Origin of the sequence: Nocardia vinacea NBRC 16497 (assembly GCF_000308835.1) — a bacterium.
Classification (GTDB): domain Bacteria; phylum Actinomycetota; class Actinomycetes; order Mycobacteriales; family Mycobacteriaceae; genus Nocardia; species Nocardia vinacea.
This window is the reverse complement of the sequence record NZ_BAGN01000409.1, coordinates 1-54660: the sequence shown is the minus strand read 5'-3', so window position 1 is coordinate 54660 and position 54660 is coordinate 1. Positions and strand designations below refer to the sequence as shown.

Below are 54660 nucleotides of genomic sequence, written 5' to 3'. Positions count from 1 at the left end.
GTGGATATCGGCGCGCGATCGCATCGGCAAAGGCCATATGTCCTCGAGTCCGGCCGCCGTAGTACAACTCCCACCGTGCGCCCGAAGCCTGCGCGGCGGCCAGCATCGGCAGAATCGGCGTGATCCCGATACCGCCCGCGACGAATACATAGCTGTCGCGCACAACGAACTCGAAATTGTTGCGGGGCCGCGAAATACGCAGCTCCGTATCCGGAAATGCGTTCAGGTGCAGATATTCCGAACCGCCACGTCCCTCGGGTTCGCGCAGCACCGCGATCCGCCAGTGCCGCCGATCCGCCGGATCACCGCAGAGCGAGTATTGACGGACCCCCGCGGCGCCGACCGCCACGTCGATATGCGCGCCAGGTGTCCACGAAGGCAGTTCCCGGCCCGCAAACGCGCACAGCTCGAGCGAGAACACACCTTCGGCCTCGTCACGGCGGGCCGATACCCGTACCGGAATGTCCGTCATCTGGTCCCCTCGGCTATCTCGTCTTCGCGACTACCGTCGCCGAGAGACCGCCGATCCGCACCGGACGAATGCGCAGTCGATTCGCACAATCGACGTTGACTATCGACTCGACTCAGACGCCGCCCGCCCACCGAAACTGACGCCATGACCACTGTGGCGCATTTGGTGGACAAGACCACCCAGTTCATACGTGACCAGGTAATTCCGGTGGAACGCGAGGTCGTCGTCGACGGGCGCGTCATGGACGACGCGCTGCGGCTCGAATTACAGAAGAAGGCGAAGGAGGCGGGCGTATTCGGCCCGCTGTCCGCCCCGGAGTATGGCGGACTCGGCCTGGACACCAGGGCCCAGGCGCAGGTGCTGGAAGCGGCCGGAGCCAGTCTGCTCGGCCCGATCGCGGTGAACGCCTGGGCGCCCGATGACGGGAATATCCACCTGCTCGCCCATGTGGCCAATGCCGAACAGCAGCAGCGCTATCTCGCGCCGCTGGCCGCCGGTGAGGTGCGCTCGGCCATTGCGATGACCGAACCGGCTCCGGGCGCGGGTTCCGATCCCGGCATGCTGCAGACCGTCGCCGAGGAGACCGACGACGGCTGGATCATCAACGGCGCCAAACATTTCACCACCGGCGCGCAGGGTGCCGCGTTCACCATCTGTGTCGCGCAGACCACTGACGGACCCACCATGTTCCTGGTGGACCAGGACAATCCGGGTCTGAAGGTCGGTCGCCGGATGCCGACGCTCGACCATTCCAGTGCGCCGGGCGGACACTGCGAGATCGCCTTCGTCGACTGTGCGGTACCGGATTCCGCCGTACTCGGCGCGGTCGGTCAGGGACTGGTACTGGCCCAGGTTCGGCTCGCGCCCTCGCGCCTGGTGTTCTGCATGAACTGGCTCGGGCTGGCCGTGCGCGCGCACCACCTCGCCATCGAACACATCAGCACCCGCAAGGCTTTCGGTGTGCCGATCGCCGATCATGGTCTGGCGCAGGGACTAGTCGCCGACAACGAGATCGATATCACCGCGGCTCGCGGCGTGATCCGCACGGCGGCGGAGACCATCGACGAGCAGGGGCCGACATCCTCGCAGGCGCGCCACGATGCGTCGATCGCGAAAACTTTTGTCTCCGAGGCGGTCTGGCGGGTGCTCGACCGGGCGGTGCAGCTGCACGGCGGACTCGGAGTCTGCGAGGACTATCTGGTCGCCCGATTCCTGGTGGAGGCCAGGGCCTTCCGCATCTATGAGGGGCCATCCGAGGTGCTGCGCTGGTCCATCGCCCGTCGCGCACTGCGCAATCGCTGAAGGAGAGAAATGAATACAGTATCGCGAAGCGATTCCATGAGGGGTGGCGGCCGGGTGACGGGTGGGCCAACGCGTGAAATCGTTGGATTCGCCGCTGCGTATCCCGAACTCGATTGTGATGCGGTCGATTACGAATATCTGCGGGCGGTATCGCAGGATATGGTGCCGTTCGGACGACACGTCGGCACTCTGATCACCGAGATCTCGCCGGAACGAGCGGTCGTGGAGATTCCCGCCGTGGACACCGTGCGCAACCACATGGGCACCGTGCACGCCGGTGCGCTGTTCACCGCCGCCGATATCGGTGGCGCGGCGGCCTTCGTCGGTGCGGCCGCCACCCGCTTGGACACCGTCGAGCGTCTGGTGCTGCGCGCGGGCACGGCGTCCTATCGCAAACCGGCGGTCGGGCGGATCCGCGCCATCGCCACCGTCGATCAGCGTGAACTCGCCGAAGTGCTGGCCGCAACCGCCTCGAACCGGTTCGAATTGTCCGGCAAGGCGGTGCTGCTCGACGACGCCGATGTGGTCGTCGCGAAGTTCACCTTCGACTACGTCTGCGATATCGCGATCACGGAGGCGGGCCAGTGACCAGCGCTGCACCTCAGAAGAGTTCGGAATTCCGCAGTTTGGAGTCGACCACCGTATCGACCGACGATGGCGTCGAATTCACCGTTCGCTTCCTGCCCGCCAAGAAGTCCGGTGCGCCGGTGGTGCTGATCCTGCCCGCCATGGCAATGAAGGCGAAGAACTACCTGCCCCTTGCCAAAGAGCTGAACGCCCAGGGGCTTTCGGTCGCCACCTGCGATCTGCGCGCGCACGGTGAGGCGAAGCCGGAATTCGGGCTGCACAGCGATTTCGGCTATCGCGAGATGTTGGAAATCGATCTGCCCGCGATAGTTTCCGCGGTGCGCACACGCTTTCCAGAGGCGCCGATCCACCTTTTCGGACACAGTCTCGGCGGCCAGCTCGCGCTGCTTTTCGCCGCCGCCGAACCCGACCAGGTCGCCGGTGTGACCGTCATCGGGACCGGGACCGTGTTCTGGTGGGCGTTCGGACCGCGCCGCTGGTACGAGGCACTGAGCCAGATCCAGTGGATCGGCTTGGTATCGCGCTGGAAGGGACACTGGCCCGGCGGCGTGCTGATCCCAGCACCGATGCCCGGCCGCGTGATGCGGGACTGGTCGATGCACTCGCTGACCAGCTACTATCGCCCGAAAGGCACAGCGCGGCAATACAACACGCTGCTGCGCCGGATGACACTGCCGGTGCTGGTCATCTCGCTGTCCGAGGATGTGCTCGGCCCGAAGTCCAATGTCGACTTCCTGGTCTCCCGGATGCCCAACGCCCGGGTCACCCAGTGGCATATCGACGAGAATGCGCCGGTCGACCACCGTGACCACTTCCAGTGGGTCAAGGATGCACCGGTGATCGCGGCCCGGGTGGCGACCTGGGTCGTCGCGGGCGAGCTGCCGGTCTAGGAGATCTGGTGGCACGACTGCGCATCGAGCAGGTATCCAAGCACTTCGGCACGACCTATGCGGTGCGGGAGGTGAGCCTGGATATCGCCGACGGTGAATTCATGGTGTTGCTCGGACCGAGCGGCTGCGGCAAATCCACCCTGCTGCGGATGATCGCGGGCCTGGAGGATCCGACCGGTGGCCGAATCCTATTGGACGACACCGATATCACCCATCGGGCGCCGCAGCAGCGGGACCTGGCCATGGTGTTCCAGAGTTACGCGCTGTATCCGCATCTGACGGTGGCGAAGAACATCGGCTTTCCATTGCGGGCGCGGCGCACACCGCGCGCGAAAATCGCAGCCCGGGTCGCGGAAGTGGCGGCAACGCTCGGGTTGGCCGAGTTGTTGCGCCGCAAGCCCGCCGCCTTGTCCGGTGGGCAGCGACAGCGAGTTGCGTTGGCCCGCGCCATGGTTCGCGATCCGGGTGCGTTCCTGATGGACGAGCCGCTGTCCAATCTGGATGCGAAATTGCGCAGCGCCACTCGGGCCGAACTGATTTCGCTGCATCGCGGGTTGGGAGCGACGTTCCTCTACGTCACCCACGACCAGGTCGAGGCGATGACCATGGCGGACCGGATCGCGCTGCTCAATGACGGTCAGGTGGAGCAGGTCGGCACCCCGACCGAACTCTACGACCGTCCGCGCTCGACCTTCGTCGCCGGATTCCTCGGCGCCCCGCCGATGAATCTGTTCCCCGCGGTCGTCACCCAGCGCGACGGCCGCCTGTTCCTGGTGGCCGACGGCATAGACACCGAATTAGCCATAACCGCAGCGGATTTCGATGCCGACATCGAGGTCGTCGCCGGAATCCGCCCCGAACAACTGCGCATCGACTCGGCCGACGCCGCCATCCGCGGCCACGTGACGATGGTCGAGAACCTGGGCAGTGAGGAACTGATCCACTTCAGCACCGGCGAGCAGACGCTGTGCGCCCGCGCACCGCGCCCGGCCGGAGTGCGCGCCGACGAACCGATCGGGCTGCGCGTCGATCCCGCGCACCTGCACCTGTTCGACCCCGAATCCGGGCTGCGCCTGACTTGGCAAGAGCCGCACCAGGATTCGGTCACCGACAGCGCCGTAGTCGCCGTCGCCTGATCCGTAACAACCACCCCTTCATCGATGAGGAGAACCACCGTGAAACGCACCGTGCCCGTACTGGGCCTGGTGTTCGCAACCACCGTCGCGCTCAGCGCCTGCGGCGGCCTCGGGAGCACCACCACCGACTCGAATGCCAACACCGCCCAGATCCCGGAACTGAAGCCGGATCAGCAGGTGTCCATCGTGTTCGAGTCCTACAACTACGGACTCGCCGGCGCGTGGACCGACACCTTCAACGCGCTGATCGCCGATTTCGGCAAGAAGTACCCGAATATCAAGGTGACCGCGCAGAAGCCGCAGGGCAATAGCCCGAACCCGGCCACCGACACCATCTCCAGCATCCAGAACCAGATGGTCGCGGGCACCCCGCCGGATGTCGCACAGCTCGGCTTCAGCGATCTGGACTACACCATCCACCAGCTCGGCGCCAAGCCACTGGACACGCTGGTTTCCAAGCAGGAAGTGCAGCACAACTTCGACGGGGCCAAATACCCGTACGCCCCGAAGGCGCGCACGCTCGCGGATTGGGACGGCCACACCTACGGTGTTCCGTTCGTATTCTCCACGCCCGTCCTGTATTTCAATGCCTCGCTGTTCAACGAGGCAGGACTCGATCCGGCCAAGCCGCCGGCCACCTGGCAGCAGGTCTCCGATGCGGCCGCCGCAATCACCGGGAAGACCGGCAAGGGCGGTGTGTACATCGATTGCCTGACCAAGACCGCCAAGGACTGGTGCTTCCAGTCGATGGTGCGCTCCAATGGCGGCCGCGTCATCTCCGAGGACCGCAAGACGCTGTCGTTCGCGGACGCGCCCACGGTCGAGGTCACCCAGATGAGCAAGCAACTGGTCGACTCGGGCAGTATGCCGAAGCTGAACCAGAAGCAGGGTTATGAAGCGTTCGCGCGCGGTGAGATCGGCATGATCCTGGAGACCAGCGCGATCCAGGGCACCTTCGTCACCGGCGCCAAGGACAAGTGGGATCTGCGCGCGGCACCCATGCCGAGCTTCGGCAGCAAGACGACCGTGCCGACGAATTCCGGTGCGTCGCTGCACATTCTGTCCAATGACCCGGCCAAGCAGCGGGCGTCGTGGGAGCTCATCAAATTCCTCACCAGTGAGGAGGCGTACACGAAGATCTCGCAGGGCATCGGATATCTGCCGCTGCGTACCGGTTTGATGGACGATCCGAACGGGCTGAAGACCTGGTCGGAGCAGAATCCCTTGCTGAAGCCGAATGTCGCGCAGCTGGCGAATATGGAGCCGTGGATCTCCATGCCGGGCACCAACTATCTGCAGATCCGTGACGGCATGATGGACGCGGTCGAGTCGATCGTGTTCCAGGGCAAGGATCCCCAGTCCACGTTGACCACCGCCCGGGAACAGGGCGCCAAACTCCTGCCCGCGTCATGAGCACGGTGACCGTCGTTCAGCTGACCGATACCCACATCCGGGCCACCGGGGAACGGGTACACGGCATGATCGACACCTACGCCAACCTCACCCAGGTGCTGCAGCAGCTGCGGGCCTCGCAGCAACGCATCGACGCGCTGGTGCTATCCGGGGATCTGACCGATAACGGGTCGCCGGAGGCATATCGGCGGCTGCGTGATGCGGTCGAGCCGGTCGCCGCCGAACTCGGTGCGCGGACGGTGTACACGATGGGCAATCACGACGAGCGCACGGCATTCGGCATCGAGTTGCTCGGTCTGGATTCGGTCGACCCGGACCTCACCCACGACCAGGTGTTCGACATCGCCGGACTGCGCATCATCGCACTGGACAGCAGCACACCGCGCAGGCACGACGGGCGGCTCGAACCCGAACAGCTGGACTGGCTGACCGATCAGCTGCGCGAACCCGCACCGCACGGCACGCTGCTGGTGCTGCATCATCCGCCGATTCCGTCACCGGTCGCCGCTACCGAATATCTGCGGCTCGAGCAGCCGGAGCTACTCGGCGAGGTGCTGGACGGATCGGATGTGCGACTGATCATCTGCGGGCACAACCACCTGACGGGCGCGGCCGCGCTCGGCGGCATTCCGGTGTGGATCGGGCCCGCGCTGGCATACCGAATCGATACGATCGCACCACTCGGGCGGCACCGGGGCCTGACCGGATTCGGTTACAGCCGGATCGATCTGCTCGGTACGACACTGGTGGCCACCGCGATCGAGGCGACACCCGCCGAAACCGTCTACGACCGGGCCGAATCCGATGTGCTCGAGCAGTTGGCCGCACTGGCCGCCGAGGCCAGGTAAATGTTCGTAGTCGAAATACCGACTGCGGCACCGGATATCGTGCCGGTGCCGCAGACCAGCCGCCTCGCCCGGATCCGCCGGGCGGGGCGGTTCGTGGTGCCCTACCTTTATCTCGCACCCGCGCTGATCCTGCTGGTGGTGTGGATTTATCGGCCGCTGGTGCAGGCGTTCGAGTTGTCCACCTACTCGTGGAATCTCTTGCCGACCTCGCCGATGAAGCCGGTCGGCACCGGCAATTACGAACGGCTGGTGGAACTTCCGGCGTTTTGGGATTCGGTCGGGCGGACGGGGGCACTGATTCTAGGCATGCTTCCGTTCACCGTTGTGCTGCCGGTGTTGATCGCGTTGGCCAGCAAGCGGGTGCGGGGCCGGACTATCTATCACGCTTTCATATTCGTGCCGTTCCTGGTGGCACCTGTTGCGGCAGCGGCAGTTTGGCGGTGGCTGTTGCATCCCGGCAGTGGCTTCGTCGACCAGGTGCTCGGCTCGGATCGCAACTGGGTGTACGACGCGGGTACCGCGCACGCCGTCATCATCGGGATCACCGGCTGGCAACTGCTCGGTTTCGCGGTGCTGGTGGTGTGGGCCGGATTGGCCGGTATCAGCGGCGATTACGACGAGGCCGCGCAGGTGGACGGCGCGAGTCCCGGACAGATCCGGCGCTGGATCACCCTGCCGCTGCTCTCCCCCACACTGCTGTTCCTGGTGCTGACCACTGTGCTACTCAGTCCCACACTGACCTTTCCGCTCATCGACTCGATGACACAGGGCGGGCCCGCGCAGGCCACCACAAATATCTATTACCTGCTGTGGGACTACGCCTTCCACAGCTTCGATGCCGGACTCAGTGCGGCGGCCGGCGTGCTGCTGTTCGCCGGATTCGGTGTGATCGCCGGGATTCTGGTGTGGATCTCGGAAAGGGTTGCCTTCCATGATGATTGACCGTCTGCGGACCGCGAGCAGCCATCTGCTGCTCGCGGTCACCGCCGTCGTGTGCGTATTCCCGATCTATTGGCTGTTCGCCACCTCGCTGCGGCGCCCCGAGGATGTCACCTCACTCTCGCCCTTACCGTGGCCGATCTCCTTCGCCAACTACACCGATGCCGCCGAAAAGGTCGATGTAATCGGCTTGATCGGCAATACCTTCTTCGTGGCGGCACTGTCCGCGGCCGGACAGCTGCTGGTGGCGCTGCTCGCCTCCTACGCGTTCGCGATGTACACCTTCCCGTTCCAGCGGATCCTGTACCTCGCGTTCGTCGGCACCTGGCTGGTTCCCTTCCAGGTCACGATGCTGCCGAACTACGTACTACTCACTCGGCTCGGGCTGATCAACTCCCTGATCGGCGTGGTCCTGCCGACCCTGTGCTCAGCACTCGCGGTCTTGCTACTGCGCCAGCACATGGCCGGCTTTCCGAAGGAACTCGTCGCCGCCGCCAAAATCGACGGCCGCTCCTCCTGGTCCATCCTCTGGACCGTCGTCGTCCCCAACCTCCGCCCGGCCCTCGCCGCCCTGGCTATTCTGCTGTTCATCAACGCCTGGAACGAATACTTCTGGCCCGCAGTCGTTCTCCGCCAATCCAATAGCGTGCTCCAGCTGGGGTTGCGCAGCTTCATGGGCACCGAAGGTGATCAATGGGGGCCGATGATGGCGCTGGCCAGCCTGGCCTGCCTGCCGGTGCTGCTGATGTACCTGCTGCTGCAGCGGCACATCGTCAACGCCTTCGTGCGGTCAGGGTTGAAGTAGCGAAGAACCCCCGCGTCCGCGGCCACACGGGAGCTCAGCCGGTCTCGCGCCGATGCAGATCTCGTCTGCGTACAGCCGGCAGGAAGTACTCGTCAACGCTGTCGGGTCCTGGGGCATCAGAATTGGTGACGAGTGCGATCGGAAATGCCAGCGCCATGTACAAATCGACCAGCCACACGCCCAAGAGCTTTCCGAAAGAGGGACTTTCGCCGTTATCGGGCCGAATAACGCGCAAGCCGAACAGTGCCTTGCCCACCGTCGTGTGGAAGACCGCCTGAACAACAACACGGTCGAACACCGAGGCCGCCATCCAGAACCCAAGACCGATGAACGGGTTCACACCGACATGCTTCCAGTCGAACTGTGTAGCGGCCCAAGCGGAGAATTCAGGACTGACAGCGATCGCCCCACCCAGCCCGACGCCGACGTGCAGGGTCCAGTCGAAGGCGAACGCCAACGCTCGGCGGAGCATGCGGGGTGACGGGTACCTGACATCGCCTTTCGAGCCATGGCGCGCCGCCTCGACTGCATGTTCGCCGGTGGGCTTCATCTGCAGCCGACCACCGCGTGCACGCGTCAACTCATACCCTGGTGCAGGCGGCGTCGGTTCGTTTCTGCCGATCTCGCCCACCGGGTCGTCCGGCCGGTAAGTGAAACGGGGGGGCTGACGCCCTTTGGAGAAGTAGGCATATCGAATGTCTCCGCCACCGGGCCTGGAGATCACTCCGTATTTCAACGGATCGCCGGCGAACCACACCTCTGTCGTCTTGTGGTTTACCAGCTTTCCGATGTCGTGTGGCCAGGTGCTGAGGATCAGCGCTGACACCGGCCGACGATTCTGGTCGAGCAGTTCGACCCATTCATAGCGACCGGTGGTTATGTAGTTCGTCGGCCACGCAACCCACGGATACCGTTTGAGCGCTCTGCGTCTTCTGCGGTTTATCCAGAGTAAAGATATGCCGAAGATCAGACCCACAGTCATACCGACCGCGGCAACATTCCTGCCGACGCCTACAACCGCCGATCGACTCTCGGACTCGATTCGGTCGCCGACGTCGATCAGCACCACAGTCAGGACCAGGAACACCAACCCGATCAGAAGCAGTGACCACCGAACGACCACCCCCTTCTGTGTCGCCGCTTTGGTCTCGGGGCAAGAAATCGCCGGAGGTGAGCCCCCTACGATGCTCTGATTCACATCAATACCCTCACAGATCCAACGAGGACGGGCCTACCGACCGTCTCGGGGTCACCACGAATTCCATCGATGCAGCCATCGCGGCAACCGGCAGGAGATACTCTTCTCCGTACTCTACGAATGGCGTAGACAACTCGACGACGGCGATCGCGGATCCGTCCGGTGCGGAAACAACGGCCTCGATTTGATAGATCGACTGCTCGGTTTCGGAGGTGTCGTATACGGGCAGGTCGGGGGTTGGAACAGTTCTCACCCGGTCGAGTAACAGCATCAGTTGCCCTGCTACCTCCACGAATTCAGCATTCTTGAATCGTTCACCGGTGTCTCGCCTCGCGGTGAGCACGTCACCCAGCGTCAGCCGTGGGTTTCTTTGGTCACCATACTCGGTCGCCGTTATGGTCAGCGTCGACGAGATCTCCTGGCCGTCTGCTGATACGTGTCTCCCGAGCCCGCAATACATGGTGTTGAGCTGTGCAAGGCGGGTAAGCAACACTCTCAGTGTTCGAAGGACGGCGGGAGCAGTGGAGCTCACTGTGCCGGGGCCGAGCGAAGCGAACAGCGATTCGGCTTGTGCGATGGAATCGTCAATTGTGTCGAGCGGCAGCGCTACATACCCCGATGGGATCTCGACTGTGATCGATACATTTGCGGATGTGTCGGTTGTCGGCATGTCAGTCGTCCCCTCCACCGAATGGGTCCAGAATCTTGGAAACCGCTTTACCCGAACGGGCGAACAGGTCCACCGCTTCGACTCCGGCGACGGACGCATGCGGCCCGGCTACGCCGGTGAGCTGCAGTACTTTGGTGGCTGCACCATCGAGCTTCAAGACTTCTGCTACTTTCGACCCCCCGAGCGCACCGACGATCTTCGACGACAGCAAGGGCTCATGTGTCACCGCGTTGTACGCGGCTGCACCGAACCGTTCACCGACACTGACTCCCTGTAGGGCGTGCGTTCCCGCCGCAACGGCCTCCCCGCCCTTGAACAGGCTCCAGCCGACCTTCGCCGAAGCAATACCAGCGCCGCCGACAGGTGCAATCCCCAAGGAGTCGAGTCCGACTTTGCCCCATGTACTCAGATCGCCGTTCTGGAGGCCTTGTCGTATTTCCGGATCAGACAGATCCAGTGCTATCAAGCCGCCGGTGGCGGCGGCTGCGACCACGAAACCGATGGCGTCGATAGGTGGGGGTGTGCAGACGGCAACAACACTGCCGACCGCTGCGATGATCGACAGCACTTGATGGATCCCCTCACGGTGCTCATCGATCCATTCACCCAAGGATTTGACGGCGTCGGTGATTCTGTCCCAAATGCTCTTGTCCGGTGGGCTGGGAGCGAAATCCTTTGCGGCGGTGTCCAACTCACGGGCGATACGACGAGCAAGCGTGTCGTGCGTTGTTTCCAGGTCGCGTGCGCGTTTGATGATCGCATCGATCTTCGCTTGCCAATCGTCTACTGCCGCACTCGCAGTCCGCACCTGGGCCACTGCGGCGTCGATGCGGGTCTGCGCGGCCTGCAGACTTTCCGCGGTCGTATAGGTGTGGTTCGCCAATAACAAGTCCGGGTTGGACTGAGCACTGCTCAATGTCGCGACAGCCTGCGTGTGCTGCGCCTTGGCCGCTGCGGCCTCGGTGTCCAATCCCTTGGCGATCTCCTGGAAAGTGACGAGGTTCGTGTGCCACTCCTGGATCAGTGCCACCGCTTTTTCGAGTGAGCCCTGCGCATAGTTCAGGTCCTGTGCCAGCGTTGCATCGAAGCTGGCGCGAAACGCATTGCCCGCGTCGCCCTTCCATACATCGTCGTTGTTGTTGCGCAAACGACTCAACAATTCGTTCGTTTCTTTGACGGCTTCGTATGCGCTGTTGATCTGTCCTTGCATGCCGGTCACGTCGTTCACCGAGCCAGGAACAGGGTTGAATCCCAGGTTGGGGTAGGGGTTCTCGCTCATACCCGTGTGCTCGGCGTGCCGGAACCGTTAACGCTCGCTTTGGCCTGCTCGAGCGCCTTCGCGAAGGCGCTGTCGGTTGCCTGGTAAGCCTCGAGGCACTTCGAGATGCCTTCTGCTGTCGTCTTGGCCGACTCGCCGATGCGTTCGATGCCGTATTTCCATCGAGTCTGAAAGCTGTCGGCGGCGGCGTTGAGCTCTTTGGTACCGATATCGGGATGGCTGTCTTTCGACATCGCTTTCATAGCATCCGTAAGCACCTGTTCGGCACTCTTCAGCGACTGGACGGCCTTACCGAGCACCTCGATGTCCATACTTAGAACACTGGCCATGTCCACGCTCCTTCGTACCGATATGGCTCGAGCCGGTCCCGGGATGGGAGCGGCGGAAGGCCACATGCCTCAGTAGTTGGACGCAACCACACGTAGGTCGGTTCCATCGAGTACGTGAACACCCCCATCGCCCTGCGAAATACGCCAAATCTGTACAGCCGATCGTTGCGCCGAGATCGTCAAGACACCGTAGACCACACCAAGCGCGACAACGAATACTTCTGGCCCGCAGTCGTTCTCCGCCAATCCAACATTCTAGCGAAGAACTTCCATGGCATCCGAGCACGAGCCTCGCACTCAGGCCTGGGCCGCCGGCCGCTTCGGCAGCAGGAAGACGACAATGCCCGCTATCATGGCGATTACGAACGTCCCGAAGGACGCGACGGCAAAGGCGTGGCCTGCGGCGGCAACGCTGCCGACTTCCGCGGGATGAAACGAGCTGAAGTAGACCGCTCCGATAACGGCAACGCCTAGCGCTCCGCCACACTGCTGGGCCGTGGACAACGCCCCTGACGCGACACCGACCGACTCGGGCTCGACGTGGCTCAGCACCGTGTTGAGCGCCGGCGTGATAACGAGTCCGCCACCGACGCTTTGCAGAACGAGGGTGGGGATCACCAGCAGCGGCGTGATCCGCGGGCCGGACACCAGCAAGAGACCGGTCGCCAGGTAACCGCTCGCCAGTATGATCGCCCCGACCTCCAGGACACGTCGTCCATATTTCGGGATGATCCGGCTCGCTACCATGCTGAACACGAAGAATGCGGTGGCTGCCGGCGTGTAGACCAGGCCCGCGCCGAGCGCCGACATATCGAGGCCTTGCTGCAACGTTACCGACAAGGCCAGGTAATACGAGTAGATCAGCGCGTACAGGGCGAGGACGAGAATGATCCCGAGCGAGAACGAGCGCTGTCCGAACAGCGTCAGCGGTACCAGCGGATCCTCGCCCCGCCGTTCCAGGCCCCGCTCGATCGCGACGAACAAGCCGAACGCGACCGCGCTGCCCACGAAACAAGCCCAGACCCACCATGGCCAGCCTGCCTGCTGCCCCTGGATCAGCGGGAGCACCAGGAGGAAGAGTGCCACACTGAGCGCCAGGACGCCGGGCATGTCCAGCTTGCGGGTGGCGGCTGAGCCGGTCTGCGGCACGGATCGCACGGCGAGCAGGAACATGACAATTCCGATCGGCACGTTCACCCAGAACACCAGGCGCCAGCCGGAATCGAACAGATCGGCGCCGATCAGCAGTCCGCCGATGACCTGTCCGCCAATGGTGGCCATACCCATGACGATGCCGAGTACGCCGTATACGCTATGCCGCCGCGCCGCGGGCACCAGCACCGTGACGTACGCGAATACCTGGGGAACCATCAGGGCGGCTCCTAGGCCCTGGATGACACGCGCGGCGATAAGGCTGCCCGCGTTCGGTGATAGCGCGCAAGCGACTGATGACAGCGTGAACAGCGCCACCCCGAGCAGGAAAATCCGCTTGCGGCCGTACAGGTCGGCCAGGCGAGTAGCGGTAATGATGAAGACCGCGTAACTGAGCTGATAACCCGCCAGAACCCACTGGACATCGCCGGCGGAGGCATGCAGATCCGCCACGATCGAGGGGTCGGCGACCACGACGATGAACGAGTCGAGGACCGCCATGAACAGCGCGGTCAAGACCACCGACATCGTCATCCACGGAGTGCCGTCGGCCTCCGCGGCCACTGCCGACCGGCTAACTGATCGCTGACTACTTGCCACGGTAAGAGACCTCTTTATTCGTGCGTCCCAGGGAATTAGCCAGCTTCTTGACCACCTCGGCCGCCATGACAGCCTGACCCGAGGTCGAGAAGTGGATACGATCCGCACTGAGCAGGTTGTCGCGGTTGTTGACCGGGTGATCCCACATGTCCACCACGATGGCGTCGTATTCGGAAGCCAGCCCGCGCACGATCTCGTTGACCGCGGCAATCCGCTCCGGCCAGTCAGGGAAGACCGGCACGACATACGCCCTGCCGAGCGTGAAAGTGGTCAGCAAGGCGCCGGTCCCCTTCGCCAGGTCGTACATCTGCCGAAGCGTTCGCTCTATCTCGCCGAAGTCCGGCCTGCGCCGCGCGATGTCGTTGGCCCCGCATGGCAAGTGGAGCAGGTCCGGGGAGAACTCGAGCATACGAGCCGCCTGGTTCTCCAGCGTCTGGGCCGTTGTCGCCCCGATCTCGGAGACGTTGAGATAGTCCAGATCCGGCCGGACCGACCGCAAGACACCAGCAACCCGGTCCGACCAGCCCTGATTCTGGTAGCCCGGGGTGGGATCGCCGGTTCCGGCCGAAAGGCTATCTCCCACAACGGCATACCTGCCCCACGGGGCACCTGTCAGCAATGCCGCGGCATCCGCCTGGTCCAGGCAGAACGGGTCAGCCGCCTCGGTGAAGGTTTGTTGCTCCATGAAGGAGAGCATACGGTCGATCGTATGTTTTTCTCAAGAGCCATGTTGCGGCAGCCGGACAGCTGCTGGTGGCGCTACTAACCTCCGATGCGTTCGCGATGTACCTGGAACGAATACTTCTGGCCCGCAGTGGTTCTGCGTCAGTCCAACAGCGATGGCGTGCGTTGTCGGTGTCACCGAGGCCAAGCATCCGCACCAACGAGGCCTGCCCGGAGGGACTGCAACGCTCAGCCGACAGTGCCCGACGGCCAGGCCCGGTCATCCACGGCGAGCCATGGTTCGCGGGCCGCGGATGCGAGTGGTGTGCCGGTGAATTCGCGGACATCGCGGTAGAGGTGGGACTGGTCGGCGTAACCGCTGTCGGCCGCCACCCGCGCGGGCGAATGTCCCAGGACCAGCCGATGCACGGCGTGGTCGAAGCGAACCAGCTTGGCGGCGCGCTTGGGTGTCAGTCCGATCTGGGCGCCGAACCGTGACCACAACCGTTGGCGGCTCCACCCGACCCGATCGGCAAGGTGCTCGATGCGAAATCCGCCGTGGCTGACCATGATTTGGCGCCATGCCCAGTCCACCTCCGGGTCGGCCGGGCGGTCGTCACGCAACCGCGCCGACAGCGTCGCGTCGACCAGTGCGAATCGTTCGTGCCAGCTTTGCGTCTCGTGCAGGCGCTCCCGCAGGCGCGTTGCGTCGCGACCCCAAAGATCTTCGAGCCCAACGATTCTTCCGCTCAATTCGGCAAGCGGACAGCCGAGGATGGCGGGTGCGACCACCGGTGACAAACGCACCTGTACACATTCGACGTCTTCGAAGCGCACCGGGACCGCACTGCCGCCGAGGCCGAGAGCCAGGCTGCCCGAGTGGCTTCGGCCGGTCGAGTCGCGGACGTCGAAGCAACGGTCACCGAACTCGACGATCACCGTGACGGCCGGATGGGGAATCGCACGCAGCTGCGCCGGGCCGTCACCGTGAATCCGGAATCCGGCCATATCGACGCCGCGCAGTGCGGGTGTCCGCGATGGTCGCGCGATCTCCCAGGCCATGCGCCGATTGTAGGAACGGTTCCCGCCACCGCGGAGGCTGACATTTCTTCAAGACAGATCTCGTTGTCGCCCAGCAGGGTTGGCGGCAGCACGGATCGATCGAAGGAGGACCCCGTGGATGAGACAACCGCCCCCGCAACGCCCAGCCGGCGGCGATACATCGGGCTGATGATCGTCGGCGTGTTGGCCACGCTGCTCGCGGGCAACACGACAGGTGTCGCGACCGCCACGCCGAGCGATTCCCAGGAACAAATGGTGCACCTTCCGGACGGAGACATTCACGTTGCCTCCAGCGGGTCGCCCAACGCACACGCGGTGGTGCTGCTGCACGGGCTTGCCGGATCGACCGCATGGTGGGACCAGGTGCTGCCCGCATTGGGAAATCAATATGTGGTGCGGATCGACCTGCTCGGTCACGGCAGATCAGCCAAACCGGACAGCGGTTACAGCATGGCCGAGCAAGCGCGTCGAGTCGGGGACGTGCTCGATCAACTCGGCGTGCACCACGCAATCCTGGTCGGGCATTCCACCGGCGGCTACGTGGCCACCTCGCTCGCCGAGCAGCGCCGCGACCTGGTGGACGCAATCGCGCTGATCTCCACCGGTCCACGGCTGGATGCGTTCACCGACAATGGCCCGGCCGGTGATCTGCTGCTCAACCCGTCGATAGGGCAAGCGCTGTGGCCGCTGCTGCCGGAAGCCGCCGCTCGAATTGCGATGAGCCCCGGCTTCACCCGCGACGTACAAATTCCGAACCAGCTCGTCGCCGACTTCCGAGGCATGACGTACCGCAGTCTCACCGCGACCTCCGACGCATCGGATACGTACCTGAAGGAACGGACCGAACCGGACCGGCTCGCTGATCTCGGCCTGCCGACAATGGTGATCTTCGGCTCCCGAGATCGGCGCTGGCAGGCTGCGTCCTTCCAGGACTACCGCCGAGTCCCGAACGCTCGGATCGAAAGTCTCGACTGCGGTCACTCACCCATGATCGAGGAGCCCGACAACACCGGCGCACTTCTCCGCGACTTCGTCGAACATCACTGAATACACGTGCGGCAGCAGGGCGGCCACCGCGAATTCAGTGTCTCCGCCTCGGGCGGCGGACTCCGACGGGATGGACGGCGATAGGCCGGAGGCGATGCGGAGTTGTTCGGCGACCAGGTCCGGGTGTCCGGATCTGGTCGCCGATGTGGTCATTGCTGCATGGGGCGCGGCACGAAGCGGGTGCATTCGGCTGGTAGGCGTACGCCTGCGGTGCGGAGCTGGGCGATTCGGGTGAGGTAGGCGGCGCCCAGCATCATTTGGTCGGCTATGTCAGCTGCGTGGCGGTTACTGAGGGCGGCCAGGTAGGTGCCGGCTACCCAGTTGTTGAAGCCGCCCATGGCTGGGCCGCACCAGATCTGGTAGTCGGCGGTGCGGTCGGCTTCGCCGCGGATGCTCCAGCCGGAGGACAACCCGAGGTACCACCGGAATACCAAGGCCATCTTGCGTTTTGGATCTCCATCCGCGCCGACCAACTGTCCGGGGTCACGTTCGGTGAAGTAGGCGACGCAGTCCTGCCATACCGTCTCCAGTGGCCGCCGGAAGAGGGTTGCCTCGAGGTCGCGGCGTAGGTCGGCGGGAATATCGTCCAATCCGGCGTAGGCGCGGTAGGTGTCGTACAAGCGCTGGGCGCGGGCGGCGAACATGGTGCCGCGGCGCAGGACCTGGACCTGCACACCGAGTTCGAACATGTCGGAGGATGGCGCCATCGTGCAGTCGGCGAAATCCGCCTGGGCCAGTAGCTGTTTGGTTGTTTCACACTGGGCCGCCTCGCGAGTGGCCTGGTTGATCGATCCGGTCACCACATAGGCGGCACCGAGCGCGAAGGCCGCCGCAGCGGCAGCGGGGGTGCCGATACCGCCCGCGGCACCGATCCGCACCGCCGCCGCAGCGGGCACGGTGGTGGCAATCCGATCGCGCGCGGCGACAAGTTCCGGGAACAGCACGAGCAATGGCCTGCGGTCGGTGTGACCGCCGGAATCGGCTTCCGCGGTGATGTCGTCGGCCATCGGCACATGTTCGGCCAAGCGGGCCTGTTCCGGTGTCAGATCACCGGATTCGACCAATCGGCGCAGCAGAGCGACAGGTGCCGGTCGCAGGAAGGGTTCGGCGACCTCGACTCGGGACACCTTGGCTATCAGGCGATTGCGCACCTCGATCTGGCCGTGCCGGTCGATGCCGAGGCCCGCCGCCCGGTATCGCACGACCTCGGTGGTCAGGCCCATGAATGCCGAGGCCTCTACACAGCGCACACGGTGGCGCAGGCAGGAATCGACGATCGCGCGTTCCAGCGCCGGTTCGGACGGACTGTGAATCAGGTTGCAGGCAAACGGCTTTTCCAGCGAACTGAGCTCGGCCAGCGCCGCATCCACCGCCGGGGGCGTCACCCCGGCCGCACCATATGACGCCAGGTAGCCCGCACGCGCCATCGCCGCAACCAAGGCCGGAGCGGCGATGCCATTGGCCATCGCACCTACCGCGTATGCCGCGCGCACGCCGTGAGTCGCGTGGAACTGTCTGTCCCCTAGCAACTCCGGCGGCAGTGGCGCGACCGCGGTGAGCACCTGCGATCGTGCCGCGACCGCCGCATCCGAGGTCGCGCCCATCCGGCCGTCGTGCCGCACGATCCAGCACGGTTGCCGCACGTCGAGCAGTACGGCCGTGATGTCGTCGGCGGTTTCCGCGACGACGGTGGTTGACGATGCGGTCACGGCCGCTCCTTTCGCTCACCGAGTTCGACTGCCAGGTCGACCAGTTCGTAGATGCGCAGCCCCGGCTTCCAGAGCGAACCGTCCGCGATGACGGTCACACCGTTTGCGCCCCTGCGGATTTCCTTGATGTGCGCCTCCAGCCGCACCGTTCCGTCGGTCGGCAGGAATTGGCCGCGGTAGCGCCAGCTGAAGGCGATATCGCCGGGAATACGGAAGACCGGATCGCCGAGGGCGTCGGCTAATCCGGCGTCGAGCATCCACTCCTGAATGGCGTGGATGACCGATTCCACTCCGAGCGATCCCGGGATCACCGGGTCCAGGTGGAAGTGGCGGGCGAAATACCAGTCCGACGGGTCGATTTCGCGCAGTGAATGCAGATATCCCGCACCGTATTTTCCGCCGCCGTCGACCACGTCGATCCGGTCGATCAGTGCCAGGGTGCGACGCGCACACAGTCGGGCATTCGGATCCGAGCGGCGAGCGGCGACATCGATGGTGCGGGTGGCTTGTGGATGCTCGTCCAGCCAGGTCGGGACAGACCGTCCGGCATCGAGGCCGGTCTGGTTCGCCAGTGCTTCGTCGCTGAAGTACCCGAACATGGTCTCGCCGGTGTAGAACGGTTCACCATCGACACTCAGCGTGTAGTCGAAATTCTGCAGTGACGAGCCGGGCAGGATCGTCGTCGACAGCAGGCGTGAGGTCTGCTCGATCGTCTTGTCCCGCAGATCTACCTGGCGCAGGACGGTCGCAGTGCCGCCGAGGTTGCGCAGGCTCAGGGTGACACCAGGCTGGGTGAGGGTGGGACCGGCGTAGTAGCCCATCAGCAGCGCCGCCTGCAGCGAGGTCTCCATGTACACGAAATGCGGCATGGATTCGTTGGCCGTATCGCCGTAGTACCAGGAATCGGCGGGTGAATCGTATTCGGTACGGTACGTCGCGCCATCCAATTTGCCACGCGCACCGTCGAATTCGAGAACACGGTCGACCAGGAGCAGCCCGCCCGTCGGTAGGCGGGTCGCTCGGACGCCGGTGTATTCGGCGAATTCGGGTCCCATGGCGATGGCTTGATCACCGCGGGCGAGGTGGGTCATGTGGAATTCGTTCAGCAGTAGGCCAGGTACGGCGGCACCCGGGCCGACGCCCGCACCCGCCGCCTCGGCCACCGTCACGGTGACCTGTAGCGGAGCGGAACCCGCGATGGTCGCGGTGCCGGTGATATGCGGCCGGGGCACCAAGTCGATATCGGAGACTACGAATTCAACTGTGCCAGTTTTACTTTCGGCCGTGCCGAGTGCACTGGCGAGTGTGCTCCGCGATAGGCACAGCTGCATTCCGGCGAACAGTGCGAACACCTCCGCCCCCTGTACCGCAGCCGCCCACGTATCACCGTCGAAATGTGCGACCACGCGACCGCTCCCGGTACCACCGCGCAGCTCGATGGTGGCGACCTCGGTGAGTACCAAAGGGGACGCCGCCGCTAGTCGCGCGACGGATTCGATGCCGGAGCGTCGATATCCGAACACACCGGTGACATCGCCCTCGGTGAGGCGTAGCAGCGCCGCTCGATCCAGGCTGGTGCGCGTGGTGCGGACGGGCGGCTTGAATGCCCACTCCGGTGCGGCAGCGATGTGTGCGCCGGAGCTGGACCAGCCGCTGTGCCCCGGTTCCGTTGCCGCATCGGGGACCTGCGGGTGCACAGTCCGCTGCCATATCGCCCGTTGCAGTGCGACCTGGGCAGTCAGCGCGGCGCGGTGCGCGGCGACGACGCCCGCACGGATCTCGGACAGCGGTGCCGAGGTTTGCGAACGTGCCCGAGCGGTGGCCGTCGGCTCCGCGACTTCCTGCACCGCAGGGGTTCGGTGCGCCTCTGGCGTCCCATGCCCCGTAGACATTTCATGCGCCCCGGGCATCTCGCTCCCCAAAGGCATTCGGTGCGCCTCTGGCATCCCATGCCCCGTAGACATTTGGTGTGCCTCTGGCGTCCCGTGGCCCGCAGGCATTCGATGCGCCCCAGGCTTCTCGTGCCCTGCAGACATTGGGTGCGCCCCTGGCGTCCCGTGACCCCCGGATGTTTCGTGCGCCGCATACGTTTCGTGCGCCGCCGGGCTTTCCTGGACCGCAGGCGCCACCGCGCCCCGGACGGCAGCACCGCCGACCGGATCGAACGGCACCCCGTCGAACTCGATAACCGTCATGCCGACCACCCCCGTACCGAAGCCTGGAATTTCGCGGTCAGATCCGGCGTCGTCACCACGGTGACGTCCGAGAAACGTTGCAGCACTGTCCCATCCGATGTCGTCGCGGTGGCGTCGATCCGGACATCGAAGCGGCCGGGCCGTGGGTTGTCGACGGTGAGCAGGAACGGCTCGTCCGTGGGCAGCTGTCGGTAGTAGTCCACACGACCGACGCCCAGTGGCAGACAAGCCGCCCCCAGGAGTCGGTAGCCCAGCACCGGTGGGCCCTGCAGGATCAGGTCGGCGAGGACCGGGTCGTGCAGGCGGCCGGCGTAGGCACCGTCGGCCACTCGCGCGGCAGGCAAGGCGCAATCGAATACGATCGCCTCGTCCGAGGCCGCCAGTACCGTGCGCAGCCCTTGAAGTGCGGGCGCGTGGAACTGGATGGCATCGCGGTAGATATTCGCGTCGCTGACCGATCCGGTCGGGATCGCCTTGGTCGGCGGCTGATCGGGTTCGGCAGCCAGCAGCAGTGTCGCCCGGAAGTGCAGCGCATCGTCACTGCGGACAGTCGCCTCGACCAGCGCTAGGCCATCGACAGACTCGCCGGGGACGAGTTCGAGCTCGAGCTCATCCAGCGGATGGTCGAACACGATTCCCTTGAGGACCTGGAAATCCCTGGCACCGATGACCATTCGGCCGGGCATGCTGCGCTCAACCAGATTCACCATCGCGCCGATGCCGAACGTCGCTGGCAGCACGATATGTTCGCCGATTCGATGCGCCTGGATAATCGGATCGTCGGTGAGCCCGGTGATGATCCGCCGGGCCTGTATCGCGGGTGGATCGACTGTCGTATCGCCCGTGAGACTTTCGGCTGGACCGATCAGTACTACCGCATCGTCACGTCGCTCCGCGGTGAACTGTTCGGTGAAGGCCGCCGCACCCGTGTCTGGGTCCAGCAGGGCGATGCCGCGAGCATGGAAATGCGCACGCAGCTCGGGCGTCACCATGCCACCGTCCCAGGCACCCCAGTCGATAGCGGTGACATGGCAGTCGGGATGGCGCCGCCGATAGCTCACCGCGAATCGAGACAGCGCCTCGTTCGCGGTCGCGTAGTCGGCCTGACCCGCGTTACCGAACAGTCCGGCCACCGAGGTGAACAGCACCAGATGCCGTAGTTCGCCGAGTGCGGCCAGCACGGTGGCCAGCCCGGAGATCTTGGGATCCAGTACCCGCTCGATGGATTCGGCCGTTTTGTCGGTGATCATGGAATCCGCCAGCACACCCGCCCCGTGCACGACGCCGGTTATGGTGTCGCGCCACGGAGCGAGTGCGATGCGTACCGCCGCCTCGTCGGTGGCGTCGACGGCCAGATACTCCGCCCGCGAACCCAATTCGGTCAACGTTTCACTGATCTCGCGGGTGGCCCGTATTTGCGCGCACGCACGCTCGATATCGCGCGGCTTTGCTCCGGTACCGGCGAGTGCCCGCACCGCCGCAGCCTTGAGCTCGGTATCGGAAACGCCTGCAGCCCAGTCCGGTTCAGGCCTCAGCTCGGAGCGACCGAGCAGGACGAAGCGCGCCTCACTCCGCTGTGCCAGCGCTCTGACACATGTGGCGGTGACGCCACGCGCACCACCCGTGACGAGCAGAACATCCTGTGCCGTGAGCACACTCGGCCCCTGCTCGTGACGCACGATGCTGACCGAACGGGCGGGCGCATGCGCACTCGGCACCAGCGTCCTGCGCTGCTCCACCGCATCGATACCGACCTCGAGCGTGTCACGTGCGGCGTCGTGCAACTCCGCGGCGATCAGCTCGGCCAGTCGCGCCGGTGTGATTTCCGGGGCGATGTCCAGTGCCCGGCAGAACAGCGCGGGCTGTTCGGCCGCAAGGGTTTTCACGATACCGCCGACACCGCCGAGCAGTGCGGCAATCGGACCCGCCGTGCCGAGGAAGCCGAGGTGACCGTCGATCCGGGTCACCGTCACGAACGCCGCCCGATCAGCGGTCTTCGCGAGGCGCGGCACCGCATGACCGGCGGTCAGCACGGCGGCGCCGAGCCACCGCTGCGCGGCCTCCCAATCGGCGAACTCACTGCTCAGCACCGCGAGGAAGACATCGACGGAATCGAGATCCGACAGGCCTGCCGAATCCGTCCGATGCATCGACCAGCCCTGTTCGGTGAGCACGGATTCGATGGCGGCGCAGTCGGCATCCGCCTGGCCGGTGAGGTCGACCAACGCGACCACACCGCTCTCGCGATACGGGGCAACGGCCCGGTCCAGCGACGGCAGGGTGATCAGTTCGACGGCATACCGCGGCGTTTCGGCCGCGGCCTCAGCTTTTGGGTGGACATCACCGCCCACCGACGTCGCGAACTCATCGACGATCTGATCCACCGTGCGTAGCGTGCCGAGCTGCTCCGGACCGAGGCTGGGTAAGTCCGGAAACCGTTCCTGGAGTGCGCCGATCACCTGAACTCGCTTGATCGAATCGACGCCGAGGTCGGCCTCCAGATCCATCGACGGATCCACCATTTCGACCGGATAGCCGGTCTGCTCGGCGACGACCTCCCGCAATGCGATCCGCAGGTCGTCACCCGTGGGTGCGGCCGTCGAAGTGGTTCCGGCACCAGCCGTGGATGCCGCCGCAGCAGCAGTTCCGGCAGCACCCGCGGGTACACCAGCTCCGGAACCAGTCGCAGTCACCCCGGCAGTTCCGGCAACCGCAGGTGCAGTCGCCCCGGCAGTTCCAGGAGCCGCGGCAGGCGCGCCCGGACCCTCCGAGGCCACCGCACCCGCACCCAGCAAACTCGCGATCTGATCGAGCGTCCGCAGCGTCCCCAACTGCTCCGGCCCGAGGTTCGGCAACTGCGGGAACAGCTCCTGCAGCGCCCCGATCACCTGAACCCGCTTGATCGAATCCACCCCGAGATCGGCCTCCAGATCCATCGACGGATCCACCATCTCCACCGGATACCCGGTCTGCTCGGCCACGACCTCCCGCAACGCGCTCAGCAGTGCGTCGGTGGATACCTGAGAACTGGATGCCGCGCCACCTCCGGACTCCGTAGCAGCCGCGCCACCATTGACCTGGAACTCGGGAGCAGCGGCGACACCACCGTTGAACTGGGGAGCGGCGGAAGTGCCACCGTTGAACTCCGAGGTGACCGGTCCACCGTTGGTGGAGATCCCCGAATGCGCCGCATCGGTTTCGGCAGCACCCGATGTGCCGACGCCCCTCGGAGCCAACGGCCGACGCTCAGGCGCCGACTCGATGGCCGCCTGCCGAGTGGACTCCACCCGCCGCGTCACGGCCGCCGTCCGCGCAACAGGCGCGAATCCACCCTCCAGCTCCGCCAACTGCGCGAGCACTTCACTTGCCCGCGAATGACTTTCACTGATCGCCACACCGTGATCCTTCACGGCTTCGATCGCCCGCACGGTCGCCTCGTCGAGCGAACCGCCGCCCAGCGCCCCGGCCAGGTTGCGGGCCATATCCAGCTGCCCGTCGAGGAACTGACGGTGGGTCTGTAAGTGCTGCACGAGCGCACTGTCGAGTGCGTCCGAGCCCGAATCGTAGGACTGATACACGGTCGTCTCCGTTGGTTCGGCGAAAGTTACTGCCACGGGCAGCGTTTCAGGCTGAGGATCGACGACGGTGTCGACTGGAGTTGGTGCGGCAACACTGACGCGATAGCCGTCGTCGAGTGCGGCCGCATACGCCGCACGCCGGCTCTCGGGCACGTACTCGGGCGCCGAGATCGTCACGGTCATCGCACGATTCGAGGTGCGCGAAGCGGGCAGGGGCGCCACGTGCCGATTGATGCCGTGCAGGCCGAAGCCGAGCACAGCCAGCCGCACCGCCGCCCGTACCAGCGCGAGATCGCTATTGCCGATGGGACCGGAGTCCGTCGGGATGGCGATGACATCGTCGCCGAGGGTGCGCCGCACCAATGAGGTCAGCACCTGCTTCGGGCCGAATTCCACGAACACCGTGCAGCCATCCGCACGCATCGCGGTCAGCGCGGCGACGAATTCGACCGGCTTACTGAGCTGTCCGGTGAGCAGCGCCCGATTGGCCGCGACATCATCGCCATAGCGGGCATCGGGGGTATTCGCGTACACCGGCGCGTCGGGCGCACCGATCGTCACCGCCGCGGTCGCGTCGGCGAACGCGTCCACCGCATGCGCCACATAGGGCGTGTGGAACGCACCCGACACCGGCAGTGCCCGAGTGGCCACCCCACGCGCACCGGCCCGCTCGACCACGGCGGCGATCCCCTCCGGCCCGCCGCCGACAACGACCTGATCGGGCGCATTGTGGTTGCAGATCCACACATCGTCGACACCGGCGAGCAGTTCCTCGGCGATCTCCCTCGACGCACCGAGCGCCACCATGGTCCCGGCCTCGACACCGGCTGCCGGCGTCATCGCCGCACCGCGCGCCCGGGCCAGGGCGAAGAAGTCCTCGGTGCCGACCGCACCGGAGGCCCACAGCGCGGTGAGTTCACCGAAGCTGTGGCCCAGATATCCGTCCGCACAGAACCCGCACTCCGCCAGCGCCCGGAACTGCCCCGACGACAGCGCACCGATCGCAGGCTGCGCGAATTCGGTTCGGCGCAAAGACTTTTCCTGCTCCGACGATGTCTCTTCGTCGAACGCGGGCGGCGGGAACACCACCGAAGACAGCCGCACCGGCGCTCCGGTGAATGCGATATTGGCCGCATCGAAGGCCGCGCCGACCGCCGGATTGCTCAGTGCCGCATCCGCTCCCATATCGACGTACTGACTGCCCTGCCCGGCGAAGAGCGCACCGATCTTGCGCTCCGGCAATGCCGCCGCCCGGAAGTACACGCCCTCCGGGTGATCCCACGCCACGGCCTCTGGATTGCGCACCAGCTCGTCCACCGCGAGCGCCCGCAGATGCGCGGCATTCTCATCGTCCACCGAGACGAATCCGATGCGGGCGTGATCCTCCGGAATATCACCGCCGTCGATGCCATCCACGCTGCGGACCGCATCCACCAGCCCGGCCACATCGGGCGCATGCCACAGATGTGCCCGCGCGGTGCGATGCAATACCGGCTCGGTGCGACCGGAGTCGGCCTCCTCCAACACGACGTGGAAGTTGGTGCCGCCGAACCCGAATGCCGAAGCCGCCGCTCGACGCACCGGACGCTGCGGATCCCGGATCCACGGCCGCGTCCGGGTATTCACGTAATAGGGCGCGTCGTCCGGCGCGATCTCCGCATTCGGCGCGTCCACATTGATGGTGCCCGGCAACACCTTCTGGTGTAGTGCGAGCGCCAACTTCATGACCGAGGCGGTCCCCGCGGCCCCCTTGGTGTGCCCGATCTGCGACTTCACACTGCCCAGCGCCGCGAAGCGGGACTCCGAAGTCGCGTCGGACAGCAGCGATTTCAGCGCGGTGAGCTCGGTCTTGTCGCCGACCGGCGTACCGGTCGCATGCGCCTCGATGAGCGCGACATCCGCCGGTGAGCAATCGGCGTCGGCATAGGCCCGATCGAGAGCGACCCGCTGCCCGCCCGCACGCGGCGCGTAGATGCTCTTCGCACGGCCGTCACTGGAGGAACCCAGGCCGCGGATGACGGCGTAGATCCGATTGCCATCACGACGTGCATCTTCCAGCCGCCGCAGAGCGAGCATGGTGATGCCCTCACCGAGCAGGGTGCCGTTCGCATCGGAGGAGAACGGGCTGATCTGTCCGTTCGCCGACAGCGCCCCCACCTTGCTGAAGCACATGTAGATGAAGATGGTGTTCTCGGTATCCACACCGCCGGTGATCATCATGTCGGCGCGGCCGTCCTGCAGTTCGGCAATGGCCGTCCGCAGTGCGGCAAGCGATGCCGCACACGCCGCATCGACGGTGCAGTTGATACCGCCGAGGCCGAGCCGATTGGCGACCCGGCCCGCGGTGATATTGGCCAGCAGGCCCGGGAACGAATTCGCTTCCCACGGCGCGAAAGCCGCGACGAACTTATCGGCGATCGCATCGGCGTCGGTATCGGAGAGCCCGACCGAGCGCGCCGCCTCCTTCAACACCGGTGTCGAAAGTCGTGCCGCCAGCGGATGCATCAGCGGCACCGGCCCGGTGGTGCCGAGCACGACGCCGGTCTTGCCCGGGTCGTACCAAGCCGAATCGACCGCGCCCGCATCGATCAGCAGATCGCGCGCCACACCGAGGCTGAGGGTCTGCATGGTGCTGGTGACTTCGAGCTGATTGGGCGGCAGCCCGAATTCCAGCGGGTCGAAGTCGATATCGGGCAGGAACGCGCCGCGACGCGAGTAGGTCTTATCGGGCGCGTCCTGATCGGCGTCGAAGTAATCGTCGAGGCTCCAGCGCGATGTGGGCACCTCGGTGGTGCAGTCCACGCCGTCGACGATGTTCTGCCAATACTCTCGATGGTTGTGCGCGTTGGGCAGCAGCCCGGACATCCCGACAATAGCGATCGGGTTGCGCGCCAGGCGTCTGTCGTCTGTCACGAAAGTTCCTCTCGAACCGGGTGGAAAATCAGGCGGCGACGGTGGTCGCGGTACGCGACGCGATGAGTTCGGCCGCACCCGCGGCGAACATGTGATGACCGAGCGAGCTCGGGTGCAGACCATCGGCGGTCCACACCTCGGGCCGCTCCCACTCGGACTGGGCGGCGATATCCAACAGCAGCGTGCCGGTTTCGGCGGTGACTGCGGCCAGCACCGTATTGGCGAAGACGAACCGCTCCCGCAGCAGCGCACGGAAGCCGTCCGGCACCGGCAGGCGGGCCGGAATGTCCGGGTAGCTCGCCGTGAAAACCGTTGCGCCAGTGCTACGCAACGTGCCGAACAAGGTTCCGAGATTGCGTTCGAACCGGTCCGGGTCGAAGTCACTGACCAGATCGTTCACGCCGACAACGACACCGAAGAGGCCGGATCGCGCCGAAACGGCCCGGCGCAGTTGCTGTTCGAGCACAATGCTGGTCGTAGCCCCGTGCACACCGAAATTACGCACGGCAGCGGGTCGCAGGCCGAGCTGGCCGCCCAATCGGGGCACCCAGCCGCGGTAGCCGCCGCCGGCCGCGGCGTCACCGCGGCCCTCGACGAAGCTGTCCCCCAACGCGGTTAGGCCGGGGCCGTTCATGCCGACACCCCATCGTTGGTGACATGCCGCGCGTCGACCGGGAAGTCGACCTTCTCGTACAGCTCGGTGAGCTCCTGCTCGCCGAAGTACTTGTCCGGCGAGTAGATTCCGGCGATCAGCCCGAAGAACTTCTTCGAGTAGTCCTCGTCATAGCTGGTAGCGCGGAATACCGAGTCGTAGTACGGCGTCAGCGACAGCTCCGAAATGCTCTGTGTCAGTTCGTAAGTGCTCGCGCTCTGCGCATCGCGCTCCACCTGGTACTCGGCCAGCGCCTCGTCGAGTGACCGGGCGCCGGACAGGCCCGCGTCGACCAGATCAGCCAGCAGCTGGGCGTACTTGAAGGCGTCGGTAATGCCCCAGCCGGTGAACGGATCCTTGTGGTAGCCGGCGTCTCCCACCAGCGCCCAACCGGGTCCGTAGGAGCGGCGACGGTAGTTGTCCGGGTAGAGCATGGGCCGGAACTGCTCGACCCGCTTACCCGTATCCCGCAGGCGCGCACCGATTTCCGGATCGATCTGGTCGACGATCTCCTGCACACCGGCATCCGGATCGGTGCGGAAGTCGCGGAACCGGTCGCGCTTGCGCATCACCGCGACCAGCGCGAGCCCGTCATTGGTCGGCCACGACGCGAACTGCTGCTCACCGAATCCGGTGCGGTGCTGCATACCCCAGTCGACGCCCTCGTAGTAGGAGTAGTAGACGAAGCACGCCGCCGGGGAGCCCTCGTACACCTCGGTGCCGACCGCCTTCGCCACGGTCGAATTCGATCCGTCGGCACCGATCACCAGGCCGGCACGGAACTCCTGTTCCGCACCGTCGCGGATGCGCCCGCGAATGCCGACCACCCGATCCTCGTCGAACACCAGCTCGGTGACGGAGAACCCGTGGATCACCTCGACGCCCGCGTTACCGGCCGCGTCGACCAGGATCTTGTCCAGCACGGTGCGGCGCGGGCAGTACACGGCATCGACGCCGTCGGCCGCAACATCGGCGAAGCCCTTGATGACGATGTCGGTGTAGGAGAAGTTCAGGTGCCGGATGGGCGGGCAGCCGGAAGCCACCACCTCGTCCAGCAGACCCCACGACTTCAGCAGCCCGAGTCCGGCCTGGTGGATGTAGTGGGTCGAGGGGGTGTCGCTCGGGAAGGTGGCGCGGTCCACGGCGAGGACCCGGTAACCCTTCCTGGCGAGCAGCATGGCCAGCGGGGAACCCGCAACCCGAGTTCCGACAACGATGACGTCGTACATGTTCGCATCACTTTCCGGTAGTCGAATTCGATTTCGAGATCGGCCGCGCTTATTGCGCGGGTTGGCGTGCCGGGTAGAGGTAGTCGATATCGGCGGAATAGGCCGCCGCGATCGCGGCTCGGCGCAGTTTCCGCGAGGAGGTCAGCAATCCGTCGTCAACGGTGAAGTCGCCGTCCACAATTCGGAATGCGCGGATCGATTCCGCGCGGGAGACAAGGGAATTCGCGTCGTCGACCGCGGACTGCACGGCAGCTTCGACATCACCGTCGGGATGGTCGCCGCGCCAGCGCTGCACCTGCACCGGATCCAGCGTCACCAGCGCCGTGACGTAGTCGAGGCCGTCACCGACCACCATGCAGTTGCTCACCAGCGGATGCAGCCGCACCCGGTCCTCCAACGGCGCGGGCGCGACATTCTTGCCGCCGGAGGTCACCAGGATCTCCTTCTTTCGCCCGGTGATGCGCAGGTAGCCGTCGGCGTCGAGTTCACCGATATCGCCGGTGTGCAGCCAACCTTCGTCGTCCACGACGGCCTGGTCCGCCGCCGCACCCCAGTAGCCCGGCGAGACATGCGGGCCACCGACCAGCACTTCGCCGTCGGCTTCCGCAATGGCGACCGAAGTGCCCGGAATCGGTCGCCCGACGGTGCCGAGCCGATTGGTTTCCGGGGCACTGACCGTCACGGCGGTCGCCGCCTCGGTGAGCCCGTAGCAGTTCAGCAGCACCACACCGAATCCGGCGTAGAACCCGATCGTCGACTCGTCGAGCGAGGCGCCGCCGGAGATGACGGAGCGCAGCTGCCCACCGAGCGCGGCCGCCACCGGATGGTCGGACGGGTCCGGTGTCGCCTGGTCACGCAACACCGCCAAGCCGCGCGCCACCGCATCCTGCTCCTCGGTGCCGGACAGCAGTGTTCGGCAGTACTTGCGAATCTTCTCCAGGCCGTAGGGAATCAGAGCCAAGAAGGTGGGCCGCAGCGTCGGCAGCACCGGCACGAGGTCCGGGATACCCGGCAGCAGATGGGTGCGGCTGCCGCCGACCAGGCAGGCGAACAGGATGGTCTGGCCGAAGACGTGCGACAGCGGCAGCGCGAGCACGGTCGTGCCGTCGAACAGCTCGCCGGTCTGCCGCACGGTATTGGCCGAGGATACGAACATATTGCGGTGCGTGATCAGGCATCCTTTCGAGACGCCGGTGGTTCCGCTGGTGTAGACGATCATGGCGAGGTCGTCGGCGTGCACCGCGGCAATGCGGGCATCGAGATCCGCGTCGATCTCGGTCGCCGTCCACTCCGCGATCAGCGCGAAGGTCCAGACCTCACCCGCACCCGCGGCACGCAGGCGCGCTGCATCGGATTCGTCCTCGGCGACGAAATACGCACTGCCGCTATCGCGCAGGATGTGCTCGATCTGCGCCGCCGACGACGTCGGATACACCGGAACGACCACGGCGCCGAGGGCGAGCAGTGCGCAATCCAGCAGCGCCCACTCCAGGCTCGTGCGGCCGAGGATCGCGACCCGATCCCCCGCTTGCACGCCACGCCCGGCCAGCACCGAGGCCAGCGCCCGTGCCCGCCGGTCCACTTCGGCGCAGGTGAGTTGCGTACCGTCCGCGCCGCACAGCGAATGCCGTTGCGGATGTGCCGCGGCCGCACCGGAAATCACCGAGTACAAACTCGCGTCGTCCGGGAGGTCGATTCCGTTCTCGGTCACTGACACTGTATTCACAATGTCGAATTCTGGTCGGCGGCAACGAATTACGTCCCCGCCGATACAGAGGTTCCTACCGCGCGAATGTCATGGCCTATCGAAGGACTCAGGCCGATAGCGCACGGGCAATATCTATACGTGCCGGTTCGGGGGAATCGATGCACTCCAGGAAAAACGAAACCGCCGGATTCGACTCGTCCGTACGCCACACCGCGTACAAATCCAATGTCGGCACCGGATCGAACAGTTTGACCGCCACCGAGCTACTGCCCGGCGCCCCCATACCCATCGAGATCGCGCGCGGTAGCGAGGCGAATCCGACGAACGGACGCACCGAAACCATATGCGCGGTCGCACCGGGATCGTCCGCGGTATGCGCGACCGCCAGGCTGATCCTGGTGTCCGCGGCCGCGCGGAAGATGGAGTCGTACATGGCCGGACACTGTTCGCGGGCGAACAGCACACACTCCTGCCCCGCCAATTCGGCGAAGGGCACGCCGGGCCGGTCGGCCCAGCGGTGCCTGCGCCCGACCACCGCCACCAGCGGAACCCGGTGCAGCAACCGGCGATACGAGAAGTCCGAGGTGCTCGGGTGGCCGTAGACCAGCGCTACGTCGAGCGAGCCGTCGGCCAGCGCCGCCAACTGCGGGCCGGTGCGCTTTTCCCACAGTGACACCACGATATCGGGATGTCGTTCGGTCATTCCGGTGAGCGCATCCGGCAGCACATGTCTGCTGGCCGGAAGGTTGTAACCGATATTGAGGGTGCCCGCGCGCCCCTCGGCGGTCGCCTTGGCGACCTGGGCGGCCCGATCCATCTGGGCCACGATGATGCGGGCTTGACTCTCGAATTCTCGGCCCGCCGGGGTCAATTTGACCTCGTGGGAGTTACGTGCGACCAGTTGCACACCGAGTGATTTCTCCAGCTTCTGCAGCTGGGCACTGAGACTGGGCTGCGTGAGATGCAAGCGCTGCGCTGCGCGGCCGAAATGCAGCTCTTCGGCAATAGTGATGAATGAGACCAGATGTCGGAACTCCATACCACCGGCTCCTTATTCCGCGTATCCGAAACGTTAGCGGAGCCAGATAACCGAGGATGAACCGCGGTCGGACGGCTATTGCCGAGACCGTTGCTGCCGGGTGAACTGACCACGGAACGTTTCGCAGATGTGCTATAGCGGAGCCGCGACCATCTAGCATCCCCGAAACGACAGGCCGAGGCAATAGCGAATACCTCACGTTCGGACCCGGCGCGCTATCACACCGGGTCCGAGCGCAACTCACTTGGCGGTGAACCGCGTCGGCAAGGCTTCCAGCCCGCGAATGACCACATTCGGCTTATATGGCGGTTCGTCCGAAAGCAGTTCGATATCACGCACTTTCCGCAACAGCACGTCGAGCAGCACCTCCATCTCCAGCAGTGCCAGGGGTGCGCCGAGGCAGTAGTGGATGCCGAGACTGAAGCCGAGGTGCTTCTTGGCCGGACGCATCGGATCGGAATACCTGGCGACGTCGACCCGGTCCGGATCGGCGAAGACGGCATCGTCGCGGTTGGCCGAATTGATCAGCACCACAACCCCTTCGCCGGTTTCGAACTCGTGGCCCGCGACGGTGATCGGCCGAGTGGCGGCACGGGTGGTGATCTGCACCGACGGCTCCAGCCGCAGCAGTTCGTCGGGTGCGGATGCGGTCAGCTCGGGACGTGCGCGCAGGGCCGCGATTTCGCCCGGATTGCGCATCAACTGCAGCATGCCGGTGCCGATCAGATTGGCGGTGGTCTCGTGCCCGGCGACGAAGGTGGTGATGCAGGTGGCCAGTAGTTCCTGTTCGGTGAGTACATCGCCGCGGTCCTCGACCTGCGACAACACGCTCAGCAAGTCGTCCTTCGGATCGTGACGCCGCTCGTTCAGCAACTCACGGAAGTAACCCATGAAGCCACGCGAACCGGCGCTGCGGGCCTTCAGCGCCTCCTCGGGCAGCGTGTAGTCGTGATCGAAGCCGCGCGCCAGGTCCTGGGACCACTGGTGCACTTGCGCATAGGCCTCCGGCGGCACGCCGATCAACTCGCAGGCGATGATCAGCGGCAGCGGGTAGGCGATCATCTCGACGAGATCGAATTCGCCCGCAGCCAGCGCATTGTCGACGAGCTCCGCGGTGAGCTGCTCGATGCGCGGGCGCAGCCGTGTCACCATGCGCGGGGTGAAGCCCTTGGTCACCAGATTGCGCAGCCGGGTGTGGTCCGGCGGCTCCATCCAGAGAAACGAAGTGGGCAGTTCCTCGGGTGCATCATCCGGTGACACGGTGGGATGCATCATCGCGGCCTCTTCCGCATGACTCCACGCGGTGGTCGACAGCACGGCCGTGCAGTCCTCGTAGCGGGTCAGCAGGTGGTGCCCGAGTGGGGTCTGATGCAGCGGGCCCGCTTCGCGCAGGACGCGTGCGGGTGTGTAGGGGTCGGATCTGCCTTCCGGGCCGAATAAGTGAGCTATGGCGGTCTGGATGGCGGAATCCTGGTCCGCCACCGCCGTATTCGCATGCGACATGTCGGGGTGGTCCCTTCTGTGCGGTGCACCGCCGAACGGGCGGTGCGGCCGGTCGGACTGTGGCGGTGCGGGGCCGCGACATTGCGGACCCGTCACCTCGTCGGTTCGATGAGGATCGGTGTGCGTTCGGCTGTTACGGCTGGTTTTGTGTTGCCGCGCAGCAGGATTCGACCAGCGATCAGTGGATGCAGAAGTGCCGCGGGTGGTTCGACGAGATTTGCGACACGTAGAAAGGTCCGCGCGACATGCGGATCGACATGTGCGGCGCGGTGCACTCGGGCGACATAGGCATTGGTGAGGCGCGTGCGCGTCGTGCGCGGGCCGATGACGCCCGGGTGGCTGAGATCGGCACCGGCGGCGAGCTGCCACGCCACATCGACGACTTTGCCCGCGGCGGAGTAGAACCGGGCAGGTAGCGCGGCCTCGTCGCCGGCACGCAGACAGTCGCGCAGGACGAGGGCCTGCTGTGCGGCCACGGCCATGCCCTGCGCGTACAGCGGATTGAAGCTGCACAGTGCGTCGCCGAGTACCAGAAACCCCCGCGGCACAGCGGAAAGCCGCTCGAAGCGGCGGCGCACCGGGGATCGGAACCGGTGCGGCACGGCATCCTCGAGCGGTTCGGAGCTGGTGATGAGTTCGTGGATATCGGGTGCCGCAATGGTGGCGGCGAATTCGGCGAAGCCGTCCGGATCGGTCGGTGGATGGTCGCCGAGCATTCCGGCCAGCGTGATGTGCCACCGGTCGCCCTCGACCCGAATCGCACCGCCACCACGGCCATTCGGGCCGGTGGAGATGATCACCGAGGAGTGGCCGCCCAATTGTCCGGGCCGCCAGCGGAAGAGTCGGGAGGCGTAGCCGAGATCGACCTCGAGGCGCTCCTCCAGGGGTATCCGCGCGCCGAGGGCAGCCAGCCATACGCTCGCGCGGGAGCCGCGTCCGGTCGCGTCGACGATGAGGTCCGTGGCGTGTGCCTCTGCGCCGTATCCGCCGGAGACCGACACCGCACGCACCCGTGCGGCATCGCCTATGAGGCCGCGCGCCATGCCCTCACACAGGCGCACGCCGGGCACGGCGAGTGTTCGTTGCCGCAGTACCTCTTCCAATAGCGGCCTGGTCGCCATCACCGAGGTGAGCCCGGTCGAAGTGGGCGCGACCCGCAATCCGCCGACGTACCAACGGGTTCCGACCAATGCCTCCGCAGTGGTCGCGCCCCGATCGGCCATTTCGGAGGTGAAACCCGGATACAGCTGTTCGATAATGGTGCGGCCACGATCCAGGAGTCCGTGCAGGTGCCGTGCCTGTGGTACGCCGCGTCGCATGGCGGTACCGGCCACCATGTCGCGCTCGAAAATGGTGACCCGGGTGTAGTGCTCGGAAAGCACCCGCGCCGCGAGCAGCCCCGCAATGCCCGCGCCGAGCACTACCGCGTGCCGCCGCTCGTTCATGACTGCGCCTCGCCGGCGCTCAGCTCCGGCACGAGCGAGAGCTCGGCTGTGGTCGTGGTTCGCGTGCTCACAGCGACACCGGCAAGGACACAATGCCGCGGTGGATCAGGCTGGGCCGGTATTCGACGGTGTCGGTGGCGAGTTCGAGTTTCGGGGCCCGGTCGAGCAGGGCGCCGAGGGCGGCCTCCGCCTCGATTCGCGCAAGCGGCGCACCGACGCAATAGTGGATGCCGAGGCTGAAGCCGAGATGCTTGCGCGCCGGTCGGTTTCCGGCGTAGCGAGTGACATCGAAGGTATCCGCGTCCGGGTATACCCGATCGTCCCGGCTGGCCGAGGCGGTGAGTACGACCACGCCGTCGCCGCGACGGAATTCGTGCTCACCGACGGTGGTGTCGGCCAAGGCGACTCGGATGGTGAACTGGGTCGGGGCGTCGTAGCGCAGCATCTCGTCCAGCGACGGACCGATCAACTCCGGATTATCCCGAAGCAGCTGCAGCTGAGCCGGATTGCGCAGCAGTGCCAGCATGCCGTTGCCGATCAGGTTGATCGAGGTCTCCATGCCCGCGACCAGCGTAAGCAGCGCGATCCCGATCACCTCGGGCTCGGTCAACTGCTCACCGCTGGCGGCCACCAGCGTGCTCAACAGATCCGGTGTCGGATTCGCCTTCTTCCGCTGGATCAGCCGGGTGAAGTAGCCCATGCACTCCATTGCCGCGGTGCCGCGTGCGGCCACCTCGTCCGGGCCGAGCAGCGAATCCGGATCACTGCCCCGCGCGATCGCCAGCTGCCACTCGCGGAACAGTGCGCCATCGGCCGGATCCGCACCGAGCAGCCGGACCGGTACCATCGCCACCGCGAGGGGAACAGCGAGATCGTCGAGCACATCCAGCTCGCCACGACGCACCGCCGCGTCGACCAGGTCGCTGACAACCTGACCGGCGACCGGAACCATCTCCGCCATCAGCCGCGGCGTGAACGCCTTAGCGACCAGCTTCCGGTAGCGGCCGTGTTCCGGCGGATCCATTCGGACGAAGGACCCCGGAATCGCGGCGGTGGTGTCGCGGAACGGGCTGATTCCGGCGGCATAGCCGTGACCCCAGTCCGGGCCGGTCAGGATGGCGGCGCATTCCTCGTAGCGGGTGATCAAAGTGACCGGCACATCCCCGAATTCGTACGGGAACAGTGCGGCGGCATCGCGCACCCGACGGTATGCCGGATACGGGTCCGCCCGCTCGCTGGGATCGAAGGCATCGAACGTAATCGGAATTGCTGTGTTCATCGGCCCTCCAGCCGCACATGAAGTTCGGACATGCCGCGCACGACCACATTCGGCCGATACGGCGGTTCCTCGAGCAGTGTCATGGCACCGACGCGATCGGCGATGGCGCGCAGCACCACCTGCATCTCCAGCCGGGCCAGCGGCGCACCGAGGCAGTAGTGCAGGCCGAGGCCGAAAGATAAGTGCCGCTCGGCCTTTCGACCCCTGGCATATCGCGCGATATCGAACTTGTCGGCGTCCGGGAAGGCGAGCGTGTCGCGGTTGGCCGAGGCCAGCAGGACGATCACCGCGTCACCGGGTGCGAAAGTCCGCCCGGAAACGGTGATCACGTCGTGCGCAGTGCGAGTGGTGAGGTGCACCGGCGCGTCGTAGCGCAGCACCTCGTCGACGGCGGATTCGCACAGCTCCGGGAATTCGCGCAGCCGCTGGAACTCCTCCGGATTGCGGATCAGCGCGAGCACACCGTTGCCGATCAGGTTGACGGTCGTCTCGTGCCCGGCGACCACGAGAATCAGCAGTGTGCCGAGCAATTCGGTGCGGGTCAGCCGGGCGCCCGCGTCATCGGCCTGCACCAGCGCCGTGATCAGGTCGTCGCGTGGGGATTTGCGGCGTTGCTCCACCAGATCGCCGAAGAACTCCAGGAAGGCGTGCACCGCCGCGCTGCGTGCGGCCAATTCCGCGGGCGAGAGCAGCAGATCCGGATCGAGGCCGCGAGCGATGCCGGTCGAGATCTGACGCACGTGCTCATGCGCCTCGGCCGGGACACCGAGCAGCTCACACACCATGGTGAGCGGCAGCGGATAGGCCAGTGCATCCAGCAGATCGACCTCGCCCGCGGCGAGCATCTTCGCCAGCAGATCGTCGACCAACTGTTCGGCCCTGCCCCGCATGCCGCTGACGGTGCGCGCGGTGAATGCCTTGCTGACCAGTCCGCGCAGCCGAGTGTGCTCCGGCGGCTCCATCCAGAGGAATGAGCCGGGCAGTTCGACATCGCTGTCGCCGTGCAGCAGTTGCGGTTCCTCGGCGTGGCTCCAGCGCGGGTCCTGCATGATCGTCTGCGCCTCGTGGTGACGGGTCACCAAGTGCATATCGTGCGGTCCTGGCACGAAGGGGCCCGCGTCACGCAGCACCGCATAGCTGTCATACGGATTGTGTCGCATATGCGGTGCGACGCTCTCGACGACCGCCAGCTGAACCGGGGTCAACTCCTCGACCGCGGAATGGTCGGAACTCACCGGCAACTCCTGAATGGAATGCGAAATGGACACCGGGCGAAAACAATTCCGGTCCATCGTGGTGCCGTCGCAGCCGGCGGTACGGCGACGATTGTCCGTTCCTATCGCGCTATAGACCGAATACCTTATCGGGCAACGCGATTGGATGATCGCGGATGTTTATCGCAGGCCGTAATTCACAATGCGTTCAAGGCGTTGTCACAATTCGCTGTTGTCGTGGCAGACATGAATTCTGCGGAATCGGTCGAAACGCTGCCGGGCCGGCTGGCGCGGATCGCGGCCGAGCATCCCGAGGTAGCCGCCACATTTTGGTCGGTGTCGGAAACGCTGACCTACGCCGAACTCGACCGGCTCTCCCGCGGAGCTGCCGCAGCGTTGGTCCGGCGCGGAATACAGCGGGGCGAGCCCATCGGCATCCTGTGCCCGAACGCACCCGAATTCCTGATCGGGCTGTTCGGTGTCGCGGCGGCCGGCGGTGCCGCGACACCCCTGCCCCTGCCCGCCGGTTCCGCGCAGATGAGCGGATATCCGCAGAAGCTCGCGACGATTGTGGCGGCCGCCGGGATGCGTACGGTGCTGGTATCGCATCGGTTCGCCGATCTGGCCGCGCTGCTCGACACCGCCGTGAACGTCGAATTGGTAGACACCGCAACGCTATTCACTGAGGACAACACCCCGCTGCCCGCCATCAACGCCGATGACCTGGCCATCGTGCAGTTCACCTCCGGCAGCACCGCCACCCCCAAAGGCGTTCGCCTGACCCATCACAACGCCCTCAGCGGGCTGGCCGCGATCCGCACCGGCATCGAGCTCGACCTGACCGATCAGGGCGGGTTCTGGCTGCCGCTGTTCCACGATATGGGCCTGTTCGGCACGTTGTCGGCGATCCTGCGTGGAATTCCGGCGCACGTCTGGTCGCCGCTGGCATTCGTCAAGGATCCGGCCCGCTGGCTCGCGGAATTCGCGGCCAGCGGCACCACGATCACCGCCATGCCGAATTTCGGCTACGAGGCGCTGCTCAACGCCATCCCTGCGGACGAGGTCACCGACTACGACCTGCGGCGCTGGCGCATTGCCTTCAACGGTTCCGAACCGATTTCCCGCGATGTGGTCGAGGCATTCTGCGAGCGTTTCGCGCCCGCCGGTTTCGCGCCATCGACGATGTTCGGGGTCTACGGCATGGCCGAGGCCACCCTCGCCGTGGCCTTCCCCCCGCTCGGGCGCAAGCCGCTGTTCGAGTGGGTCGACCGCACGGCACTCGCGGAAGATGCTCGGGCACAGGTTGTTTCGTCCGACACTCCAGGCGCGCGCGCCGTGGCCGGTGTCGGCTCCGCTGTAGCCGATCTGCGACTGCGGATCGTGGATCTCGGTACCGGCACGGAACTTCCGGACGGCGCGGTCGGTGAAATCCACATCCAAGGCCCTGCGGTGACCGACGGTTACCTGACCGCCGACCCGTCGAGCGTGACCGGACTGCATACCGAAGGTTGGCTGCGCACAGGCGATCTCGGCTACCAGCGCAATGGTGAACTCTTCGTCACCGGCCGCTGCAAGGACATGATCACCGTGCGCGGCGTCAACTACTACGCCCAGGATGTCGAGGCCGCCGTGCGTGACCTCGACGGCATCTACAAGGGCCGCTGCACCGCAGCAACCGACCCCGACGGCGCGGATGTCATCGCGCTGATCGCCGAATCCGAATGCACCGGCGCGGCGGCAGACGAACTCGCCGATCAGATCCGCGGCCGCATCTCCACCGAGCTCGGACTCGCCGCTGTCGAGGTGTATCTCGTTGCACCACGCAGCATTCCACGCACCAGCAGCGGCAAACTGCAGCGCCTCGCCGCACGCGACCTCATCTCCCCACGGCAATGACCTTCGACCGAACTGGAGCCTCCTGTGCACAGCTATGAAGTCTTCCGTCACTACGAGCGCCTGCATTGGCGGCTGACCGATCTGGACCTCGACGCCGTCGACCGCGCACTTGTCCGCCCCGAATACGTGACCCTGGCCAAGAGCGCGACGATGGGCGAATCCAATGTCATCGCCGCGGTACACGGCTTCATGAACGAATTCGTCGACGACTACGATTTCTCCACCTTCGCCGTGGTGTGGGGCTACCAGGAAGTGCAGCACCACTACGCATTTCGCTCCTGGCTCGGCGCGGTCGGCGAGAGCGTGGACGAGAAGGCCGTCGACTCCATGCGCGAGCCGTATGCGCCCGGCACCACGCCCTCGGCCACCCTGGCCACCAATATCATCTCCGAACTCACGGTGAACCACATCTACCGCGCCGTGGCGAGCTGGGTGCAGGAGCCGGTGCTGAAGGGCCTGCTGCTCGATGCGAGTCGCGATGAGGCCGGACATGCCCGCGAATTCATCCACTACGCGACGAAGCGGCTGGAGCAGCGGCCCGAGGAGCTGCCCTCGGTGCTGGAGACCCTGTACGTCTACAGCTCCGAGGCCAAGATCAAGCATCCGGTGAGCACCTTCAAGGCGGGTATCAGCGAACTCGGCGACCACGAGACCATCGACACCGGATTCGATCTGTTCCTCGAGCAGGTCGCCGCCGAGGGCGAACTCGATGTGCTGCACGACAAGGTGCGTCGCACCTTCGCCAATATGACCGGCCTCGACCTGTCCTCCAATGCGAAGGTCCGCCGCGCCCTCGCTGACGCGATCGCCTAGCTCATGGAACGACACAGCTCGGTTCAGGTGCCGTGGTCGGTGATTCCGGACTACCACTGCTTCGGCTGCTCCCCGCACAACGCGTCCGGGCTGCGACTCGAGTTCGAACCGCATCCGGACGGCCTGCAGGCCCGGTTCCGGCTCGGACGCAGCTTCGAGTCCTATCCGGGGGTGGTGCACGGCGGGCTGATCGGGGTGATCTGCGATGAGGTAATGGGCAATCTCATCGTGCTGGCACGCCACCATCCCGCATTCACGGTCTCACAGCGCACCCGATTCATTTCCCCGCTGCTGATCGATTGCGAATACCACTGTGTGGCAACGCTATCCGAGAAACAGCACCCGATTCAGGCATCGGCCGAAATCCTGGACGCCGACGGCACCGTCTGCGCCACCTCGAGCGCGGCCTATCAGCCGTTCGAACTCGATGCGGTCCGCCATCAACTAACCCTCCGCGACGACGAGGTCGCTCTGCTCTCGCACGCACTGACCACCGCGAATGCCCTCTCTTCGAATGGAGTTCAGCAATGACCCACACCGCCGACGACATCCTGCGCACCGTCACCGATATCGCCGCCGCCGAGACCGGCATCGCCGAGGCCGAGCTACGGCCCGACGTCGACCTGCGCGGTATGGCGGGCGTCGATTCGGTGCGCGTGCTGCGCATGGTGGCCAAGATCGAACGCACCTACGACATCGAGCTGGAGGACCAGGACGTCTTCGGTCTCGCCACGCTCGCGGATGTCGTCGAAGTCGTCGATCGGGCCCTGCACGAGGCGGCGGCATGACTGTCACCGCCGATACCAACCAGCACTACGACCTGGATCCGGATATCTTCGGCCAGTTCCTGGACCCACTGCGCAAATACAGCTCGGCGCTGTACAACTCGCCGACCGACACTCTGGAGCAGGCGCAGCGGCAGAAGCTGCGCTTCGTCGCCGATCGGCTCGGAGTGCGCGGCGGGGAGCGACTGCTCGATGTCGGCTGCGGCTGGGGTGCGCTGATCCTGTTCATGGCCGAGGAATTCGGTTGCGACACAATGGGAGTCAGCCCGGCACCGCGCCAGCACGAGTACATCGCCGAACAGGCCGTCGCGCGTGGTGTCACCGAACGGGTGCACACCAGGGTCGGACACTTCGAAGAGCTCGACCTGCCGGTTCGCAGCTTCGACGCGGTGTCCCTGCTCGGCTCGATCGTGCACATGCCCGACCTCGGCGCGGTGTTCCGGCGCGCACGATCGGTGCTGCGGCGTGGCGGCGCGCTCTATGTCTCGGAAAGCTGTTTCCGAAATGCCTCCGCCCGCAATGCCTTCGATACCCGTGTCGGCACCGAATTCGTTCGCGAGGACATTTTCGGCTGGGGTGACCTGCGCCCGCTGTCGGAGCTGGTGACCGCCGCCGAGGACGCCGGGTTCTCGATCATCGCGGTGGACGACCTCACCGAGCACTATCGCCGCACCATCGATGACTGGATCGCCAATGTCGACGCGGCCGCCGAGCGCATCGACGCGCACGGTCCGGGCCTGGCCGCGAAGCTGCGGCACTACCTGGAGATCGCCAATGCCGGATGGGGTTATACGACCAAGCATTACGCGCTGACCTGTCGCAATGCCCGGTAGGAGACACAGATGAATATGGAATCGGCTCTGATTCCGGTCGACGAGGTAGCGGCCGCGGTGGACGGCTTCCTCGCCGCATCCCCTGCCACGCGCGCCTGGAATGTGGAGACCGCCTTCGATTGGTCGCTCGCCGATGCGGACCGGCTCACCGAGGGGCAGCGTTCGGCGGTGCAGTTCGTCACCCTCATCGAGGACCATCTGCCCGGCTATTTCGATGTGTACCACCGGCATTTCCCGGTGGACGACACGGTGGACCGGACCACCTTCATCCACAACCGCGAGCTCTACCACTTCACCGTGCGGTGGGCGCTGGAGGAGGACACCCACGCCCGCGCTCTCGCGCGCTACCAGGAGGCCGCCGGAATCGCCGAGCGTGGTTCTCTCCGTGCGGAATTGGCGGTCGAGGGCCAGAAGCCCTTCGATCTGCCCTACGACCATCCGGTGCAGTTCTTCGCCTACGCGCTCGTGCAGGAGAAGGCGACCCAGATGTACTACCAGCACCTGCGCGATGCGGTCGACGAACCGATTCTCGCGTCGGTGCTCGGCCGGTTATCTCGCGATGAGGCAAGGCATTTCAGCTTCATGGCCGATGTGGTCGGGCGGTATCTGCGGGTGCAGGGCGATGCGACAGTGGAACCGATCCGCGATGTGATCGCCAATTTCCGTATGCCACTGTCCGATACCATGCGCGGTTATTGGCGGTGGGCGCTGAAGATCGCCGATGTGGCCTCCTACGACCACACCGAGGCCTATGAGCATCTGGTGAAGGTAATCGACCGGACGGTGGATGCCAGATCCGACCGGCTCGACGAACTGGTTCGCTTCATCGGCGAGTGCAACACGCTGGCCTGAACAAATAGCCCTGCCGCCAAATCCTCGGCGGCAGGGCTATTTATTTCACTGCTCCGGATTCAGCACCAGAATCGTGGTCGAACCATGTGCGATCAACTTGCCGTTCGCGTCCACGATCCGCCCCTCCGCCGTCGCGGTGCGTCGCCCGACGTGAATCGCATTGGCCTCACAGGTGAGTCGCGATCCGTCCAACGTCACCGACCGGATGAAATTCACCTTCAACTCCAGCGTCGTATAGGCCACGCCGTCACCGAGTTTCGTGAATACCGCACTCCCCATCGCGGTATCCATGAGCGTCGCGATCACCCCGCCGTGCACCGTGAACATGGCGTTGATGGTGGCAGGATTGGGGTCCAGGTAGTACCGCGTGTACCCGTCCCCCGCCGTCTCCAGCCGAATCCCCAGCGACGCGCCGACCCCCAGATTCTCCTGCAGCCCCCGCTCGAATACCGCCGTCAATTCCTCGACACGGGTGGCGACGGTCCCATTGCTGTGAGTATCGATGCTGGTCATGGCCTCTTCCTCCCTGGCGAACAATGCCAGCCCATTCGACCAGCGCCCGGTGAATTCCACCTGGCCACAACCCACTGCATATCCACCTTCGATCGGCTGATCGAAATCAGAGGTCGGCGACCGCGCGCACCAACTCGGCGATCTGCTCGAAGTCCGCGTCCACGAACGGGCCGGGGCGGCCCAGTACCACGTGTTGGATGCCGACCTCGGCGAAGCGGGCGAATGAATCCGCCTGCTCCGCAAGCGATTTATCCGGATACCAGTATGCGACCATGGTCTTTTCGATGTCCTCGTAAGGTCGTCCGACGGCTTCGCAATGTCCGTGCAGGACTTCGAGTTTGGCCGCGACGGTCTCGACGGATTCGCCGAAGAGATTGCAGGCGTCCGCGTATTGCGCGACCAGGCGCAAGGTCTTCCGTTCGCCTTGGCCGCCGATCATGATGGGCGGGTGCGGGCGGGTCAGCGCGTTGGGGACGTTGATTGGGCGTTCGAGGGTGTAATGCTGTCCGTGGAAAGGCTTTTCGGAGCCCGCCCACATCTGCTTCGCGATCCGCAGGGTTTCCTCCAGGCGCTCGTATCGCTCGGAGGTCGGTGGGAAGAACAGGCCGAGACCGGCGGCTTCATCGGCATTCCAGGCCGCGCCGATGCCGAGCCAAGCGCGGCCACCGGAGAGCACATCGAGGGTCGTGACGCTCTTGACCAACAGACCGGGATCCCGATAGCTGACGGCGGTGACCAAAGCGCCGAACCGAATCCGCTCGGTCCGCGCCGCGATGTACCCCAGCGCTGCGTAGGCCTCGAGCATGTCGTGTTCCGCCGGGCCGTTCGAACCGATCTGAAACAGGTGATCCATGACGAATACCGAGTCGAGCCCGGACTGATCGGCGGCGCGCACGATCCGGTCGACTCGCGGGCCGATCGCACCCGGTGAATCCGGCCAGGTGAAGTCGGCAAGGGAGATACTCAGTCGCATACGGCGAGCGTGGCACGTCGGGGACGCGCCGGGGAGGCACGGCCGCTCCTAGGACCGCAGCGGCGGGGACGGCGGGAACTCGATCGGGAGTGCAGTGAGTGCCCGGTGGAACGGTCCCGGCCGCCAGGTCAGCTGATCGGGCGGCACCGCGAGGCGGATCTCGGGCAGTGCGTCGAGTAGTTGGTCGATGGCGTCCTGGGCGATCAGGTAGGCCATCGAATTCGCCGGGCACACGTGTGGTCCGGCACCCCAGGCCAGATGGGAGCGATTGCCCGCGAACTGATTCGCGACGATCGCCGGATCGGTATTGCAGGCGGCGATGCTGATGACGACCGGCTGGTGGGCGGGTAGCCAGACATCGTCGATCAGGATCGGCTGGCGCGGAAAGGTGATGCAGAAGTTCGCCATCGGCGGATTGTTGAACAACACTTCGTCGAGCGCGTCCCTGGTCGACAGGCTCCCGCCGAGCACGCTGCCGCCGAACCGCTCGTCGGTGAGGATCAGCATCAGAGCATTGACGATCAGATTCTGCTGCGGTTCGATTCCCGCGCCGTACAGCGTGCCCAACTGGTGCACCATCTCGGTATCGCTCAGCGCCGCCGGATGCCGCAGCATCCGGGTGGTGATGTCGTCGCCGGGCTGGACGCGTTTGAGCTTGGTCAATTCCAGCATCGCCCCGACGAGCAACTGATTGCCGTGCTCGGCATCGATGCCCTCGAAGATCGCGGCCATACCGGTCGCGGCCTGCTGCGCGATATCGTCCGGGCATCCGAGCATGGCGTTGAGCACCGTGAAGGCGAGCGGAAACGCGTACTGGCGCACCAGATCGGCCGACCCGTCGCCACAGAACGAATTGATCAGCGGAACAGCGAGTTTCGCCACCGTATCGTGCAAGTCGTACTGATCGACCTTCTCCAGGCCCGCGACATTGGTCTGCCGGTACCTGGCATGCGCTTCACCGGCATTGCGCAAGGCATTCGGTCGCCACTGCATCATCGGCAGCACCGGGCAGTCGGCGGCCACACTCTGCTGCCAGGTGCGCGGATCGGCCGGAAAATGATCCGGATCATTCATGATCCGCAAGGCCGAGTAATAGCCGACCACCAATGTGGCCGGCACCCCCGGCGCCAGATCCACCGGCACCAACGCCCCGTACCGCGCACGCATATCCCGATACGCCCGATGCGGATCCGCCGCGAACTCCGGCGTGTACAACGCCACCCGCGGCCCATCCGTATCGATCGGCGAAGTAAACGGTGCACGGCTGTGTGCCGAAGACGGCATCGACATCGAGAAAACTCCAGGCATTCGAACGTATAAGCCCCGTGAGCCTAAGCACCCTATACACCCCGCCGCACCCCGAATGCGAATTACACCCACCCCTGACCGCCGATAGGCTGGTCAGACGATCACGATGCGCGTGGCGGCACCCGACGCTAGGCGGTAATCCTGTTTCGCATTGCCTCGACGATGGTGTCACCGAGGGCGGTGAGCGATCCGGCGGCCTCCAGTAGCGCGATACCTTCGGCGGTGAGCAGGCGAACTTCGGTGAAGCGCCGCTCGGCGGCCTCGGCTGCCGCTCCAGTCGTCACAGTGCGCTGGACTCGCCAGAAATCGGTGATGGCGAGGTGGGCGTAGGTGCTGTGCAGCAGGCCTTCGATCGGGCGCGGATGCGAAAAGCATGGTGGGTGGTAGCGCGGTTCGATATCGGCGCGGTCGTAAAGTTCGAAGGCATCCATCATCGCGCCGAGCTTGACGTGCTGGAATTCGTGCACCAGCAGTTCGGCGAGTGCTTGCGGATCCAGGTGCCGGGCAGCGATGCCCACCGCGCCGAATGCCAGTCTGGCCGAGGCGCTCCGGTTCGTCGGGCCATCCGGTCGCAGCGGCAATATTGTCCGCAGACCGGCACGCAAGCCGGGCAGATACGCGGGCAGATGCTCTTCTATGAATCCGAGAGCGCCCACGAAAGCCTGCTGCCACCGCTCGGCCTCGACATCACTCAACCGCCCGGTCGGGTGAATTTCGCTCCCGAGATAAGGCAGCGCTCGATAGGGATCGGTATCCTCCAGCGTGACCGTCAAATCGCCATAGGTCAGCTTGCGCACCGGCTCGGCCAGTGCGACGTCGTCCCCGTGGCCGGTATCGATCCATACCAGCTCCGAGGCCCGCAACGCACCGAACATCGGCAAAGGTGCCACACCGTCGCGCGCGGGCACCGGCATTCGCAGCTTCGCGCCTGCCAGCAGCGCGGCGCTCGCCGCCACCGCCTCCAAGTGGTAAACGTCCGCGGCGACGAACTCTGCGCGACTGATGTTTTCGAGTAATGCGGTCGCCCACACCCGGGTGTAGGGATGAGTGAGCACCGTGGCCACCGCGTCCGGTGCCGATGTGTCCAAGCCCACCAGCACATCCCAGGCGGCGGCGAAGCGCGCATCGTCGTGCGGGCCGAATCTGCCTACCGCCGCCAACAATTCACGTTGCACCGAGGCCTGGGCCTGCACCAGCCAACGCACCGTCTCCGCATCGCCGAACCCCGATGCCAGCTGGGCGAATTGATCCTCTGACAGACTGTGCGCGGACTCAATCGACGGCACGGCTGACCTTCATGCGCTCGTCGAAGGCGGCGCGGTGCGTTCCGGCGGCACGCACCGCAGCACTTTCCGCGGTCGGATCGACCGATTCGGCGAGCCACGGCTGCACCGTCGCACTCATGCCCGCAACGAACCGCTCCCCCAGCGGGGTCAGTGATCCGGATCCCTGAAGTTGGCGAATAGCTTCCGCGGTCATCATGCGCCACCGCACGAATTCCCGCTCCGATTCCTCGCGCTGCGCGCCCTCGGCCCGCGTGCGATGCACCCGCCAGAAATCGGTCACACCGATATGGGCGTAGGTGCCTTGCAACAACCCCTCGATCGGACGCGGATCCGGTCGCCACGGCGCGTAGTACCGCAGCGCGGTATCAGAGCGGTCGAACAATTCGAACATGTCGAGGATCGCGCCCATCTTCACGTGTTGGAATTCGTGGATAAGCGGCAGCGCGGCCGATACCAGCGCCCGTCGCAGCCCGATGCCGACCGCGCCGAAAGCCAGTCGCATGGAGGCGCTTCGGTCGTATTTCTCATCCGGCTCCATCGGCATGACCGCACGCAAACCGGAGCGCAGACCGGGCGCGTAGACGGGCAGATATGCGTCGATGAAGTCGATACCCGCGGCGAAGGCGAGCTGCCAGCCGTGCGCCTCGGCATCGCTGAGCCGGTCGGCCGCATAGCTGTGGCCGATGCGATAGGGATCGGTGTCCTCGAGCGGGACGATCAGGTCGGTGGCCGTCAGCCGGCGCAATGGATGTACCAGATCCAGCCTGTCGATCGATCCGGTATCGATCCAAACCTGTTCGTCCGCACCGGCTTTCAGTGCGCCGAAGGTAGGCAGTGGCGCGACCCCGCCGCGCACCGGCACCGGCAGCCGCAAATCCTTACCCGCGTGCAGCGCCGCACCCGCCGCGACCGCTTGCAGGTGATGGACATCCTCGGCCACCATCTCGCCCTTGCTCACCCCCTCCAGCAGGGCGGTGGCCCATACCCGGGTATAGGGATGCGCCAGCACCGTGGCCACCGCGGCGGGCGCCGACGTGTCCAGGGAGACGAGCACATCCCAAGCTGCGGTGAATCTTTCGTCATCCTGTGGACCGAATCGGCCGACGGCAGACAATAATTCGCGCTGCAGCGAAGCCTGGGCCTGCGCCAACCAATTCACTGTGGCGGCATCACCGAAACCGGCTGCCAGTTGGTCGAATTCGTCATCGGACAATCTGTGCGACTCGACGACGGCGTCATGTGCGGAGGTTTGCGCGCCGCCTCTGCCCGCCGCGGCTTCGGACTCGGCCACGTGATCGATCATCTCCTTCAGATCGGAGCAGTAGACAGAGGGGTTGTCGAATTCGGTGCCCGGCCGGTACCGGTGCGGATAGAACCCACCACCGCAGACCTGGACCACCTCACAGGACCGGCACGTGGCGCTGACGCCGTCGATGCCGTCACGACGCACCGTGATGCCGGGGAGCACGGCGGCCTCGTCGAGGCTGTTGTCCCACACGTTCAGTCCGGTCGCCGCAGCGCCTTCGAAGGCGGTCTTGAGCGAATCGACCTGCTCGAGCGTGCCGTCGGTTTCGATCACCAGCAGATCCACCGGATCGAGTCCGATGGCCTCGGCGGTGCTCGGACGACCGTACATGGCCGCCACCACCGATTCGAAGGTGCGCAGCGGTACCGGTCGACCGTCGGCATTCCAGGCATCGAACATGGCGATGAGCCATTGCGCGTACTCGCCGCCACCCCGCGCTGGAGTGTCCGGATCGCGCGGTATCCGCAAACCCGGCGGCTGATGCTCCCAATTCGAGTGCGGCAGTAGCAGATCCATGCGCGGCGGCTGCTGCTCCAGCAGCCCGCGATAGACGGCGATCGGGTCGTTGGCGATATCCACCGTGCACAGCAGGCCGGAATACAGCGCGCGATACTGCGGCTGGCGCAACCGGTCGAGGCTCGCGATCACCTGGTCGTAACTGCTGCGTCCGTTGCGGTACAGCCGATGCCGGTCATTGGCGGCGCGATCGCCGTCCAGCGAAACACCAACCCGCACGTTGTATTCGGTGAACAGGTCGAGGTAGGCCGCGCTGAGCAGGATCGCGTTGGTATGGATATGCAGATTCAGGCGGGCCACCGGGGCGACGGCCGCGTGCAGAGCGGCCAGGAATTCCCTGGTGCGGTCCACACCGAGCAGCAGCGGTTCGCCGCCGTGTAGCACGATGGCGACCTCGGGCAGCGCGTGCGCAGCCGCATGTTCGGCGATGCGGAACGCAATCCGGGTGGCCGTCTCCGGGGCCAGCCCCATCGGGCGGCCACGCCAGGATTGGTCGACGTGCTCATACATATAGCAGTGATTGCACGCCAAATCGCACCGGCTATGCACCTTGATCACAAACTGACGAAAAGGAAGCGGTTTACGGTTCACGGGATAGCCGGTACGCCGAGCGGTATTCGGATCAGATCAGAGCGGAGCTGAATGAGATACCGGTGGTCGAGGAGTTGGCCAGATTCGCAAGCAGATCGGTCAGGCTCTGACCCGAAAGCTGCCCGAGCGGAGTGCCCCGCAAATCAGCCACAGCGGATACCACCGTGCGATTGTTCGATTTCATGATTAGTCCTCCTAATGAGCGAAACCCTTTGGCGCTCTTGGTGAATGCTACGCACAACGCCGCACACCCATTTCCCAAACTTGGGAGTCTGTCCGAACGGGGCACCGCGCACTCAGGCTCGAAGCGGTGGCATTCGGCGAAATCGCGGTCGGCATGAACATTGTTGCGGTTCAGACGAATTCGACCGAATCAATGCGCCAGTCGCGACCGAATCGCTGCAGGGTCACCTTGGCGGTCAGGTCGATACTGTCGACGACGGTACCGTCCGGCGCTTTGACATCCTGGGTAATCATCGCCAACCGATCGATCCGCTGATCGGTATCGGCGCCGTGCTCGGTACCCAGGATGAGCACAGTGGCCTCCACCGTGGAACGCGCACGCGCCCACTGATCCCACTGCACACCGGGTCCCCGTTCCGAGGTCGTGGTCGACGTCGCCGCGAACTTGTCGGTGAGCCAGGGTGTTGCCCGCCTGAATGCGTCGAGCCTGCTGGTATCGGCGCCCGGGTGCCAGGTGAACATGGTCTGCAGTCCGGAGGTGATCGTCTCGATCGCCGCCTTGTCGGCGGGTTTGTCATCGCTGCCGGACGGCGTCGAGGAACACGCGACGCACAGTGCCGCGGCGAGCGACGCGAGCAGGATGAATGCGTACCGCAGTTTGGACATGGCAACCTCTTCAGAAGTGCATGGCGTGGATGCGCCAGCCTTGTTCGGTCTGCACAACGGTTGCCCAGACCGTGATTTCGATGTTCTCGATCTGTTTCGCCGCGGCATCGGTGATGGCTTGCCCGATCAGCACTACACGATCGATGCGGGCAGGTTGATCCGCCGGATGTTCGTCGGTGGTGACCTGCACGGTGACCTTGACCTTCGCCTTGGCGTCCGCCCACGCCTTCCACTGGGTCTTCGCACCGCCGGAGGTGGTCTCGCGAGCGCGGGCGCCGAGTTGATCGGTGAGATACGGACGAGCGCGGGCGTAGGCGTCGTCGGGTGAGTTGTCGCTCTGCGGCCGCCAGCCGAACATCGTCGAGAAGCCGTCGCGCAGAACGATATTCGGATCCGCGGTGTCAGCGGCACCGAGCGGGGCCGGAAGTGCGAGACCGCGCACCGTCGAACCGCAACCGCTGATCGACGCGATACCGAAGGCCGCGAACAGCAGGGCCAACAGGATTCGGCGAATGCTCATGACATGCTCCGTACCTTGGCATCGGCGGCGATGCCCGCCTCGACAACCGTGCCGTCGGTGCTCGACGCGTGCACCATCCGGCCATCACCGATCGCGACACCGACGTGCCGCGGTGTTCCGTTCGAATTCCATTCGCTGAATACGAGATCACCCGGTTTCGCCTGATCGGTGGCTATCTCGTGGCCCTGTGCCCATTGCTGCTGGACGGTACGTGGCAGCGTGGTGCTGCCACTGGTCGCGACGTAGGTGACGTAGCTCGCCAGACCGGGTGAGTCGAAACCACCGAGAGTGGGGCCCTTGGTATTTCCGCCACCCCAGGCGTATTTGGTGCCGAGATACTCCTTCGCCGCCTGTGCCGCCTTGGCCCCGCGATCGGACTGCTGATCCGGCGTCGCATTGAAGTCGGTCGAGGCGAATTGGCGTTCGAGATCCCTGATGGTGCGCACATAAGGCCGGGTCTGCGTGGTGTAATCACCCCCGGACGGCATACCGCCCGCGGCCTGGACCGCCCCGAAGCCCGCGTTGTACGCGGCCAACGCGAGATCGACCGCATCGCCCTGCAACGAACCGCTGTTCACCCCGGCCGAGGTGTCCTTCCAGTTCTTGCACATGAAATGCGCCTGTGCCACAACGGAATCGGCAATGCTGTTGATATCGGCGACACCGTTGTTATCGGCGTCGACCTTCCAGGTCTCCCAGGTGCCGGGCATGAACTGTGCCGGTCCTCTGGCACCGGTAGACGATACCGGAGCATTCGCACCGTAGTTGAAGTTGTTCTCCGCCTTGAGTTGTCCGGCCAGCAGCGGCGCGGTGATACCGCTGTTCGGGCATTCGGCGGCACCCTTGACCAGCCATGGCACGAATTCCTGCGGCACCTTGCCCGGAGCCAGGCCGGTCCCCGGCCGCACGGCACAGTCGGCGATCGCATGTGCGATCTTCAACGCCGACTGCGACGCCGCGGGCGCGGCCTGCTCGAGCATCGGCGCGGGATCGACGGCTTTACCGCTGCCCAGCCGCAGGCCCTGCCACAGCTCGAAATGCAAATGGGCACCCGAGGATTGGCCATTGCTGCCGACATCGGCGATATGCTGCCCCGCCTTCACGATGTCACCTGTTCTGACGTGTAGACCGTTGTCGTACATATGCCCGTAGACGGTCGAGACCTGACCGCTGGATGTCGTCGAGTCGATGACGATCCAGTTCCCGAATCCGGTCGCCGGTCCGGCCGCCGAGACTTTCCCGTCCAGTGCCGCATAGATCGGGGTGCCCTCCCGCGCGGCGAGATCGATGCCGCGGTGGAATTCACCGCCGCGCTGACCGAATGGCGAGGAAACCGTGTACTGCCCCTTGGCCATCGGGCCGGTGATCACCGCGCATGGCGACGATTGGGACAGATCGTCGGGAACCGTCCGTTCGGGCGCGGGCTGGTTGCGCGGCGGTGGCGGGATCTGCGGATCGGTGGTCGTCAGCACCACCGGGCGGTCGGTGGTTGTGGCCGTCGTGGTCGACGTTGTCGTGGTGACGATGGTTGAAATCGTCGAGGAGACACCGGATTTGACGTCCACGCATGGGGCGGCGGAGGTGGTGGCCGTTGTCGTGCCGGTTGGGCAGGCCGAAACTTTGGTTTCGCAGGGTCGACCGGTCGTCGTGGTCGAGGCCGTCGGTCCGGTCGTGCCGGAGCAGGTCGTGGTCGTGGTCTGTCCAGTGCTGGTCGCGGGCCCGGACGAAGTCACCGTGGTGGCGGCGACCGTCGTTCGCAACGGCACCGTTGTTGTCGTAGTCGTCGTCGTGGTCGTGGGCTCGACCCGAGCGGTCGACCTGGCAGCGGACGAAACCACCGGCGGCACAGTGGTTCCGGTTACCACGGTGACCGGAGCCGGACCGGGTGACGTGGTGACCGGCGCGGCACCGGCGTACCCGATTCGATTCCCGGACAGCAGCCCGCTCACCGCCAGCACGACGACCACGGCGGCGGTCGCCACAACGAGCAGCACCGGCACCAGCCGACGATGCCGTTCACGGTTATTACGAATCGGTCCCATCCAGATGTCCCCACGCGATCGAATGCGGAATGGACAACAGCGTGGCCGCGCGCCAACCGCACCGCACCTGCCCGAACCGACACCACGCGGCCGCCCCGGTCGTGAGCGCCGCGAACAATATCGGCCCCTACCTGCGCCGATGCCCTCGAATACCGTGCCCGAACGGGCAACGACCTGCACGTTTAGTTCTTGATGAGTGCACGGTTAGAAGTCCGCGGATGCTCGAGTTCCAGGCATCGAGAGCGCTCGAAGCCCAGTCCTCAGGAGAGGTGCTCCGATGGAGAGAACCGCGGTCTATGTCGACGCGCGCGACCCGATCTCGCGCGCCGGTCTCATCGCCCAATTGCGATCACGGACGGAGGTGCTGGTCGCCGACGATCCGACGCGGGCCGTTGTCGCACTGGTCGTCGCCGATACCGTCGACGAGTCCACCCTGCAGACGCTGCGGCGCCTGCAGCGCGGCAGCTGCCGTCCGGTACTCGTCGCATCCGATTTCGACGAACACGGATTGGCCGCGGCGGTCGAGGCCGGGATCGCGGGACTGGTGCGCCGACAGGACGCATCGGCCGAACGCCTGGCCCGTGCGGCATGTGCTGCGGCGCGCGGCGAAGGCACGGTGCCGCCCGATCTGCTCGGCCGGCTGCTCGATCAGGTCGGCCGGTTACAGCGCCAGGTACTGCATCCGCGCGGACTCAGCCTGACCGGTCTTTCACAGCGGGAGATCGAGATCCTGCGCCTGGTCGCCGAGGGCGATGACACGGCCGAGATCGCCGCCAAACTCTGCTATTCGCAGCGCACCATCAAGAACGCGCTGCACGACATCACCAGCCGCCTGCAGTTGCGCAACCGGTCCCACGCCGTGGCCTACGCGCTGCGCCAGGGTCTGATCTAAGGCTGGTGACACGGTGTTCGTCGAGGTGGACGAGGCGCTGCGGACGCTGATCGGAGCCGACGCGGTCGATCGGAACGAGGTCGATGTGGTGTTCGACGCGCCGACCAAAGACTGGGCGGCACGGCGCAATTCGCCGACGGTCAATATGTTTCTCTACGACATCCGCGAGGATCTGCGACGACGCCAGCGCGGGCTGATCAACGAGTACGACGACCGCGGCGTGGTCGTGAATCGGCACCAAGGTCCCCGGTATTTCAAACTCTCCTACTTGATCACGGCGTGGACCCAGCGGCCCGAGGATGAGCATCGACTGCTGTCGGCGCTGCTGTCGTGTTTCCTGCGCCACGACCAGATTCCGCCCGCCTCGCTGACCGGGACGCTGGCGGATATCGGCTTGCCGGTGGCATTGAATATCGCCTTGCCACCGCCGGAGGATCGCTCCTTCGCCGACGTCTGGTCGGCACTCGGCGGTGAGTTGAAGCCGTCGCTGGATCTCGTTGTCACCGCACCCGCGGACGGAGGCCGCCGGCTGCCTGCCGCGCCGCCCGCGACCGGTGGTGTCACGGTCGGTATGCAGGACCGCGACGGTGCGACCGTGGACGCCCCACGTAAGGCGGTGTCGCGGTGAGCGCTTCGAGTCTGCGATATCTGTTGGCCCGCTTGGGAATTGTCGAGGCGAGAGTGCGTCGGGCAGTCGCGCAGCGTCGCGTCGGCGACCCGCAGCCGGACGACCCGTTTCGCGGTCTGTATCTGTCCGATGACGCGGTCGACCGGTTGCTGCGGACCCGACACGAGCCGATCGGACCGGATCAGCCAGAGTCACAGGGCGTCATCGATGCCGATACCGCGGCCGCCGCGGCGCAGGCCGATGGCAAGGAGGTGCGGCTCACGCAGGTGGTCGACGCGTTCGGACTCGATGCCCTCGATGTCGAAATCCTGCTCGTCGCACTGATACCGGATGTGGATGCCAGATTCGAATGGTTGTACGGCTATCTCAACGACGACGTGACCCGTCGCAGAGCGACTGTGGGCCTTGCCCTTTCGCTGTGCGGTGTGCCCGCCGCAGCAGCCGAGGGTCGTGCCAGATTCGCCGCGACCGGTGCGCTGGTGCGTGGGGGTCTGATCGCCGTCGATGACGCGGACCGCCCACTGCTGTCACGGACGCTACGCGTACCGGACCGCGTTGTCGGATATCTCCTGGGCGATAACACACCCGAACCCGAACTGCGCCGAGCTATCTCGCCAGAACCGCCGTGCCCCGACACCGCGGATTCCCTGCTGGTCGCGGCACTGCGTACCCGCGCGCCGCTGCTCTATCTACGGGAACGCCCCGGCGGGGGCGGTGTCGCCGCCGCCGTCGCAGCCGCGCGGCACCACGACCGCGCCGCACTGATCATCGATCTGCCCCGGGTCGCCGAACATTCGGAACTACTGTCCGCCGCGGTGCTGGAGGCGCGACTGACCGGCGCGGTGCTGATCGCAGCCGGTATCGATGTTTTCACCGAACGACCCGAAACCATCCGGCAGATCGCCGAGGCGTCGACCTGCGTCGTACTGGTCGGCACGGCGGTATGGGATCCGGAATGGGTGACCCGGCAGCCGCTGACTTTTGATATCGAGCCGCCGAATGCCGAGGACCGCACCCGCATGTGGCGCAGCACCCTCGATGACCTACTGCCCGACGAACTCGACCCAGCGGCCGCGACCATGCAATTCGTGCTGACCCCCGAACAAGTCGCGCGGGCCGCGGCCGCAGCCGCCGCGTTTGCCGAACTTTCCGGGCGGCCGGTCTCGGCGGCGGATCTGCGCCGCGGGCGCCCGCGCTCAG

The 54660-nt window shown here is 65.4% G+C and carries 46 protein-coding genes and 1 pseudogene; 19 read left to right on the top strand and 28 right to left on the bottom strand.

The genetic code is table 11. The features are described from left to right. Positions 1-472: ferredoxin reductase (locus ON44_RS39415; protein WP_040699883.1), on the bottom strand; the 472-nt coding region annotated here is incomplete at its 3' end. A gap of 144 nt (positions 473-616) precedes the next feature. Here ON44_RS39415 and ON44_RS39410 point away from each other — a divergent pair. The 8 genes from ON44_RS39410 to ON44_RS39375 are packed head-to-tail and all read left to right on the top strand — an operon-like array spanning position 617 to position 8393. Continuing rightward, positions 617-1774: an acyl-CoA dehydrogenase family protein gene (locus tag ON44_RS39410; protein ID WP_040699882.1), complete on the top strand. Its 1158-nt coding sequence runs from the start codon at positions 617-619 to the stop codon at positions 1772-1774. A 9-nt stretch (positions 1775-1783) separates the two neighbouring features. Next, positions 1784-2362, top strand: coding sequence for a YiiD C-terminal domain-containing protein (locus ON44_RS39405; RefSeq protein WP_245567519.1), 579 nt, complete (start codon positions 1784-1786; stop codon positions 2360-2362). Next, entirely contained in the window at positions 2359-3252 is an 894-nt protein-coding gene (locus ON44_RS39400; protein WP_040699880.1) for an alpha/beta hydrolase family protein, read from the top strand. The genes ON44_RS39405 and ON44_RS39400 overlap by 4 nt, the downstream gene beginning before the upstream one ends. Positions 3253-3260: 8 nt before the next feature. Further along, positions 3261-4388, top strand: coding sequence for an ABC transporter ATP-binding protein (locus ON44_RS39395; protein WP_040699879.1), 1128 nt, complete (start codon positions 3261-3263; stop codon positions 4386-4388). Positions 4389-4427: 39 nt separating this feature from the next. Next, entirely contained in the window at positions 4428-5801 is a 1374-nt protein-coding gene (locus ON44_RS39390) for an ABC transporter substrate-binding protein (RefSeq protein ID WP_245567518.1), read from the top strand. Further along, positions 5798-6649 carry a metallophosphoesterase gene (locus ON44_RS39385; protein WP_040699875.1) on the top strand — a complete coding sequence of 284 codons (852 nt, stop codon included), beginning with the start codon at positions 5798-5800 and terminating at the stop codon, positions 6647-6649. Before ON44_RS39390 ends, ON44_RS39385 begins: the two co-directional genes overlap by 4 nt. Then, positions 6650-7591 carry a carbohydrate ABC transporter permease gene (locus ON44_RS39380; protein WP_063721707.1) on the top strand — a complete coding sequence of 314 codons (942 nt, stop codon included), beginning with the start codon at positions 6650-6652 and terminating at the stop codon, positions 7589-7591. Next, on the top strand, positions 7581-8393 hold the full coding sequence (locus ON44_RS39375; RefSeq protein ID WP_040699873.1) for a carbohydrate ABC transporter permease: 813 nt from the start codon (positions 7581-7583) through the stop codon (positions 8391-8393). Before ON44_RS39380 ends, ON44_RS39375 begins: the two co-directional genes overlap by 11 nt. 34 nt (positions 8394-8427) lie before the next feature. Here the strand turns inward: ON44_RS39375 and ON44_RS49115 are convergent, their stop codons facing one another. The 7 genes from ON44_RS49115 to ON44_RS39340 form a co-directional block, all read right to left on the bottom strand. Next, the gene (locus tag ON44_RS49115) at positions 8428-9591 is read right to left on the bottom strand and encodes an RDD family protein (protein WP_157187536.1); all 1164 of its coding nucleotides are present in this window, start codon (positions 9589-9591) and stop codon (positions 8428-8430) included. A gap of 10 nt (positions 9592-9601) precedes the next feature. After that, a complete protein-coding gene (locus ON44_RS39365; RefSeq protein WP_157187535.1) occupies positions 9602-10261 on the bottom strand; it encodes a hypothetical protein in 660 nt (219 codons plus the stop codon). 1 nt (position 10262) lies between these two features. Then, the gene (locus ON44_RS39360; RefSeq protein ID WP_051183028.1) at positions 10263-11540 is read right to left on the bottom strand and encodes a hypothetical protein; all 1278 of its coding nucleotides are present in this window, start codon (positions 11538-11540) and stop codon (positions 10263-10265) included. Further along, the gene (locus ON44_RS39355) at positions 11537-11851 is read right to left on the bottom strand and encodes a hypothetical protein (protein WP_040699870.1); all 315 of its coding nucleotides are present in this window, start codon (positions 11849-11851) and stop codon (positions 11537-11539) included. Before ON44_RS39355 ends, ON44_RS39360 begins: the two co-directional genes overlap by 4 nt. A 315-nt stretch (positions 11852-12166) precedes the next feature. Beyond that, on the bottom strand, positions 12167-13585 hold the full coding sequence (locus ON44_RS39350) for an MFS transporter (protein ID WP_083898430.1): 1419 nt from the start codon (positions 13583-13585) through the stop codon (positions 12167-12169). A gap of 25 nt (positions 13586-13610) precedes the next feature. Beyond that, positions 13611-14318 carry an SGNH/GDSL hydrolase family protein gene (locus ON44_RS39345; protein ID WP_040699868.1) on the bottom strand — a complete coding sequence of 236 codons (708 nt, stop codon included), beginning with the start codon at positions 14316-14318 and terminating at the stop codon, positions 13611-13613. A gap of 215 nt (positions 14319-14533) precedes the next feature. Next, entirely contained in the window at positions 14534-15346 is an 813-nt protein-coding gene (locus ON44_RS39340; RefSeq protein ID WP_040699867.1) for an AraC family transcriptional regulator, read from the bottom strand. A 114-nt stretch (positions 15347-15460) separates the two neighbouring features. Here ON44_RS39340 and ON44_RS39335 point away from each other — a divergent pair, with 114 nt between their 5' ends. Continuing rightward, positions 15461-16393 (top strand): alpha/beta fold hydrolase, encoded by a 933-nt coding sequence (locus tag ON44_RS39335; RefSeq protein WP_245567517.1) that lies wholly within the window; start codon positions 15461-15463, stop codon positions 16391-16393. Positions 16394-16542: 149 nt separating this feature from the next. On the opposite strand, the gene ON44_RS39330 is transcribed toward ON44_RS39335, so the two are convergent. The 11 genes from ON44_RS39330 to ON44_RS39280 all read right to left on the bottom strand — a co-directional run bounded on the left by ON44_RS39330 (position 16543) and on the right by ON44_RS39280 (position 36878). Then, on the bottom strand, positions 16543-18102 hold the full coding sequence (locus tag ON44_RS39330; protein ID WP_040699866.1) for a PfaD family polyunsaturated fatty acid/polyketide biosynthesis protein: 1560 nt from the start codon (positions 18100-18102) through the stop codon (positions 16543-16545). Beyond that, entirely contained in the window at positions 18099-19994 is a 1896-nt protein-coding gene (locus tag ON44_RS39325) for a beta-hydroxydecanoyl-ACP dehydratase (protein ID WP_245567516.1), read from the bottom strand. Before ON44_RS39325 ends, ON44_RS39330 begins: the two co-directional genes overlap by 4 nt. 299 nt (positions 19995-20293) lie before the next feature. Continuing rightward, on the bottom strand, positions 20294-26788 hold the full coding sequence (locus ON44_RS39320) for a type I polyketide synthase (RefSeq protein WP_040699865.1): 6495 nt from the start codon (positions 26786-26788) through the stop codon (positions 20294-20296). A gap of 28 nt (positions 26789-26816) precedes the next feature. Further along, positions 26817-27422, bottom strand: coding sequence for an SGNH/GDSL hydrolase family protein (locus ON44_RS39315; protein WP_040699864.1), 606 nt, complete (start codon positions 27420-27422; stop codon positions 26817-26819). Next, positions 27419-28669, bottom strand: a complete 1251-nt coding sequence (locus tag ON44_RS39310) for an NAD(P)/FAD-dependent oxidoreductase (protein ID WP_040699862.1) — start codon at positions 28667-28669, stop codon at positions 27419-27421. Before ON44_RS39310 ends, ON44_RS39315 begins: the two co-directional genes overlap by 4 nt. Before the next feature lie 49 nt (positions 28670-28718). After that, complete coding sequence (locus ON44_RS39305; RefSeq protein WP_040699861.1) at positions 28719-30395, bottom strand: AMP-dependent synthetase/ligase; 1677 nt, start codon at positions 30393-30395, stop codon at positions 28719-28721. 88 nt (positions 30396-30483) lie between these two features. Next, positions 30484-31416, bottom strand: coding sequence for a LysR family transcriptional regulator (locus tag ON44_RS39300; protein ID WP_040699860.1), 933 nt, complete (start codon positions 31414-31416; stop codon positions 30484-30486). A 240-nt stretch (positions 31417-31656) separates the two neighbouring features. Then, a complete protein-coding gene (locus ON44_RS39295; protein ID WP_040699859.1) occupies positions 31657-32919 on the bottom strand; it encodes a cytochrome P450 in 1263 nt (420 codons plus the stop codon). A 92-nt stretch (positions 32920-33011) separates the two neighbouring features. Then, on the bottom strand, positions 33012-34364 hold the full coding sequence (locus ON44_RS39290) for an FAD-dependent oxidoreductase (RefSeq protein WP_051183026.1): 1353 nt from the start codon (positions 34362-34364) through the stop codon (positions 33012-33014). Positions 34365-34431: 67 nt separating this feature from the next. After that, positions 34432-35643 (bottom strand): cytochrome P450, encoded by a 1212-nt coding sequence (locus ON44_RS39285; RefSeq protein ID WP_040699858.1) that lies wholly within the window; start codon positions 35641-35643, stop codon positions 34432-34434. Then, positions 35640-36878, bottom strand: a complete 1239-nt coding sequence (locus ON44_RS39280) for a cytochrome P450 (protein ID WP_040699893.1) — start codon at positions 36876-36878, stop codon at positions 35640-35642. The genes ON44_RS39285 and ON44_RS39280 overlap by 4 nt, the downstream gene beginning before the upstream one ends. Before the next feature lie 225 nt (positions 36879-37103). Here ON44_RS39280 and ON44_RS39275 point away from each other — a divergent pair, with 225 nt between their 5' ends. Genes ON44_RS39275 through ON44_RS39250 form a run of 6 tightly spaced genes read left to right on the top strand, consistent with a single transcriptional unit; the run spans position 37104 to position 42036 of the window. Beyond that, positions 37104-38753: a fatty acyl-AMP ligase gene (locus ON44_RS39275; RefSeq protein ID WP_040699857.1), complete on the top strand. Its 1650-nt coding sequence runs from the start codon at positions 37104-37106 to the stop codon at positions 38751-38753. 24 nt (positions 38754-38777) lie between these two features. Beyond that, positions 38778-39566, top strand: coding sequence for a ferritin-like domain-containing protein (locus ON44_RS39270; protein ID WP_040699856.1), 789 nt, complete (start codon positions 38778-38780; stop codon positions 39564-39566). Between the two features lie 3 nt (positions 39567-39569). Next, the gene (locus ON44_RS39265; RefSeq protein WP_040699855.1) at positions 39570-40097 is read left to right on the top strand and encodes a PaaI family thioesterase; all 528 of its coding nucleotides are present in this window, start codon (positions 39570-39572) and stop codon (positions 40095-40097) included. After that, positions 40094-40354 (top strand): acyl carrier protein, encoded by a 261-nt coding sequence (locus ON44_RS39260; protein WP_040699853.1) that lies wholly within the window; start codon positions 40094-40096, stop codon positions 40352-40354. The genes ON44_RS39265 and ON44_RS39260 overlap by 4 nt, the downstream gene beginning before the upstream one ends. After that, entirely contained in the window at positions 40351-41184 is an 834-nt protein-coding gene (locus ON44_RS39255; protein WP_040699852.1) for an SAM-dependent methyltransferase, read from the top strand. Before ON44_RS39260 ends, ON44_RS39255 begins: the two co-directional genes overlap by 4 nt. Before the next feature lie 9 nt (positions 41185-41193). Next, on the top strand, positions 41194-42036 hold the full coding sequence (locus tag ON44_RS39250; RefSeq protein ID WP_040699851.1) for an acyl-ACP desaturase: 843 nt from the start codon (positions 41194-41196) through the stop codon (positions 42034-42036). Between the two features lie 45 nt (positions 42037-42081). Here ON44_RS39250 and ON44_RS39245 read toward each other — a convergent pair whose 3' ends face one another. From ON44_RS39245 to ON44_RS39210, 9 genes are all read right to left on the bottom strand, one after another. Next, on the bottom strand, positions 42082-42549 hold the full coding sequence (locus tag ON44_RS39245) for a PaaI family thioesterase (protein ID WP_040699891.1): 468 nt from the start codon (positions 42547-42549) through the stop codon (positions 42082-42084). A 106-nt stretch (positions 42550-42655) separates the two neighbouring features. Continuing rightward, a complete protein-coding gene (locus ON44_RS39240; protein ID WP_040699848.1) occupies positions 42656-43522 on the bottom strand; it encodes an LLM class F420-dependent oxidoreductase in 867 nt (288 codons plus the stop codon). A gap of 48 nt (positions 43523-43570) precedes the next feature. Further along, complete coding sequence (locus tag ON44_RS39235; protein WP_085998709.1) at positions 43571-44806, bottom strand: cytochrome P450; 1236 nt, start codon at positions 44804-44806, stop codon at positions 43571-43573. A gap of 152 nt (positions 44807-44958) precedes the next feature. Next, positions 44959-46116: an aKG-HExxH-type peptide beta-hydroxylase gene (locus tag ON44_RS39230; RefSeq protein WP_051183023.1), complete on the bottom strand. Its 1158-nt coding sequence runs from the start codon at positions 46114-46116 to the stop codon at positions 44959-44961. Then, the gene (locus tag ON44_RS39225) at positions 46103-48496 is read right to left on the bottom strand and encodes an FxsB family cyclophane-forming radical SAM/SPASM peptide maturase (RefSeq protein ID WP_218007747.1); all 2394 of its coding nucleotides are present in this window, start codon (positions 48494-48496) and stop codon (positions 46103-46105) included. Before ON44_RS39225 ends, ON44_RS39230 begins: the two co-directional genes overlap by 14 nt. A gap of 64 nt (positions 48497-48560) precedes the next feature. Then, positions 48561-48713, bottom strand: a complete 153-nt coding sequence (locus ON44_RS51040; RefSeq protein ID WP_157187534.1) for a hypothetical protein — start codon at positions 48711-48713, stop codon at positions 48561-48563. A 170-nt stretch (positions 48714-48883) separates the two neighbouring features. Then, positions 48884-49378, bottom strand: a complete 495-nt coding sequence (locus ON44_RS47480; protein ID WP_051183020.1) for a hypothetical protein — start codon at positions 49376-49378, stop codon at positions 48884-48886. A gap of 10 nt (positions 49379-49388) precedes the next feature. After that, a complete protein-coding gene (locus ON44_RS47475) occupies positions 49389-49898 on the bottom strand; it encodes a hypothetical protein (protein ID WP_051183017.1) in 510 nt (169 codons plus the stop codon). Beyond that, positions 49895-51373 (bottom strand): peptidoglycan DD-metalloendopeptidase family protein, encoded by a 1479-nt coding sequence (locus tag ON44_RS39210; RefSeq protein ID WP_063721706.1) that lies wholly within the window; start codon positions 51371-51373, stop codon positions 49895-49897. The genes ON44_RS47475 and ON44_RS39210 overlap by 4 nt, the downstream gene beginning before the upstream one ends. On the opposite strand from ON44_RS39210, the gene ON44_RS49690 reads away from it, so the two are divergent. The 4 genes and pseudogenes from ON44_RS49690 to ON44_RS39190 form a co-directional block, all read left to right on the top strand. Then, a complete protein-coding gene (locus tag ON44_RS49690; RefSeq protein ID WP_157187533.1) occupies positions 51357-52133 on the top strand; it encodes a hypothetical protein in 777 nt (258 codons plus the stop codon). The two genes, ON44_RS39210 and ON44_RS49690, sit on opposite strands and share 17 nt — an antisense overlap. 84 nt (positions 52134-52217) lie before the next feature. Further along, positions 52218-52832, top strand: coding sequence for a helix-turn-helix transcriptional regulator (locus tag ON44_RS39200; protein ID WP_040699842.1), 615 nt, complete (start codon positions 52218-52220; stop codon positions 52830-52832). A gap of 13 nt (positions 52833-52845) precedes the next feature. Beyond that, entirely contained in the window at positions 52846-53460 is a 615-nt protein-coding gene (locus tag ON44_RS39195) for a Pvc16 family protein (protein WP_040699840.1), read from the top strand. Beyond that, positions 53457-54660 (top strand): annotated as a pseudogene (locus ON44_RS39190) (ATP-binding protein); the annotation flags it as partial. The gene ON44_RS39195 and the pseudogene ON44_RS39190, both read left to right, overlap by 4 nt.

What these genes read in the sequence shown, in the direction of transcription:
- ON44_RS39410 (WP_040699882.1), top strand. Translation starts at nt 617, where the DNA reads ATGACCACTGTGGCGCATTTGGTGGACAAGACCACCCAGTTCATACGT.
- ON44_RS39405 (WP_245567519.1), top strand. Translation starts at nt 1,784, where the DNA reads ATGAATACAGTATCGCGAAGCGATTCCATGAGGGGTGGCGGCCGGGTG.
- ON44_RS39385 (WP_040699875.1), top strand. Translation starts at nt 5,798, where the DNA reads ATGAGCACGGTGACCGTCGTTCAGCTGACCGATACCCACATCCGGGCC.
- ON44_RS39380 (WP_063721707.1), top strand. Translation starts at nt 6,650, where the DNA reads ATGTTCGTAGTCGAAATACCGACTGCGGCACCGGATATCGTGCCGGTG.
- ON44_RS39375 (WP_040699873.1), top strand. Translation starts at nt 7,581, where the DNA reads ATGATGATTGACCGTCTGCGGACCGCGAGCAGCCATCTGCTGCTCGCG.
- ON44_RS39365 (WP_157187535.1), bottom strand. Translation starts at nt 10,261, where the DNA reads ATGCCGACAACCGACACATCCGCAAATGTATCGATCACAGTCGAGATC.
- ON44_RS39360 (WP_051183028.1), bottom strand. Translation starts at nt 11,540, where the DNA reads ATGAGCGAGAACCCCTACCCCAACCTGGGATTCAACCCTGTTCCTGGC.
- ON44_RS39355 (WP_040699870.1), bottom strand. Translation starts at nt 11,851, where the DNA reads ATGGACATCGAGGTGCTCGGTAAGGCCGTCCAGTCGCTGAAGAGTGCC.
- ON44_RS39345 (WP_040699868.1), bottom strand. Translation starts at nt 14,318, where the DNA reads ATGCTCTCCTTCATGGAGCAACAAACCTTCACCGAGGCGGCTGACCCG.
- ON44_RS39340 (WP_040699867.1), bottom strand. Translation starts at nt 15,346, where the DNA reads ATGGCCTGGGAGATCGCGCGACCATCGCGGACACCCGCACTGCGCGGC.
- ON44_RS39325 (WP_245567516.1), bottom strand. Translation starts at nt 19,994, where the DNA reads ATGTCTACGGGGCATGGGACGCCAGAGGCGCACCGAACCCCTGCGGTG.
- ON44_RS39315 (WP_040699864.1), bottom strand. Translation starts at nt 27,422, where the DNA reads ATGAACGGCCCCGGCCTAACCGCGTTGGGGGACAGCTTCGTCGAGGGC.
- ON44_RS39310 (WP_040699862.1), bottom strand. Translation starts at nt 28,669, where the DNA reads ATGTACGACGTCATCGTTGTCGGAACTCGGGTTGCGGGTTCCCCGCTG.
- ON44_RS39300 (WP_040699860.1), bottom strand. Translation starts at nt 31,416, where the DNA reads ATGGAGTTCCGACATCTGGTCTCATTCATCACTATTGCCGAAGAGCTG.
- ON44_RS39295 (WP_040699859.1), bottom strand. Translation starts at nt 32,919, where the DNA reads ATGTCGCATGCGAATACGGCGGTGGCGGACCAGGATTCCGCCATCCAG.
- ON44_RS39290 (WP_051183026.1), bottom strand. Translation starts at nt 34,364, where the DNA reads ATGAACGAGCGGCGGCACGCGGTAGTGCTCGGCGCGGGCATTGCGGGG.
- ON44_RS39285 (WP_040699858.1), bottom strand. Translation starts at nt 35,643, where the DNA reads ATGAACACAGCAATTCCGATTACGTTCGATGCCTTCGATCCCAGCGAG.
- ON44_RS39275 (WP_040699857.1), top strand. Translation starts at nt 37,104, where the DNA reads ATGAATTCTGCGGAATCGGTCGAAACGCTGCCGGGCCGGCTGGCGCGG.
- ON44_RS39265 (WP_040699855.1), top strand. Translation starts at nt 39,570, where the DNA reads ATGGAACGACACAGCTCGGTTCAGGTGCCGTGGTCGGTGATTCCGGAC.
- ON44_RS39260 (WP_040699853.1), top strand. Translation starts at nt 40,094, where the DNA reads ATGACCCACACCGCCGACGACATCCTGCGCACCGTCACCGATATCGCC.
- ON44_RS39255 (WP_040699852.1), top strand. Translation starts at nt 40,351, where the DNA reads ATGACTGTCACCGCCGATACCAACCAGCACTACGACCTGGATCCGGAT.
- ON44_RS39250 (WP_040699851.1), top strand. Translation starts at nt 41,194, where the DNA reads ATGAATATGGAATCGGCTCTGATTCCGGTCGACGAGGTAGCGGCCGCG.
- ON44_RS39245 (WP_040699891.1), bottom strand. Translation starts at nt 42,549, where the DNA reads ATGACCAGCATCGATACTCACAGCAATGGGACCGTCGCCACCCGTGTC.
- ON44_RS39240 (WP_040699848.1), bottom strand. Translation starts at nt 43,522, where the DNA reads ATGCGACTGAGTATCTCCCTTGCCGACTTCACCTGGCCGGATTCACCG.
- ON44_RS39235 (WP_085998709.1), bottom strand. Translation starts at nt 44,806, where the DNA reads ATGCCGTCTTCGGCACACAGCCGTGCACCGTTTACTTCGCCGATCGAT.
- ON44_RS51040 (WP_157187534.1), bottom strand. Translation starts at nt 48,713, where the DNA reads ATGAAATCGAACAATCGCACGGTGGTATCCGCTGTGGCTGATTTGCGG.
- ON44_RS47480 (WP_051183020.1), bottom strand. Translation starts at nt 49,378, where the DNA reads ATGTCCAAACTGCGGTACGCATTCATCCTGCTCGCGTCGCTCGCCGCG.
- ON44_RS47475 (WP_051183017.1), bottom strand. Translation starts at nt 49,898, where the DNA reads ATGAGCATTCGCCGAATCCTGTTGGCCCTGCTGTTCGCGGCCTTCGGT.
- ON44_RS39200 (WP_040699842.1), top strand. Translation starts at nt 52,218, where the DNA reads ATGGAGAGAACCGCGGTCTATGTCGACGCGCGCGACCCGATCTCGCGC.